Genomic DNA, 56,266 nt, shown 5'->3' on the forward strand with positions numbered 1-56,266 from the left:
CCGCCCCCCACCCGTCCTCACGGTACTGCGCGTAGAAGCACGACAGCCGGCCCGACAGCGCGAGCTGATCCACCACGTCTGACAGGAACCGCGTATAGCTCTCCTCCCGCACCCATTCCTGCACCGAGGGCGGCATCAGGTACAGCTGATCTTGCTCGTACGGCAGGAAGTTGTAGCTCATCGCTTGATCCGGCGGGATGACGGCGTTCCTCTCCCCCCAATCTACCCTCGCTATCATCCGCCCGCAGTCCCTCAACGGGTTTATCAGACAGGCTCTTGAGCGGCGGATTCATTCGCTCAGGATACGTTCGGCGCGCTTTGGTCTCCGCCTTCCACACCAGGCCTGCCGCCTCGCCCAACCCTCCCCCAGTCTTTTTTGGGGGAGGGTGGGCCGGTGGTGCCGGCCCGGGTGGGGGCCGCTTTGGAGCCCGCCGCGTCTCAATACTCGTCCGGTCCTGGAACCAGGACCGTGATGCCGCCGGGGACGGCGCGCGCGTGCAGCGGCGTGTTGCCGATCAGCTCCCCATCCACCTCGGTGACCACGGGCGGATCGGACTCCACCCGCACGTCCGCCGCCTGCAGGTAGATCAGCCGGTCATCGCCCGCGTACTGGCCGCTCACCACGCGCCACACCACCGCGGCCACATCCGGCAGCGTGCGCGGCGCAAAGATGCACACGTCCAGCAGTCCGTCCTGATAGGACACCGCGGGACCCACGCTGACCTCCACCGGCGGGAACGGCGCGGCCACGAACTGCCCCATGTTGGCCACCAGCACCATCGCGGCGGGAACGGTGAGCATGTGCCCGTCCGCGGTGATGCGGAACAGCGTGCTGGGCGGGGTGACGCCCACCCGCAGCCCGGCGTACAGGTACGCGCCGAAGCCCCAGCGATCCTTGAGCTCGCGCGTGGCCCCGGCGATGACGGCCGCGTCCCACCCCGCGCCCGCCGCCAGCGCGAAGTAGCGCCCGTCCGCCAGCCGTCCCAAGTCAATGCAGGCGGGCACGCCGTTCACCGCCACCTCCACCGCGTCCTCGATGTCGCGCGGAATCCCCAGGTTCACCGCCACCTGGTTTCCCGTCCCCTTGGGGATGATGCCCAGCGGAATGTCGGTTCCCGCCAGGCCGGAGATCACCTCGCCCACGGTTCCGTCCCCGCCCACGGCGACCACGGCGCGGTAGCCGCCCTGCGCGGCGTGGCGGGCGGCGCGCTCCGCGTCTCCCGCGCCCGCGGTGTGAAAGAGGTCAAAGCTGGCGCCCCGCACGGCGAACGCGCCGGCCAGCAGGCGAAGCGTGCGCTCCGTGTCCAGCTGCCCGGCGGCGGGGTTGATGACGATCAGCGTCCGCGAGCCCGGCGTGATGGCCGGGTGCGTGGACGCGGGGTGAATCGGTTCCACCTGAATTCCGTTGCGCGTGCGTCGCGGGCCCGCCCATCGGCCCCGCTGCGTGCGGGAGGCAAGATGACGGGCGGATGCTCGCTCCGGCAAGCGGGCGCGGCGCCTGACCTCGCCGGCGGACGCCGGTCATCCGGTCCATGACGCCAAAAGGGAGCGTGCGCGCCCCGCTCGCGGCCGCGCACGCTCCCGTCCATCAACCCCGCCCGACGAATGCCCGGCGGGAGCGGATTACAGCCCCGTCGCGGCGGAAACCTGGTTCCAGTTCGTGCCGTCGAACACGAACTCGATCACGTTCCGCCTGCCGCCGGTGGTGTCCGGTGTCCAGTTCACCTTGTACACCGCGTTGAACGTCACCGCGCGGCCACCCGTCGCGTCCTGGACGAGAACGAAGCGCAGGTGCGCGCCGCGGTACGGGTTGGCGGGCGCGTTCAGGGTGATGGAGGCCCCCAGCGTGTAGCGGATTTCGCGGTACGGGCCCGCGTTGGGCGTCTGCGCCGTGGTCACCGTCCCCGCGTCCAGCGCGTCCGGCACGCCGCCGAACAGGTTGCGTTCCGCGCGCACCACGCCCGTCACGCCGTTCAGCTTGCCCACGAAGGTGTTGTCCAGCAGGGTGATGTTGGCGCCGCCCATCTGCGGGCCATTCACCGCCGGCAGTACTACGGGCACGCCGCCCGCCAGCGGCCGGTCCTCAAAGCATCCCGCGATCCGCACCGGACCCACCGTGGCACCATCCACGCGGATGACGGCCCACCCCTGCGTGGTGCTGTCGGAGCCGAACGTCACGTCGTGGATGGACACGCTGGTGGTGCCGGCCAGCGTGCGGATCCCGATGCTGCTGTAGGCGGTGTGGCCCTGCAGGGAAATGCGCCCGCCCCGCACGTCGCAGGTGCCGCCCTGCGGATACACGCGGATGGCCGCCTCGGGCGGAGCGATGGCTCCGCCGCCCGTGGTGTACTTGGCATCGGCGAGGTCGATGGAGATCTGCGCTCCTTCCACCACGTTGCCCCGGCCCGTTCCCGTTACGCTGATGGGTATCGCTTCCGGGTTCAGAAAGCGCCCGCGGATGACGTTGTTGGCGGCGCTGCCATAAAGCACCACCTTGGCGGAACCTTCGAATTCGCAGGTTGCGTCCAGTTCCACCCCTTCGCTTTCCGGGGCGATCGTCACCACGGAGTCGATGAAGGTGCAGCCCGTTACGCTGGCGCCGCGGGTGCGGGTAAAGGTGATGCCGCCGAAGTCCGGGTACCCGCTGTTGTCGAACGTGCAGCCGAGGATGGCGGTTCCGCCGTACGGCTTGAACGCCGACCCCACCGGCGCGCTGCCGTTTTCGATCGAGTTGCAGTCCACGAAGCGGCAGTTGGTCACCGTGGGCCCGTACCCGCGGGTGCCGCTGGTGCCGTGGTGCGCGATGGGAATCTTGCCTCCGGAGCGAATGTCGCGGAACTCCACCCCGTCAATCACCACGCCGGGCCGGTCCAGCTGGTAATAGATGCCGTGGCTCTGGTACGTGCGCTTCGACTGGATGACGCCGCCACGGATGGTGGTGCCGCCCTGGCAGCCCATCCAGTTGTCGCCACCGGCGCCGCCGTAGTTCACCGCGCGCACGTTTTCGTACAGGTTGTACGAGTAGCGCAGCCCGTCCACCACCAAGCTCCCCAGTTCCGCCAGTCCGCGCGGAAATCCATCGAACTCGCAGTCGCGGATCACCGACTCCATGTAGTAGCCGCCCAGGGCAAAGAAGCTGTTGAAACCGGGATTGCTCTCCTGCAGCACCGCCGGCGCCACGGCCTCCCACGTCCAGCGGCCGCCCTCCAGCGCCACCCGCGTCACCGCTGCGGCGCTGGCGCCCAGAAATACCAGGTACGAGATGCTGGCGGGCTCGGTGTCCGTCGCCGTCTGAAAGATGTGCGAAGCCTCCACCTGCACGGTGGCCCCCGGGTCGCACTGGATGCGCGTGCCGTTCGTCGTTACCCGCAGCAGCGCGTACCGCCCGGGCGAGATCGTTTCCCACAGCGGATCCGTGGCGGGATCGCCAAGCTGGATCAGGTACGTTCCGGCCGGAACGAACATCGTCCCGCCCACCGCGTCCGCCGCCGCCAATGCGTCCTTGAACGCCTGCGCGTCGTTGGTCACGCCGTCACCCACCGCGCCGCCGTTGTAGTCGGTGCTGCGGACGTTGAAAACCTGCTCTCCGTTGTCGTACGCCATCGTGTGCTCCCGGCTTGCTGGACCGGCCCGCCTGGCTGACGGACCTGCAGGGGGATACCACCCCCGGAGCAGGTCCGTTCCGAAGTTTTCGGTGTTTGTACGGAATAGATGAAAAATGGACGCGAACTGGGTCGTAAAGGCCTGAAATGCTTGGCGGGATGGACGAAGAACGCGTCCACTTCCGGCGGGTTGATCCCCGGAAGTGGACGCGTTGTACGGACTGGAATCCGGAATTTCGATCCGCGCCGGTTCGCGGCGCGATCAGCGGATCCGGCCCGGCGGACGGACCGTGATCAGCGGATGATGAAGGCGTCGTCCTTGGGCGTGCGGCCTTCCCATTCGGCGCGCGCCTGCTCAAAGCCCGGCCGCCCCATGATGCCGTACGTCAGCTGCTTGCCCAGCTCCACACCGGGCTGGTCCAGCGGATCGATGCCGTAGAAGTGGCCGGCGTACACGGTGGCGATCTGCAGCATCATCATCAGCTCGCCCAGCGCGTGCGCATCCACGCGGGGGATCTCGATGCTCATGTTCATCCGCCCGCGCTGCGCCAGCGCCGCCTCGGTGGCCAGCATCTCCGTGCGCAGCAGTTCGCCCATGCTGTGGCCGCCCAGGTACGCCAGCTCCGCGTGGTGCTCGTACGCCGACGGAATCGGCACGTCCGGCCCGAAGTCCGCTTCGGAGAGGAACGTGATGGTCTTGTCGAACGGGCCTTCCACGTACAGCTGCACCTGCGAGTGCTGGTCCGTCGCGCCGAGCGACTTCACGGGCGTGGGCCCGGCGAACACCTCACTGCCTTCGCGCGTGCGCTGCTTGCCCAGGCTTTCCGCCCACAGCTGGCGGAACCAGTCGGCCACGTCGCGCAGGCGGTCGGAGTAGGGCATCATCACGTGGATGGGCGCCTGCCGTTCCGTATCCGCCAGGTACTGCAGCGCGGCGAACACCCCGGCCGGGTTGGCGCGCAGGTCGTCGGTTTCGCACTTCGCCACCATGTCGCGCGCGCCTTCCAGCAGCGCGGCGATGTCGATTCCCGCCATGGCCGCGGGAAGCAGGCCCACGGAGGACAGGACGGAGAACCGCCCGCCCACGTTGGAGGGGATGGGGAGCGTGGGGATCTGCTCCTCTCCCGCCAGCGCGCGCAGCACGCCCTTTTCCGGATCGGTCGTGAACAGCAGGTGGCGGCGGTAGTCTTCGCCGAACGCCGCCTGCAGCCGCTCGCGGACGATCAGGTACTGGCTCATGGTTTCCGCCGTGCCGCCGCTCTTGCTGACAATGTTGAACAGCGTGCGGCCCAGGTCGATGCGGTCCAGGAACGGCCCGATCGTGGCGGGATCGATGTTGTCCAGGACGTAGATGCGCGGATAGTAGTCGCGCTCCTCGTCATCCAGCTCGTTCCACAGCGGGTGCAGCAGCGCGGTGCGCAGGGCGATGGTCCCCAGCGCCGATCCGCCGATCCCCAGCACCACCAGGTTGCTGAACGCCTGCCCCTGTCCGTCGGCAAAGGTCTGGATCTCGTCCACCACCGCGTTGGCGTCGGCCAGGGCGAAGAAGCCGATCTCCCCGGCCTCGCGGCGGCGCGCGGTGTCGGCGTGGGCCTCGCGAAAGCGGCCCGCCATGGCGTCCAGCGAGGCGGGGTCGATTCCGCGCCCGCCCAGCCGCGGGGCGAGCATGTTGTTGTAGTCGAAGGTCAGCATTGGGGAGTGCGTGAGTGCTGGGTGCGTAAGTGCGTCAGTGCGGGAACGGCAGTGACGGAAGTGCCAGGTGCCCGGTCCTCAGTGCCTCGGTGTGCTCGCGATGATTCAGCGGCGACGGCCAGGCGATCTGCCCCGCCGCGTTCAGGCATCACGTGCGCCGCTACGTGTGACTTGCGGCGCGCGGGCATCTGTCCGCCGCGCAGGAGCGCCGCGTGCAGGCGCCCGTCGGCATCATCCTGAGGAGGCACCGGCCGAATCCTCTGCCGCGCCAGACCATGGTGCGGACGAAGGATCTTCCATCCGCCGGGCCAACTCCGCGGTCCGGCGTGAGTTCTCCCCCTCTCCCGCGGAGCGGGGGAGGGGGCCGGGGGGAGGGGGCCTTTCCGCCCGCGCCGGCCTCATCCATCCACCGAAGGCCGTGCCCGCTTCCAGGAGAACCGTGCCGCCGGAACGAACAACGGCCGCCGCAACGGGGCGGCGGCCGTCGTCAGACCTCCACTTCCAGACCGTCGTAGGCCGCGTACACACCCTCGGGAAGCCGCGCCTCCAGCTCCGCGTGCGTCACGCGATGGCTCATGTGCGTCAGGTACGTGCGTTCCGCGCCCACCTCGCGCGCGGCGGCCACCGCCTCCTCTACGCTGAAGTGCGTGGGGTGCGGATTGCCGAACCAGAGCGCGTTCAGCACCAGCACCCGCACGCCGCGCAGCGCCTCCACCGTGCGGGGCGGCAGCGACTTGCCGTCCGTAATGTAGCCCAGCGCGCCGGTGCGAAAGCCGTACACCTGGAGGTTGCCGTGCGGAACGGGGACGGGAAGAACGTCGAACCCCGCCACGTTCACCGGCTCGAACGCGTGCACCTCCGTAAGCCGCGCCTCGGGCTTGGACGTGCCTTTCAGCGGCCGCACCGTGCTGTCGAAGATGTAGGCGAAGCGCTCATGCAGCGTGGCCGTGCAGTCGGGGCTGGCGTACACCTCCATCTCCCGCTTGCCGCGCTCGCTGAACACCCGCACGTCGTCCAGCCCGTGGATGTGGTCCGCGTGGCAGTGGGTGAACCAGATGGCGTCCACCATCGACACTCCCGCCGCCACCAGCTGCAGCCGCAGCTCCGGCGGCGTGTCCACCAGCAGCCGGCGCCCGTCCTCTTCCACCAGTGCACCGTGCCGCATCCGCCGGTCGCGCGGATCGGCGGACGTGCACGTGCCGCAGTCGCACCCGATCACCGGCACGCCGAACGACGTGCCCGTGCCCAGAAAGCGCAGCTTCATGCGCGTGCGGGGGCTGAGCGCGCGAACGCGCGGCCGCCGGAGGCCGACGCGGAACACCCGGCCCGGGCTCCCGCACTCACGCACCCCGCACTCACGCACTCCATTACAGCACCGACACCTGCAGCAGGTTGGTGGTCCCCGGCTGGTGCATGGGCAGCCCGGCGGTCACCACCACGCGGTCGCCGGCCTTGGCCAGCCCACGGCGGATCGCCTCGTCGCGGCCGCACGCCAGCATCTCGCTGAACGAGGCCTCGTCGGAGCACACGATGGGAATGACGCCCCACACCAGCGCGAGCTGGTGGTACGTCTTCATGTTGTCGGTGATGGCCAGAATGGGTACCGGCGGACGGAAGCTCGACACCACGCGCGCCGTGCTGCCGCTGGTGGTGAACGTCATGATCAGCGGCGCCTGAAGCCGCCGCACCGCCTCCACCGTGGCGCCGGCGATGGCGCGTTCGGTGGGCGTCATGCCGTCCACGTCCGGGGCGATGGGGATGTCGTAGTGCGGCCCCGCCTCCAGAATGTGCGAATCCTCGATCTCCTGAGCGATGCGCGCCATCGCCTGCACGGCCGCCACGGGAAACTTGCCCGTCGCCGTCTCGGCGGAAAGCATCACCGCGTCGGTGCCGTCGATGATGGCATTGGCCACGTCCGAGGCTTCCGCGCGCGTGGGGCGCGGGTTCTCGATCATGGACTCCAGCATCTGCGTGGCGGTGATGACGGGCCGCGACGCCAGGTTGGCCATCTGGATCATCCGCTTCTGCGCCAGCGGCACCTGCTCGAACGGCAGCTCCACGCCCAGGTCGCCGCGCGCCACCATCGCCGCGGCGGTCTCGCTCAGGATGGCGTCCAGGTTGTCCAGCGCCATCCCCTTTTCCACCTTCACCACCACCAGCGGCCCGCCGGCGGGAATGCGGCTCACCAGGTCGCGCACGTCCTCGGCCGAGCGTACAAAGGAGAGCGCCAGGTAGTCCACGTCCTGCGCCAGCGCGAACTCCAGGTCACGCAGGTCCTTTTCCGTCAACGACGGGATGCTGACCAGGGTGTTGGGAAGGTTGATCCCCTTGTTGCTGGTCAGTTCGCCGCCGTGGATGACGCGCATGTCCACGCGGGGCGGACGCACGTCTTCCACGATCAGCTCCATCAGCCCGTCGGCCAGCAGCACCACCTCGCCCACTTCCACGTCGTCCGCCAGCTCGCGGAAGGTGGTGGGGAGCTCGTCGCCGGTGTGGTCGCCTTCGGGGGTGAAGGTGATGCGGTCGCCGGAGCGAAGGGTGCGCGGCTCGGGAAGCACGCCCACGCGGATCTTGGGGCCCTGCAGGTCGCCCAGCACGGCGATGGGCCGGCCGGCGCGCACGGAGGCTTCGCGGACGTTGCGGATGGTTTCCGCGTGCCGCTCCTGCGTGCCGTGGGAAAAGTTGATGCGCGCCACGTCCATTCCGGCCGTGATGAGCGCATCGATGCGCTCGGGCGACCAGCTGGCGGGGCCAAGCGTGCAGACGATCTTGGTGCGTCGTTGCATCAGAAACCGGTATCCGTTCTCATGCGGTTCCCCGGGCGGCGGGCAAGGACCGAACCGCGTGGGGCGGCCGCCGCGCGAAGTGGAAGAACCGAAACATGCCGCCCGCGCTCGCCCGCGCAAGGGGCGGCGGGTGGAATTTGTACGACTTTCTTTCTAATTGTCCCTTCGAAGTTGCTTCCGCAAACGGGAAACCGGCAGGGTAGCATTCGTCTGCCGTCACGATCCGCTCAGATCGAGCGCTGTCGGCCTCCGTGATCCGGGTTCGCTCCTCCATCAGATTTACAAGGCCGAGAGAAGGCGCGGAACGGGATCAGGACGTGGACGTGGACGCGGCCAGCAGCCGGCGCACTTCGGCGAGGAGGGCGGGGAGCACCTCGCCCGCGGGCCCCTGCAGAAAGACGTCGGCGGTGTGGGTCAGTTCGCTGCGGTGCGGGTTGACCTCGATGATGCGGGCGCCCGCGCGGCGCGCCACCAGCGGAAGCTCCGCCGCGGGCCACACCGTCCCCGACGTGCCGATGAGCAGCATCGTATCGCACCGCCCGGCCAGCGACCATGCACGCTCCACGGCGTCAACTGGCAGCATCTCGCCGAACCACACCACGTCTGGCCGCAGCGGCGATCCGCACACGGGGCAGGGCGGCGGGTCCTGCTCCTCGCATTCCGCGTACACCGGCAGCTCGCCGGAAAAGACGTGGCCGCGGTCCAGGCAGCGCACGCGGCGGATGCTGCCGTGCACCTCCACGACGTCGCGCGACCCGGCCGCGGCATGCAGCCCGTCCACGTTCTGCGTGACGACGACGAGTTCGGGAACGATCCCGGCCAGTTCGGCCACGGCGAAGTGACCGGGGTTGGGCCGCGCCTGCATGACGCGGTCGCGGCGCCAGGCGTACCAGCTCCACACGCGCCGCGGGTTGGCGCGGAAGCCTTCTTCCGTGGCCAGTTCCTGCGGATCGAAGTTGGCCCACAATCCTTCCATGGCGTCGCGAAAGGTGGGAATGCCGCTTTCCCTGGACATCCCCGCGCCGCTGCTCACCACCAGCAGACCGGAATCCGCCACGATGCGCGCCGCCCGCGCCAGACCTTCCGGTGTCATCGACTGTCCATCCGTCCGAACCACGTGGTCGTGCATCTGTTGATGATGGTCATCCGCCGCCCCATGTTTCCGTTCCGCGCACGATCTCGTGACGCTCCTCCGCGACCCGCATGCCGGACGAATCGCATGCTGATGTACGGTTGCGGCAGCACTATCGTCGGCGACGCGGATTCTGTGAACTTCATCGACCAGCGGGGGATGATCGTGGGTGATCGGGGGATGGCGGCATTGGGGACGGATATGCTCGTTCGCGCCGCGGATGAGTCGGACCAGAAGGGGTGTCCCCGATGACGGCGGAGTGGGCCGAGACGGCTACGCTCACCGTCATCATCATCGTCATCGCGGCGAGTTTCTATCAGTACGCGATCATCTGGCCGATCGTCCTGCGGCTGCTGCGTAAAAACAGGATTTCGTATCTTCGGTGGGATCGGGGTACCAATGCGGCTTTTCGATTCCTGCGGATGGCGGCAGATGAGCCGCGGCCGTCGCGGCGGAAGGTGTACCAAAAGCTTCGCCAGCGCCTGCTGCTCGGGTACGCTCTTTACCTCGCCGCATGGGTCTTGGGCGCGACCGTGCTTGTACCCACGATTTTCCGCAGTTCGGGAGACACGCGTTCGCACCGGGCGGATGCGCAGCGGGAGGATTGGACCGTTTCGCCGCTGCTGAAAGCGCAAACCCCGCCGCACACCCCGTAAGGGCAATCGCGCGCGGGGCTTTCTGGCCGCGGTCGGGACGATGGCGGGAACCGCTAGTCCGCCTTGCCGATGAACTCCGCCGTGACCTCGATCAATCCCACGATCGCGCGGTTGAAGTCGTCCATCTCCTCGGCGGGAATCCAGTATTCCTTGTGCATCGCCGCGCCCGCGGTCTGCAGCGGATAGCGGTCCAGGAAAGCGCGATCGACTGCAAAACGCAGCACGTACCCCGCGAATCCGGAGGCCGCGTCGCGCGTGTTCCAGTCGCGCGCGATCTGCACCGCGTACGCCTCGTTGGCTACCGGGTAAAAGAACGGCTGGTGCTCCAGCCGCGGTGGAAACGCCCGCCATCCGCTCCCCTCGATCAGCGCCAGCTCCGCGCGTCCTACCGGTCGGTACAGCGTGATCGTGGAACCTGTCGTCGCGTCCGTCATCGTCCAGGCAAGGTGAGGCGCTGCAGATTGCTGGAGATCGGGGAAAGAAACGATGCTCCGCGATCAGAAAAGCAGAAGGGCCTCGACGTACGCCGAGACCCAACGCCGACCAGGTATGCCCAGTCCACTTGTCGGAAACCTATTCTTTCAGATACTCACGGGTCAACTCTCCGCGGCAGCATCGTGTCAGCAATATGTGGTGCTCAATGAGATGAGGCTATCTGCTCGACACAATTCGACGCACCTACGACCGGTGCACCGTCTCGCCTGCGACCATGGTGAGGACGCAGTTCATGGTGCGAAGCTGCTCGGGCTCGCAGTCCAGCGGGTCCACGGCCCAAACCACCAGGTCCGCGTCGTAGCCGGGCAGCAGGCGGCCGGTGCGGTGCGACAGGCCGGCCGCCACGGCGGGGCCCTCGGTGTAGGCGCGCAGCGCGTCTTCGGCGCTGATGGCGTTTTCCTGCCACCATCCCTCCGCCGGCTCGCCGTTCCACCCCACCCGCCGCACCGCCGCGTACAGCCCGATGCGCGGATCGCACGACTCCACCGGCACGTCCGAGCCGAACGCCAGCGTCATCCCCGCGCGCATCAGGTGTGAGAACGGGTAGGCGCCGCGCGACCGCTCGTGCCCCCAGTGCAGCTCGGCGGCGGGAATGTCGTTCATCAGGTGGATCGGCTGCATGGAGCCGATGAGTCCCGAACGCCCCGCGCGCTCCCACAGGTCCGGCGGGCACAGCTGCACGTGCTCGATGCGGTGCGGCATGGCGGCCACCCGCGGCGCCGATCCCAGCACGTCGATCGCGAGCTCCACCGCCGCATCGCCGATGGCGTGAACCGTGGATGAAATGCCGCCCTCCGCCGCGCGCCGCACGTGCCCCCGGAACTCCTCCGGCGGCAGCGTGCTGATGCCGCGCTCCGTTGAGCCCGCGTACGGTTCCCGCATCAGCGCCGTGCGCGAGCCCAGCGCGCCGTCCAGAAACATCTTGAGCCCGCCGATGCGGATCCACTCGCCGCCGAACCCGCTGCGCAGCCCGAGCGCCAGCGCCTGGTCCAGCCGGTTCAGCTGAATGGCCTGCAGCACGCGCAGCCGCAGCTCGCCATCCAGCTCCATCTGCGTAAAGTCTTCCAGCCCCGTCACTTCCACCGAGTGCACGCCGGTCAGCCCCAGCCGGTGGCACTCGCGCTGGGCGTCCAGCAGCGCCTCGCGCACCTCCGCGGGCGATTCCACGGGGAGGTGGGCGGAAACCAGCTTCATCGCCTCTTCCAGCAGCACGCCAGTCGGCTCGCCCGCCGCGTCGCGCACGATGGTGCCGCCCTCCGGGTCCGGCGTGTCGCGGGTGATGCCGCAGCGGCGCAGCGCCTCGCCGTTCACCCACACGGAGTGCAGGTCGTGGCTCTGCGTGAACACGGGCCGGCCGCCGGTCACCGCGTCCAGCGCATCGCGGTGGGGCAGTCCGCCCCAGCGGTTCTGGTCCCACCCCAGCCCGCGGATCCACCCCTCGCCCGTCGTGGCGGCCTGGGCGATCGCGGCGACGCCTTCCTCCAGCGTGCGCGCGGCGTTCAGGTCCACGCGGCGGCGGGCAAGCGCCCACAGCGTCAGGTGCACGTGCGCGTCCACCAGGCCGGGCGTCACCACGCCGTCCACGTGCTCGTGCGCGGCGCCGGGGAGGGCCGCGGCGCGCGCCTCGGCCTCCGTTCCCGCCGCGGCGATGCGGCCGTCGCGGATGAGCAGCGCCTGGACGGGGGCGTGCGTGCCCAGGACGTGAATGCGGCGCGCGGTGAGGATGAGGTCGGCCATTGCGGGAAAGTGCGTGAGTGCTGGGTGCGTTAGTGCGTGAGTGCGGCCCGGAAGACGGCGGCGGATTGCCCAAGGCTCGCCTCGAACCCCTAAAATAGTTGAAGCCCCGAACGGCGCCTATGGGCGACGTGTCGGGGCTTTCCGCTTGTGGAGCGGCGGATTCATCCGCTCAGGACAATCTGGGCCGAGTCAGGTTCCGCTCTCCACGGTGAACCTGCCGCCGCGGATAACCCTCCCCCAGTCTGCTTTGGGGGAGGGTGGGCCGGTGGTGCCGGCCCGGGTGGGGGCCGCCGTGGGACGGGCCTGCCGCGTCTCAACCCGGCGGAGGCGGGGGTTCGGGGGTGGCTTGATGGGTACGCCTGCGCTCCTCCTCGTCCCTCATCCGCTGCAGCAGCGCGTGGGACGAAAACAGAATATCCCGCGAACGCTGAAGCAGTTCGCGGGAACGCAGAACAATCTCGGGCGCGTCGTCCGCGTCCGGGGCAGGCTCTTTCTCATTCTCCATCAATCCATCGAACACTGCCGCACCCTGACCTTCCCGCATTCGTGTGTATGCAGATGACGAATCGGTGCACGGCGCGTCACCTCCCGCGCGACGCATGCCCCCGCCGGGCCAACCCGCCCCCTCGCGACTTCCGCTGCACCAGACGGGCGGAAGCGCGGCGGCCCGCATCGTGCTTGGCTCAGGCGGGTTCCAACGCAAACGGGTCCGGGATCAGCGGATGGACATCAACACGAACTGCAGCCTTGCCCACGAACTCGCCGCGCGCATGCGCGCCGAGGCGGACGATCTCACACGGCGCTGGCTGGACCGCATCGTCGCGCGCGTGGAGATTGAACCCAACCGCGTGTTTCCCACCGAAGAACTGCTGGACCACGTTCCGCTGCTCATGGAGCGCATTGGCGACTACCTGGAGAACCCGGCGGAGGACATCGCCGGTGATTCGCCGGTCATCGGCAAGGCGCTGGAGCTGGGGCGGCTGCGGTATTCGCAGGGCTTCGACGCGCACGAGATCCTCAAGGAATACGAGATCCTGGGCGGCGTGCTCTTTCAGTTCCTGGTGCGCACCGTCGACGAGATCGACCATCCCTGCACCCGCGCCGAACTGCTGGCCTGCGCCCACCGGCTGTTCCGCGCGGTGGCCGTCATTCAGCAGCTCACCACCTCGCAGTACCTGCGGCTGGCGGCGGAGCGGGTAAGCGAGCGCGAGGAGCGGCTGCGCAGCTTCAACCGCATGGTGACGCACGAGTTGAAGAACCGCATCGGCGCGGTGCTGGGCGCCGGGCAGCTGCTGGCGGACCCCGACATCAGCGCCGATCCGGACCGCCGCGCGCGCTTTGCCGCCATGGTGACGCAGAACGCCGAGGGGATGCAGGACGTGCTGCAGAACCTGCTGGAGCTTTCGCGGATGGACAACGACACGCGCCAGCAGCGCAACGTTCCGCTGCCGCGCGTGGCCGCCGAGGTGTGCCGGCAGCTTCGCGAGATGTCGCAGGCGCGCAACGTGGCCGTGCACGTCGATCCGCTCCCCGAGGTGGAGGTGAACGCGGGCGCGGTGGAGCTGTGCCTGACCAACTATCTCAGCAACGCCATCAAGTACTCGGACCCGCAGAAGGACACGCGCTGGGTGCGGGTCACCGGCACGGTCGTCTCCACCGACAGCGGCGCGCGCGAACTGGTGATCAGCGTGGATGACAACGGGCTGGGCGTTCCCCCGGATGCGCGGGGGGAACTCTTTTCCCGCTTCTACCGCGCTCACGGGAGCACGGTCACGGGGGTGGAGGGCACCGGGCTGGGGCTGAGCATCGTCCGGGAGACGATGGAAAGCATGGGCGGCCGCACCTGGGCGGAGTTCGACGGCACGGAGGGAGCGCGCTTTCTTCTGGCGCTTCCCGTGCGCCGCGCCACGGACCGGGACGGCGAGCGCGCCCCGGCCCCGGCCTGACCCTCAGCGCGGGCGCGGGCCGTCGCGGTACGGCTCGCCCCGCAGCGCGCTCTTGAGTTCCGCCACGCGCTGCCCGATCTCACTGCGCTCCGGAAGGTTCTCCGCCAGTTCCTCGATGATCTCTCCCGCCACATCAGCCGCGTCGCGGTTTCCGCACTGCAGCGCGCCCTGCTGAATGCCGCGCGCCAGCGAGCGCGCGCGGACCTTTTCGGCATCGCTCACGAACAGCCCCGCGTTCCGCGCGGACCCGCTCACCACGTTCCCCAGTTCGTACGCCTGCTGCTCCACTTCCGTGCAGCGGCCGGGACGCGGCTCGCGTCCCCATCCGCCGTTCGTCTGGCCGTACCCGCCGCGGTCATCTCCGTATCCGTCACGACCATCGTTTCGCGCCTCGCGTGGAAACACCAGCGCCATGTAGACGATGGCCGTCGCCTGCGTGCGGGTGAGCCCGCGCCGGTCCCCGCTCTCGCCCGCAAGCTCCGCCCGCATGCGGTCCAGCGCGTACGACTGCTCGCGCGTGAGGCGGTACGGATCGATCCCGTAGTAGCGCAGCGCGGCGTCCATCTGTGCGTCCGCGCGGCGTGGTGCCTGAACGCGCGCGGACTGGCTGGATGACTGGGCGTGCGAAACGGCGGGCGCGCCAAGGACGAGGAGGGCGAGCACAAGGCTGGAGCGGAGCTTTGGCATGATGATCTGCGGAGGAGAGAGGATGGGAGCGGCGCCCGTCGTCCGCGACGGTGTGCGGCCCGCCTCAAGGGCAATCGCGGCGCCGGGTCCTGCTCCTTGCCGCAAGCTGTTGCGCGACAACCGGCTCCATCGTTCGCGATCAGGGATGAAGCAGCCGCGCTGTCACTCCGTGAGGACGGTATTCGATGTCCGGCGGAGGACGATGGGCAGCGATCATCGTTGTCGGCCGATCACCGCAATCTGCCCGGCGCTGCTCCGGCGTGATGGGCCGCGGCAGAGAGCGTTCTGATTGTCCAATAAATGAGCGGAGATGGCCGCTCGCTCACAACGATAATCCCAAGTATTTGCTCGTCTGTGGCGTGTATTGATGGGGTGGAGAAGGCCCTTGATCAAAGCCGTCCAGATCGTTAATCTTTACGCTGCGGCCGGGCAGCCGGCTGATGCGTGATCCAGCACCTGAACAGTGCGGCGCGATGCGGCGGATTCCAGGACGGCGGCGGACGCGGTTCTACGAGAAGCGGCATGTGGTGGAGGGCGTGTCGGTCGTGCCGCCACTGGTGACGGCGGTGTGCGCCGCGGCCGCGAACCTCGGAAACGCGGCGACTCACCTGATCGGCTGGGCGCTGCTGGCGGGAGCGGGATGGCTTTCCGCATCCAGCGTGGTAAAGGTCCTCCATGCCGGGGCGCAGGAGCGCGAACGCCGCCGTGCCGAAGACTACGAGGGATTACTGGGCGCGCTCTGCGTGCTTCACGCCGTCATCCGCCGCGCGCTGGACCTGCCAGAACAGCCGGACGGCCTGCTGCGCGTCACCATCCACCGCGTGGTGCCGCACCCGGTCCCGGGCCGCGCGCCCGAAGAGTTGGAGCAGGTGGTGCCGTATGTAGGCGGCGGGGGTGGAGGAGCGGGACGGCGCTTCTCGGTCCGGTCCGGGGTCATCGGCAAAGCTGTGCGTGAGCGCAAGATATTCGCCTTTTCGCGCGAGTACGTACGCTACGAATTGTACCTTGCGGAACTGATTCAGCTGTATTCCTACACCGAGGCCGATGCCCGGGCGCTCACCCCTGACAGGCAGGCTTGGATGGCGGTGCCGCTACTGAGCGGCGACGAAGAGGCGCTCGCCGTGGTGTATCTGGATTCCTGCCAATGCGAGTTCTTCAATCCACAGGTCCAGCAGATCGTGCTGGGCACATGCGCCGGAATTGCGGCGTTCACCGAGGAGGTATACTGACATGGAGAACAACAACGATTGCGATCCGCAGCGCGGGCACGCCGCGTTCGCCCGCTCCGTCGTGATTTCCGAGCCGGGCGCGGCAATCCGCGTGGAGTGCATCGAGTTGACCGGCGCGCTCAAGCGCAGCCTCACCACGAGCATCACCAGCCTGGGGCCGCGTGGTGAGCCGCGCCGCCGCCGTGCCGGGGGCTGAAGCCGCCGTCCGCGTTCCGCGCGCATCCGGCGGAGGTGCGCGCGGCACGTAGGCCGGATGGTGCCGTTTCGCGGGGGATCGCTGGAGGGACCAGGACTCGGAGCACGGCGCAGACCGTGAACTCTGTCCATCTATGCGATGTTCAGGAAATCCGGAACGCGCCTCTTGTTAAGATTCGGCCGGGGCTTTAGACTAAACAGTGTAATTCATCTCAAGGTAAACGGTTTAGACAAGGCCACCGGGTGGCCGGCCGGAACGGGGAGGTCTCGTGAGCGAGGCACCTGATCCGCGCCGCATCCCCGTCGAGGCCATCCGGGAAGCGGCCAGACGCGCCGTAGCCCAAACCTCGCTGCGCGCCGTGGCGAGGGCGATCCCAATGAGCCCCATGGGGCTGCAGCACTTCGTCAACGGGACTTCGCCCTATCGCGGCACGCTGCGCAAGCTCACCGCGTGGTACGTGAACCGGACCGGCAGCCCGGGAGAATTCTCGGAAGAAACGGTGCGGGCGGCGCTCGCGATTCTGCTTGACGGCATTGCCGACGAGCAGCAGCCCGCGGCGCGCGTACAACTGCTCACGCTGCTGGTGCACCAGCACCAGAAGGCGGGCACCGAGCCGCCCGCGTGGCTGGTCGGCATGCTGCAGAGCGAAGGCGGCTGAGCGCTGGACGACAAACGCGTCGGGGCGCCGGAGATCACTCTCCGGCGCCCCGTCTTGCGTGCCTGTTCCGCCGCGCAGCCCTCGATCGTCCGCGCTGGCGAGCCGCGAGGAACGACTCGGCGACCGATGCGCCGCCTGACCCGCTCACAATCTCCGTCAGCCGCGGCCCAGCCGGGTCATGGCGCGGTCCGCGGCGGTGACGCCGCAGTGCTGCGCTTCTTCAAACAACGACAGGCCGCTCAGGTCCGAGTGGGCGTAGAACACCGGACCGTCCGCGTCCACCAGCGCGCGCCGGCCGGGGTCCGCCAGAAAGCCCGGGGTGGGGCGCACCATCGCGTGGCCCATGCGCATGATGTCCACGCGCGACACGCAGGCGCGGATGTCGGGGTGCGCGCGCTCCAAGTCCGCCAGGATCGCGTCCTTCCACTCCGCCCAGCCGCGCCGCAGCAGAAGCTTGCGCGCCTCCGCGGGCGGCACGTCGGAAAGCGCGTGGTAGTACGTCCACACCGTGCGCTCCGGCTGCACGGCGTACGTCTGGTGCGTCGCCACCACGTAGCCCAGCCCGGGCGATCCGTGGATCACGTTGTCCCACGCGGGCTCAAAGCCGCGCTCCGCCGGCCAGCGCTCCAGCACCAGGTTGGCTGTAAGCCAGGGCGAATAATCGAAGCGAACCCGCGGTGCACCCTGCACCACGTGTGGCGCCAGAAACGAGGGCGCGGCCCAGATCACCGCGTCCGCGCGGAACTCCGCGTCCCCCGCCAGCACCCGCATCCCGGAACCGAGCGCCTCCACCCGGTGCACGGGCATCCCCGTGCGCACGTGGGCGCCTACCCGCTCCAGCAGCCGCGCCGTGATCCACCCGTTCCCCTCCGGCCAGGTGAGCGGTCCGTGCTCGTCGTCGTCCACCGGGCGGGCGGAGAAGTAGTGTATGCCCGCCCAGGCCGAGGTGTCCGCGGCGCGGGAGCCGTAATCATCCCGCGTGGCGTAATCCACGTACCACCGCAGCCCGGGCGAGCGGAACCCGCGCGCGTCCATCCACGCCGCCATCGACACGCCATCCAGCGGGGAAGGGCGGGCGCCGCGGGCCGAGGGAACGGTGAACTGGCCGGTGGCGCGCATGGCCGTCATCTCGTCGCGAAAGCGGAGCATCTCGTCGCGGTCCGCCGTCGTCTCCACCAGCGCGTTCTCCAGCCCCTCGTGCCACACGCCCCAGCGGTGGATGCGCTCCCTGGGCGAGGATACCAGCGTCCGCTCATCCCACGTGCCGTCACGCAGCACGCCGAGTTCCTCGAACAGTTCGCGGACGAGCGTCGCACCCGTGTCCGGAACGGGGACATAGTGCGCGGCCCACGGATAGGCGGAAATCTCGTCCTTCCCGCCGCGCGCGTTGCCGCCGGCGTGGTCCTCCAGTTCCAGCAGCACGAAATCCGTAAAGCCGCGCTTCCGCAGCCGCCACGCCGCGGACAGGCCGGCGATTCCGCCGCCCACGATCACCAGGGGAACGCGCTCCGTCCGGCGCACGGCGGGGACGGCGGCGCGGTCGCGCAGGCGGTGGGCGCGCGCGCCGCCGTCATCCACAAAGCCGCCCGCGACGGCGCGCTCCGTCTTGGGCGCGCACGCAACGAAGGGCGCGGCGACGGCCGAAGCCGCGGCCGCGCCCAGAAACGCCCGGCGCGAAATGCCTACTGGGTGATCCGCTCCCACTCTTCGCTGTAGTAGCGCACCAGCACCTGGTCGTCCAGCCGGTTGGCGCGGACGGCCAGGCGCTGCATGTCGATGGGAAACTGGAAGAGCGCGGGGATGTCGCCCGCGGTCAGGTAGCGCAGCCCGGCGGGGAGGCGCGCGGGCGGCTGATAATCATCTCCCGCCAGCACGAATCCCCATTCGCCGAAGCTGGGCACGTACAGGTGATAGGGCCAGGTGCGCAGGCCGGCTTCGCGGAGCGTGGCGTCGATGCTCCAGAACGCGGAGCGCGCAAAGAGCGGCGACGTGCTCTGCACCACGATGCGCGCGCCGGGGTTCAGGTGCCGGCGCAGCAGGCGGTAGAAGGCGGTCGTATACAACTTGCCGACCGCGTAGTTGCTGGGATCGGGAAAGTCCACCACCACGAAGTCGAACTTCGCCGGGTTGGCGTCCAGCCAGCGCATGGCGTCGGCGTTGATCACGTGCACGCGCGGCGAGTTCAGCGCCCCGCCGTTCAGCCGCACCATCTCCGCGTGCGTGCGAAAAAGCTGCGTCATCTGCGCGTCCAGGTCCACCAGCGTCACGCGTACGCCGGGGTAGCGCAGGACCTCGCGCGCGGCCAGCCCGTCGCCGCCGCCCAGGACCAGCACGCTGCGCGCGGCGGGGAGCGAGGCCAGCCCCGGGTGCACCAGCGCCTCGTGGTACCGGTACTCGTCGCGCGAGCTGAACTGCAGGTGGCCGTTCAGAAACAGCCGCAGGTCGTCCTTCCACGCCGTCAGCACGATGCGCTGGTACGGCGAGTTGCGGGAAAGGACGACGGGATCGGCGTACAGGCTGCTTTCCGCCGTGCGCGTGATCCGTTCCGCCGCGGCGAACCCGGCCACGAGGAGGGCGAGGGTGGCAATGCTCCCCGCCACGAGCGCCTTGCGGTTGGGGAGCAGGTCGCGGAACAGCCACGTGCTCCACAGCGCCACCGCGGCGTTGATGATGCCGAACGCCAGCGCGCTGCGCGCCATTCCCAGGTACGGAACCAGGACCAGGGGAAAGAGGAGCGAGGCCCCCAGCGCGCCCAGGTAGTCGAAGGTGAGCACGCTGCTGACGACGTCCTTGAACTCCAGCCGGTCGCGCAGCAGCCGCATCAGCAGCGGAATCTCCAGCCCCACCAGGATGCCGATGATCATCACCAGCACGTACAGCAGCACGCGGAAGGCGTCCGTGTAGGCGAAGGCGAGAAACAGCAGGGTGGACGAGAAACCGCCCACGATGGCCACCATGAGCTCCGTGGCCACGAAGCGCGCCGCCACGCCGCGGATCACGAAGCGCGACAGCCAGCTCCCCACCCCCATGGCGAACAGGTAGGTGCCGATGATGGTGGAAAACTGCGTGACGCTGTCGCCGAGCAGGTAGCTGGCGAGCGCGCCGGCCACGAGCTCGTAGATGAGCCCGCAGGCGGCTATGAGGAGCACGGTGACGAACATCGCCGCGTTCACGCGCGCGGCTCCGTCCGCCGGCGCGCGCGGTGCGGCGGGGGCGGCTTCACCAGATGGCGGCGGCGATGACGATGGAGATGCCGATGGACATGGCGCCCACGACGATGGCCAGCGCGGTGTTGTGCTCGTCGATGATTTCCTTCCACAGCGAGCCCGGCGTGAGCCGGTCCATGAGCATGAAGGCGCCCACGAACAGCACGATGCCCAGCACCGCGTAAACCGCCGCGGCCCCCAGGTGGTTCAGCAGATCTTCCACGGGTCTCCCGGGTTCACTTTCCGCCCACGTAGCGTCCGGTGCCGCCGTAGTGCGGCCGGTACGCGCCGGGGTTGTCGCGCACGGAGCGCGGCACGGGCCGGCTTTCGCGCGCGCTCAGGGGGTTCCATCCCCGGTATTCGGCAAAGGCCAGCCCGCCCATCAGGGCCAGCGCGTAGACGAGGTAGCCCGGACTCCAGCGCTTCATCTCACTCCTCGTCGTCGTCGGAGCTGTCGGCCGCGTAGTCGCTTTCCGACCAGCGCTGCCCCTCGAACGAGGCGCGCGCCAGGGTGGGAAAGATGGGCGGAATCAGCAGCAGGATCAGGGTGATGATGAACAGCGACGCCGCGGGAACGTCGCGCCGCACCTGCACGCGGTAGCTGAACGCGTGCTCGCCGTCCGGCGCCACCACCAGCCGGTAGCGCCCGGGGGGGACGGCGGCGATGCGGATGCGGCCGGAGCGCGACCCTTCGCTCCAGCTTTCGCCCTGGTCCACGCCGTGGTAGTACGACACATCGGTGCTGAACTCCCTCGCGTCCCCAGACCCGCCCTCCGGCACCAGCAGCACGCCGAACGCGCCCCACGAGTTGTCCACCAGGGCGTTGATCATCACGTGCAGGTTGGTGGTGCGCCCCGTCAGCTCAAACGGCTGCGACACCAGCGGCCGAGAATCCGCCGAGTCGGGCGCCGCCGCTCCGACCCCCGACTGCGCGGAGCCGGACACGGCTGCCGCGGCCGCTTCCGCTGCGGCCGCCACCGCCGAAGCCGCGGAGTCTACCGGCGACCATCCACCTCCCGCCGCGGCCGCAGCGCCGGGGGTGAACGTCCCCGCCTCGCTCAGGATGCCGCGGCTGGCTGTTCCCGCGCGGACCATCCATCCCGCCGTCACCAGAAAGGCGAAGATCAGGGCCAGGGTCCACATGCGCCCCGCGCCTGGAGGGCCGGGCTGGTTGGCGAACACGCCCTGTGGCCGGGGCGGTCGGTCGGTGATGCCGAACGCCCGGTAGATCTGCTCGGGCGCCACGTACTCGCCCAGCGACCACGACACCTCGTGCCCCGTCTTTTCGCGCGACAGCAGCAGCGGGGGATCGATGAAGTCATCCACCTGCGCCTTGTCGCCGGCGCGCACCTGCCAGGGAAACTCGCCCAGGACAAAGGTCGTCACCGCGTACGCCCGCTGGAAGTGGCGGAACGTCCGCCCCTCCCACTCGGCCGTGGGGCGCACGGCGCTCCGGTGCTTGGGCACGCCGGTGATGACGGCGATGTCGTTCCAGTGCCCGCCGTATTCCGACAGGTAGCGGAAGCCACGATCGGGGTTGTGCAGCAGGTACTCGCGCCAGGAATACTCCGTCCCTTCCACGGCGATGGTGCGCTGCTGAAAGCCCAGCACCTCCCACTCGGCGCCGTGCATCTGCCCGCGCGCGCCCAGAGGAATGCGCGGCGGCACCTTGCGCCGGTCGTCAAAGCGCTGCAGCACCTGCAGCTGGCGTGAATTCCTCACGTCCAGCACGCTCTGGCAGTACTCGCAGACGGCGTTCACCGACTCGCCCGGGCGGCGCAGGGTGACCGTGCCGCCGCAATTGGGGCAGTTGAGGGTGGCCGCGCCCTGCACCCGCGTCTCCACCGGGTCCGCCAGATCGCGCAGCCCCAGCGACTCCAGCGTCACGAACTCGCCCGTGTACAGCACGGGCGCGCCGTCCGAGTAGTCCAGCGTGGCCAGCCGCCCGTCTTCGGAGCGCAGGTCCACGAAGGTGGCGTCGTCGCGCTCCCAGGTGGTGAACGGCAGTTCGCCCTCGGTGCCCGCGTAGCGCGCGCGGGTGACAACGCCCACCGTCCACCGCCCGGCGGCGCCCAGGGTGACGGCGGTGCCCGGCTTGAGCTGCCCCGAGGCGGGGAGGGCGCCGGCGTCCGGCTGGGCGAAGGTGACGGCGTACTCGTCCTGCGCATCGGAAAGCCAGCCGCTGCGCCCGTCGGCGAAGTCCAGGTGCCACTCGCTCCAGGCGCCGCTTTCCCACTGGTAGGCGATGCGGCCCACCACGGTAAAGCGCGCCCACTTGTAGCTCCCCGTGGTCCCCACGCGGATGCGCGAGGTGACCGGGGGCGGGAGCGATTCCACGCCCACCTTCTGCAGGTCCAGGTCGTGGCGCACCAGCACCGACTTGCAGGTGGTGCACACGGTCTGCACCGCCGCGGCGGACTGAAAGACGACGGACGCCCCGCAGCTGGGGCAGTTGGTGACGGGACCGGTCATCGGGCGGCGGGGACGGCGGCGTAGTCACGGTCCACGGCGCGCACCACCACGTGCGCGGCGCCCACCATCTCCCGCAGGCCGGCTTCCCAGTCCCATTCCGGGCGGGGACGGCAGCAGAACAGGTTCAGGCAGAGCGACTCGTGTTCGGGAAAGGTGTGGCAGGCCAGGTGGGATTCCGCCAGCATGCACAGGCCGGTGATGCCGCCCGGCCCCGGAAAGCGGTGCCACTGGGCGGGCGCCACGGGGTGCAGCCCCAGTTCGGCGATCAGCCGGTCAAAAAGGGCGCGCAGCACCTGCACGTCCGCCAGCGCCTGCGGACTGCAGCCGTGCGCTTCCACCAGCCATTCGCGACCGTTCATCCCGGACATCGGTTGGATCAGCGGTTCACGGAAAATGCCGCGGGTCGCGGCGGGAACGGAAGCCGGTACGGCGGCGGCGGGCCCGCGGTTTCGGCGGATCACCGGGGACGGGGCGGAGAATACCGGCCCGGTTCCGCGGGCACAAGCGGAACCGGGCGTTCGATGGGTGCGCGGTCAGGCCGCCAAGTAGCGTTCGCGCAGCAGCGCCAGGTGGTGGCGCTCGTGCCCGGCGGTGATCCACGCCAGGGCGCGGGCGGAGACCGCCGCGTCGCTCGCCACGCCCAGGGACCGGAGCGCGTCGTCGTCCATCGACCGGAAAAGGAGGACGGTGGCGCGTCGCACGGCTACGTATTCCTCCATCAGGTCCGCCAGCGTGCGCGCGTCGAACCGGCCGGCGGGGACGTAGGCGTTTTCATCGAACGAGGCCAGCGGGGTGGCGTCGCCGCGGGCGATGCGCAGGGCGCGGTACACAAAGATGCGCTCCGCGTCCATGATGTGGCCCAGCACCTCGCGGATGCTCCACTTGCCCGGCGCGTAGCGGTGGCCGCCGCGTTCTTCGGGTAGCGCGCGGACAAGGCTCATCACCTCATCCAGTTGGTCCTGAAGCGGCTGCAGCGCATCGTCGCCGGGGACGCGGTCGACGTACTTGCCGTAGTAGGGCAGAAACTCGGAGGCGTCGGGTCTGGGGATCATGATCTCGGCGTGTTGTGGCGGGTAAGGGTGCGGAGGCCGTCTGTGACAACTGCCGTTTCACACGGAGGCCACGGAGGAAGCACGGAGGTCACGGAGGAAGATCAACAGCATGTCTCACGCAGAGCAGCAGAGTAGCAGAGAACAACGGATGAAAATGATCCACCCTGATTCCCTGATCTTTTCTCTGCGTCTCTGCTGCTCTGCGTGATGCTTGTCGTTCTCTGTTCCTCCGTGACCTCCATGTACCCTCCGTGCCCTCCGTGTGAAACGGCAGTTCCTGGTATCAGCCCATCAGCGTAGCCATGATGGCCTTCTGCACGTGCAGGCGGTTCTCGGCCTCGTCCCACACGCGCGAACGGGGACCTTCCAGCACGCCCTCGGTCACTTCCTCGCCGCGGTGCGCGGGCAGGCAGTGCAGGAAGACGGCGCGGTCCGTGGCGGTTTCCATCATCTCCTCGGTGATGCAGTAGCCCTGGAAGTCCGCCGCGCGCTTGGCCGATTCGTCTTCCTGGCCCATGCTGGCCCACACGTCGGTGTTCACCACGTCCGCGCCCGCCACCGCCTCGGCCGGATCGCGGGTGGTGATGATGTTGGCCGCGCCGCGCGCCCGCTCCAGGATGGCCGCGTCCGGCTCGTACCCGGCGGGATACGCGAGGCGCAGCTCAAAGCCCAGCCGGTACGCCGCGTTCAGCCACGAGTTGGCCATGTTGTTGCCGTCGCCCACCCACGCCACCTTCACCCCCGACAGGTCCGCGCCGAAGTTTTCCTGGATGGTCAGCAGATCCGCCATGATCTGGCAGGGGTGCAGCAGGTCGGTGAGCCCGTTGATGATGGGCACCGAGCCGTACGTGGCCAGGTCCACCAAGTCCTGCTGGTCGAAGGTGCGGATCATGATGCCGTCCACGTAGCGCGACAGCACGCGCGCCATGTCGCGGATTGGCTCGCCGCGCCCCAGCTGGATGTCGCGCGAGGACAGAAAGAGCGCGTGCCCGCCCAGCTGCACCGTTCCCACCTCGAACGAAACCCGGGTGCGCGTGCTGCTCTTGGCAAAGATCATTGCCAGCGTCTTGCCGGCCAGCGGCTTTTCGGTGTACTCGCCGCGCTTCATGCGGGCGGCCAGGTCAAGGGTGTCCAGCAGCTCCTGGCGGCTGAAATCCGGAATCTGCAGAAAGTGGCGAACGGTGCGCTGGCTCATCAGGGCCCCGGCAACGGGTTCAGGTGATTACGGAAGGGGTGCGCCGGTCCCGGCGCGCGCGGCGGCAAGATAGCACCCCCCGCCACGCCTCACCACACCCCGGGAACCGCATCTCCGGATGTGAGTACAAGTGATTGTGCCGCAACGTGTTGTGTGGTGGCGCCGCCGGTTTCCGCTTGGCGCGGACGCGGTTTGCCCGTACATTCCGGGGTCCGCGCGCGCGTCTGCTCCCCTCCGTGCGCGTCCCCGCGGCGCCCGCGCGAACCCGGATTCATCCCCGCTCTCCGTCTGCCCATGAAGCGCTTTTCCACCGCAGGCCTCGCGCTGCTGCTGGCCGCGGCCGCCTGCGAAAGCTCGTCGACCTCCGCGCCGGGCATCGCTTCGCTGGTGCTTACTCCCCCGGAGCGCACGCTGCCCGTGGGCGACACCGTGCGCCTGGTCGCAACCATCCAGGACGAGGACGGCGGCGCGGTGGGCGACGCGCAGGTGCGGTGGGCGTCGCTCACGCCCGGCGTGGCCAGCGTGGACGGCACCGGGCTGGTGCAGGCGCACACCCCCGGCACCGCGCGGGTGGTGGCGCAGGTGGAGGACGTGGCGGATACGGCGGTGGTGACGGTGATTTCCGCCGTTCCCGTGGCCGACTGCACGGTGCAGAACACGCGGGCCCTTCCGGTGGGCGGAGCGGTGACGTTCACCGGCTCCGAGGCCGCCACGGTGTGCCTGGACGGCCCGGCCGGCGGCGCCGAGTACGTGCTGATGCCCTTCTTCGGCTCGCAGAGCGAGGGCGGCTCCACCACGCTGAGCCTGCAGGCGTCCGGCAACCTGATCCCCGTCGCCGGGCCGCCCAGCCCGTCCATCTCCCTGTCCCAGTCGGTCGCCGGCTTCGGCGCGGCGGCCCGGGGGGACGGCGGCTTTCACCAGCGACTCAACCAGCGCGCGGCGCCGCACCTGACCACGCTGGTTCCCGGTGCGCGCGCCCGGTTCAACGCGGGACGCGGCGCCCGCCGCTCGCTTCAGCAGCAGACGCCCGCGGTGGGAACGCTGCTGAACCTGAACGTGGGGCAGGAATTCTGCAGCAACGCCGACTACCGCACGGGTCGCGTGGTGGCCGTGGGCCAGCGCGCGCTGGTGGTGGCGGATACGGCCAACCCCGTCAACGGCTTCACCGACGAGGACTACCAGCACTTCGCGCTCAGCTTCGACACGCTGGTGTACCCGGTGGAAACCGCCAACTTCGGCGTTCCCGCCGACGTGGACGCCAACGGCCGCTCCATCATCTTCTTTACCCGCGCGGTAAACGAGCTTACGCCGCGCAACGCCGGGTACATCGTGGGCGGCTTCTTCTACGCCCGCGACCTGTTTCCGCGCACCGCCAACCCCGACTTTGACGGGGCGTGCGCGGGCAGCAACTACGCGGAAATGTTCTACATGCTGGTGCCGGACCCCAGCGGCGTGGTCAACGGAAACCGGCGCACCACCACCTTCGTGCGCAACTCCACCGTCGGCGTGCTGGGGCACGAGTTCCAGCACCTGATCAACGCGTCGCGCCGCCTGTACCTGGTGCCCGGCGTGGGCGGTTCGGAGTGGGATGAGGCGCCCTGGCTGAACGAGGGGCTCAGCCACGTCGCCGAGGAGCTGCTGTTCTACCATCGCGCCGGCATCGGCCCGCGCACCAACCTGGGCGCGCGGGTGACGAGCGACGCGCGCATCGCGGCCGCCTTTGACCTGTTCGGCCAGGACAACTACGGCCGGCTGAACGAATGGCTGCGCGATCCGGGCGCCAACTCCACGCACGACGAGGCGGGCGGCGACCCGGCGGACCTGGCCACCCGCGGCGCCATCTGGTCGTTTCTGCGCTACGCCGCGGACCGCCGCAACGGGGATGACGCCTCGCTGTGGTACAACCTGGTGAACAACGACCGCACCGGATTCGAGAACCTGCTGGCGCAGCTGGGTGTGGAGCCGATGGGGTGGATCCGCGACTGGGCCGTGGGCGCGTACACCGACGACGCGGTGAGCGGCCTGTCGGCCTCGCTGACGCGCACCAGCTGGAACGACCGGGCCGTCTTCGGCGCGCTCACCGGCGGCTACCCGCTGCGGGTGGAGACGCTGGCGGCGGGCGCCACGCGCGAAATCTCGCTGGTGGCCGGCGGCGCCATGTACTTCCGCAGCGGTGTTGCGGCGGGCCAGCGCGGCTCGGTGCTCGTCCGCTCCGCGGGCGCGGCCCCGGGCGAACTGCATTCGGTGACGGTCGTCCGCACCCGCTAGTCATCCGCCTGCACGATTGCGCGGCGGTCCGCATGCGGGCCGCCGCGCGCGCCGGGTGTCCCGGCGCACGACGTTTCCGCGTTCTGTTCTTTCATGGCCCCGCGCGCCGCGCGGCAGCTTTCCGTTCCCCCCGCCAGACTGGTTGATGAAGCGGCTGATTCTTCTACCCCTCGCCGCGGCCCTGGTGGCCGGGTGCCAGAGCGACGGCACGGGCGCGAGCGACAACGTGGCGTTCGTGCAGCTCATGCCGGGCGACCGCACGCTGGCCGTGGGCGAAACGCTTCCGCTGGAAGTGGTGCTGCGCCGCGAGTCCGGCGCCACGCCCGCCAGCCTGGACGGCACCGCCTTCCGCTCCAGCGCGCCCGCCGTGGCCTCGGTGGATGCCGGGGGCAAGGTGACCGGCGTGGCGCCCGGCACGGCGGAGATCACCGCCGAGCTGGACGGCAAGAGCGGTTCGGTGACGGTGCGCGTGGCGCTCCCCCCCGGGCCGTGCACGCCGGCGTCGGCGCGCACGCTGGCCGTGGGCGAGGCGGTGGTGCTGGGCGGGGTGACGGCGTCCACGGGATGCGTGAGCGGCGGCGCGGCGGGCGCGGAGTTCCTGGCCGTGCCCTACCACGGCGGCGGGCTGGACGACACCTCGCTGGGACTGAACGTGAGCGGGCAGTCGGTGACGGGCCTCTCGTCGCCGGCGCCGTCGGTGGCGGCGCTGGCCGCGCTGGCGGGCCCGCGGGAGAACGACGACTTCCACATCCGCCTGCGCGAGCGCGCGGCCCGCGTGCTGGCGCCGCACTACAACACGGCCATGGCCGTGCGCCCCGGCGAGGCGGCCTCCACGGACGCCCGCGCGCCGCGGCTGACGCTGAACCTGCGCTCCCCGTCCATCGGCGACGAGGTGCAGGTGAACACGCAGATCGACGAGCCGTGCGTGAGTCCCACCCCGTCCACGGGGCGCGTGGTGGCCATCAGCAGCCGCGCCATCGTGCTGGCGGACGTGGCCAATCCGGCCAACGGACTGACGACGGCGGATTACCAGTCGTTCGCGGCGCAGTTCGACACGCTGGTGTATCCCACGGTGACGGGCTACTTCGGCGAGCCGGAAGACGTGGACGGCAACGGCAAGGTCGTCATCTACTACACCCGCGAGGTGAACCGGCTTACGCCGCGCGGATCGGGCTCGTACGTGGGAGGCTTCTTCTACTCGCGCGACCTGTTCCCCACGCGCGACCGCGCCGGGCTGCAGGCGTGCGCGGGAAGCAACTTTGCCGAAATGTTCTACATGCTGGTGCCGGACCCCACGGGCGCCGTGAACGGCAACGTGTTTTCGCGCAACCTGGTGCTGAACACCTCGGTGGGCACGCTGGCGCACGAGTTTCAGCACCTGGTGAATGCGTCGCGCCGGCTGTACCTGACCCGCACGGTGGACTGGAACGAGGACACCTGGCTGAACGAGGGGCTCAGCCACATCACCGAGGAGCTGATGTTCTACCGCGTGTCGCGCCGGGCGGCGCGGCAGAACGTGACGTCGGCGCAGGCATCGCCGGCGGGCGGGTCCGGGCCGTACCTGTCGTACATGGACCAGAACATCCGCCGCTACGCCGAGTACCTGGCCGATCCGGAGCACCAGTCGCCGTACGACAACGTGGCCGGCGAGTCCGACGACCTGGCCACGCGCGGCGCGGGATGGGCGTTCCTGCGCTACGCCGCCGACCGCAGCGACGCGCATGAGAACCTGTGGCGCACGCTGGTGGACAGCCGGGTGACCGGCTTCGCCAACCTGAAGCAGGCGCTGGGGGTGGACCCGCGCGAGTGGGTGCGCGACTGGACGACGTCCGTGTACACGGACGACGTGGTTGCGACGGATGCGCGCTTTCAGCAGCCGAGCTGGAACTTCCGCACCTTTTTCAGCAGCTACCCGGTGCCGGTGCGGCCGCTGGCCGGGACCACGAACGTGTTCCTGAACAGCGGGAGCGGCGCGTTCTTCCGCTTCTCCGTGGCGCCGAACGTGGCGGGTTCGGTAAACCTGCGCAGCGGCGCCGCCAACGCGCCGTCGCAGTCGTACATGACCATCGTCCGCACCCGCTGACCGCTTCCGCGGGACGAACCACGAGGGCCCCGCCGCACCACGCGGCGGGGCCCTCGTTTCTGGTCCGTTGATCCGCTCTGCTTCATCGTCTCTCTGCTCCGCGGGAGAAAGGGAGACTCGAGTGCGGCTGCGGATGGCGGCTCATGTCCCGCCGTCTCCAAGCAGTTGAAGCCCCGAACGGCGCCTGTGGGCGACGTGTCGGGGGTTCCCGCTGTTTGAGCGGCGGATTCATTCGCTCAGGACCGGGGCCGGCGCCAGACGATGGGTTGCCCTCCGCGCGAGGTCTGAAGCTCGGGGTCTGTCGATGACGAGCGTCAGAGCAGCGCTTCGGCGAGGAGTTCGTAGGAGCGGACGCGGGCGTCAAAGGAGTGGGTCACGGTGACGGCCATCATCTCGTCCACACCGTAGCGGGCGGCCACGCGCAGCAGTTCATCGCGCACCTGGGCGGGGTCGCCGGCGATCATCCGCGCGCCGTCGGTGCCCAGGGGCGGCGGCGTCCACCCGGGCTCCAGCGTTTCCAGCGCCTGCTCGGGTGATGGGATGCCGCGGTCCTGCCCGCGCATGATGCCGCGCCCCCACGCCTCCATGCTGCCGGCCAGCCGCTGCGCCTCCGCCTGCGTCTCCGCGCAGATCACGCCGAGCGCCACGTTGCCCCGCGGTTGCGGACTGCGCGCATCGGGCTGATAACGATCGTGGTAGCGGCGCATGAGCGGCGCGCCGTCCTCCCCGCTGATGAACTGCGCGAACGAGTAGCCGGCGGACAGGCGGGCCGCGTACTCCGCCGTGCTTCCGCCCGAGCCCAGCATCCACAGCTCCGGAACCGTCGCCGCGCGCGGCATGGCGCGCACGCGGCGCCACGGATGCGGCTCCTCGAATCCATCCGTCAGCCAGCCGGTCAGGTGCTCCACCTGCGCGGGATACTGATCCACCCCGATGCCGCCACGTCCGTACTGCAGCGCCAGCGTCGTGCGCCCGTCGCCGCCCGGCGCGCGGCCCACGCCCAGATCGATGCGGCCGGGGAACATCGCCTCCAGCATGCGGAAGTTTTCCGCCACCTGCAGCGGCGAGTAGTGCGAGAGCATCACGCCGCCGGAGCCCACGCGAATGCGCTCCGTGACCGAGGCCACGCGCGCGATGAGCACGGCGGGCGACGAGCCGGCGAACGAGTTGGTGCTGTGGTGCTCCGCCAGCCAGTAGCGCGAGTACCCCAAATCCTCGCAGATGTGTGCCAATTGGAGCGTCTGGGCGATGGCGTCCGCCGCCGTCCCGCCGTTTGCCACCGGCGACTGGTCCACCACGCCCAGCTTGAGCTTCATCCGCGTTCTCCGTCCATCGTCCCCGCCGCGCACGCCACGCGGCCCGGGTGGAAGCTATCGTCCACGCGATCCACGTGCGACCGCGGCGGATAACGAACGTGCCCGGCCGCATCGGCGGCCGGGCACGTTCATTATCAGTCGATCCAGTTCGTCATTGGGTCGATGATCCCGATCCCGATCCCGATCTTCATCCCCGGATCATCAGCGCCGATCTCTGTCGACCGGCTCACTATCCGGGATCGTCATCGACCGGGATCTTCATCGACCAAACCTCGATCGATTCGGATCGCCATCGACCTCAATCACCAGCGACCCGATCACCATCGACCCGGATTGTCATCGACCCGGATTACCCGGATCGATGAGCGATTCGCGGGTCAGGAGCGGATGGCGGGCTCTTCGTCCGGGGCGGCGGTCCGGGCGCGTTCGCGGCGGATGGCTTCGCGGTACTCGGCGTCACGCGTCATTTCGCGGATGCGCACCCACTTCCAAACCCGCCACGCGCCGTACAGGACAAAGAGGAGCGGGATCAGCCATCCCAGCATGGCCACCACGCCCGCGATCAGCCCCACGAAGTTGTGCCACGAGCTCACGAACGCGTCCCAGATGGGGCGCTCGCCCGGCGTGCTCATCACCGGCTGGTCCTCGTGCAGGGTGATGGTGAGCGTGCTGACGGAGGCGCGGGTGCGCAGGTAGCGCAGGCGGCCGTCCATCCGCTCGATCTCCTCGCGCACGCGGGCCACTTCGCGCTCCATGTTGAGCACTTCGTCGAGCTTGCCATTGCGCGTGTCCAGCAGTTCCAGCAGTCTGGCTTCCAACCGGCGTGCGTTGGCGGCGCGGGCGGTGAGGTCGGTGTACTCTTCGCCCACGTCCTGCGCCGTGACGTTCGCGGACTCCACCTTGCCGATGGGGTTCAGCCCGGTGACGGCCTCGTCGAAGCGGTCGCCCGGAACGCGCAGTTCCACCGTGGCCTGGCGCGTCTCGTCCGAACCCGCGGTGATGGTGGTGTTGCCGATGATGCCGCCCACCCGCGACGCCAGCTGCCGGATGCGCGCGATGCCGGTCTCCAGCGAATCCACCTGCAGCGTGGCGACACCTGTGCGCACCAGCATGGGATTGAGCGTGACGGCGGCCGGTTGCGCGGCGAGCGTTTCAGTCGCGGCGCCGGCCGTGGTGTCCGCCGGAAGCGGCGTCGTGTTCGCCGCCGCCGAGGCGGTTGTCCGCTCGAGAGAGGGCGCGTAGCCCCCGCCGGACCGCGTGGCCGCCGGCGAGGGATCAACCCACGCGATGTCAGCCGTGGCGGCGGAGGACTCGCCGGCGTCACCGCCGCCGCTGCACGCGGCCAGGGCGAACGTGAGGGTCAGGATGGCGGGGTGAAGACAGATTCTCATGAGCGGGCGGGGTTCGGGTGATGCGATCCCATCGGTGTCCTCCCAGAAGGCAGTTGCCATTCCGCGCGGGCCGCCGGTGTTTCCGCACGCGCAAGTCGTTGCAGGAGGAGTGTTTGATGTCATTCGACTCATCCGGATCCGCGGCGCGGCGCATGCGTTCCGTCGTTCACTGAACGGCGGTCTTCGTGCGGAAGTCGTTCATTGAACGGCGCTTGGACTGTTTCTCTGACACGCGGCCGGACGTGTGCCATCCGCCCGCGATCTCTCCAACTACGATCGATCCACTGTCGATGATCACAACGAGGCCGCTCCTTCGATTTTCCGCCACGGCGATGGTCGTCTGCGCCGCGGCGGCGTGCACGCCATCCCCCGTCGTCTCGCCAGCGCCCGCCGCCAATCCACGCCCCGCGGCGACGAGCGTGCTGCTGGCCGCGCGGCCGGAAGCGGCGGGCTTTTCGCCGAAGCTGGGCGCCACGCTGGACTCCATCGCCCGCGCGGGGGTGGCGGACCGCGCCGCGCCGGCCATCGCCATCGCCGTGGGGCGGCACGGGCGGCTGGTGCACCTGCGCGGCTACGGCGCGGTGGACTGGGCGCCCGGTTCCGCGGCGGTGACGGACAGCACGCTGTTCGACATGGCCTCCGTCACCAAGGTCGTCGCGACCACCACGATCGCGATGATGCTGGAAGAAGAGGGCCGGCTAGACCTGGACCGCACCGTCGCCAGCTACCTGCCGGAGTTCTCGGATTCCGCCAAGGCGGGCATTACCGTGCGCATGCTGCTGACGCACCGCGGCGGGCTGGAGGCTGGTGCGCCGCTGGCCGCGCGGTTCCGCGGGCGCGAGCAGTACCTGGAGCAGATCAACCTTCGCCCGCTGCGCTCCGTGCCGGGAACGCAGACCGTGTACAGCGACTGGGATCTGGTGCTGATGCAGCTGGTGATGGAGCGCATTACCGGGCAGACGCTGGACGCCCTGGTCCGCGACCGCGTCTTTGCGCCGCTGGGGATGCGCGAAACGGGCTTTCTGCCCATGCCGTCCTTTGGCCGAAACCGGATCGCCGCGACGGAGGTGGCGGCGGACCGCGGCGGGCTGATCTGGGGCGAGGTGCACGATCCCAACGCGTGGGCGCTGGGCGGGGTGGCGGGGCACGCGGGACTGTTTTCCAGCGCGCGCGACATGGCGGTGTTCGCGCAGATGCTGCTGAACGGCGGAGAGTACGGCAGCGTGCGCGTGCTGCGGCCGCAGACGCTGGCCCGGTGGACGGCGCCGCAGGGTGCGGGTGCCAGCCGGTCGCTGGGGTGGGACACGCCTTCGGGGGAGAGCAGCGCCGGGCGTTTTTTCTCGCCGCGCAGCTTTGGGCACACCGGGTACACGGGGACGTCGGTGTGGATCGATCCGGAGCGGTCGCTGTTCGTCGTCGTGCTCACCACGCGCGTGAACCCCACCGCGGAAAACCAGAAGCACACCGCACTGCGCCGCGCCATTGCCGACGCCGTGCAGGCCGCCATCACCGACGCGCCGCTGGTGGACTGGGAGGCGCGCCGCAAGGCGGCGGAGGGGGCGCAGTGACCACCTGTGTCGGGATTTGAATCTGGACAGATGGTGCGGGCCGCATTACTGTTTTTCGGGTTCTAGAAGCGCTGGCGGTTAGGCAGGTGCACCTTGGGAAGTGCCGGCGCGGCGACTGGGGCCCCCTCCCCCCAACCCCCTCCACCCGCTCCGCGGGAGAGGGGGAGCCGTTTGGCGCAGGGGACGGTGGCGTGCGGTTCCTCCAACTGTGCTCTCTCATGCGTCAGCCGGATCGGTGGCGGGGTTCCCAACGGGTTCGCAGGGCCGCGAAGGAACTGCGGCAGCCGATGACGGAAGCAGAGCAGAAGCTCTGGGCCGCCGTTCGGAGGAATGGAATCGAGGGGCTGCACTTTCGCCGGCAGCATCCGGTTGGACGGTTCATCCTGGATTTCTACTGTGCGCAGGCAACTCTCGCGGTCGAACTTGACGGACCGATCCACGCTGATCAGGTCGAACGCGATCTCGCGCGAACGGACGCACTTGGGAGACTCGGGATTCGCGTGATCCGGTTCCCCAATGAGGCTGTGCTGCAGGACCTCGACGTTGTCCTGTCCCGGATTCAGAGCGAGGCGGAGGCTCGCATCCGAAGTTCCCCCCCCTCTCCCGCGGAGCGGGTGGAGGGGGGCCGGGGGGGAGGGGGCCTCTCCGCGGCGCCCAACCGTCCACAGCTAATCTGACCTGACCAGCTTCCGTCCCGCGCACTCGCGCGGGGACGGCGGACGAGCACGCCCACGGGGCACGGACCGTGCAGCCCGCGGCGGCTTCAACGCAGCATCTGCAACGATTCACCCGAAGATTCCTGAGGCCGCATGGCGCAGTCCCGCGAGCGCGTCCCCGTCCAGATCCTGGAGCACGACCAGATCGCCAGCACCCTGGCCGCCCGCATCGCCCAGATCATCCGTACGGCGAACTCCGAGGGCCGCGCCGCGGTCCTCGGCCTGGCCACGGGCAGCACCCCCATCGGCATCTACCGCCAGCTCATTCGCATGCACCGCGAAGAAGGGCTCGACTTCAGCAACGTCGTGACCTTCAACCTGGACGAATACTATCCCATGGCGCCGGACAGCATCCACAGCTACCACCGGTACATGTGGGAAAATCTGTTCGAGCACATCAACATCCCCCGCGAGAACGTGCACCTGCCCCGCGGCGACCTGCCGCGCGACCAGGTGGAGGCGCACTGCGAAGGGTACGAGCAGGCCATCCGCGACGCGGGCGGCATCGACTTTCAGCTGCTGGGCATCGGCAAGACGGGACACATCGGCTTCAACGAGCCGGGCTCGGGGGTGGAGTCGCGCACGCGCCTGCTGCCGCTGGACACGGTGACCCGCCGCGACGCCGCGGCCGACTTCTTCGGCGAGGACAACGTCCCCACCGAAGCCATCACCATGGGTGTCGCCAGCATTCTGGACGCCCGCGAAATCGCCCTCATCGCCACCGGCGAGCACAAGGCGCGTGTCATCCGGCGCGCGGTGGAGGGCGAGCCGGACCCGGACGTGGCCGCCACGTACCTGCAGAGCCACCCCGACGCCACCTTCTACCTGGACCCCGCCGCCGCGGCGGAGCTCACGCGGGTCAAGACGCCCTGGGTGGTGGGCGAGGTGCGCTGGAGCCGCGAGCTGGAAATCCGCGCGGTGATCTGGCTGAGCCAGGCGACGGGCAAGTCCATTCTCAAGCTGGACAACTACGACTACCGCGAGCACCACCTGAGCTCGCTTCTGGCGCGATACGGCAGTGCCGGGCCGCTGAACGGCGAAGTGTTCAACGCGCTGATCTCCAAGATCCGCGGCAAGAGCAAGCTGCCGGAAAGCAAGCGCATCGTCGTCTTCAGCCCGCACCCGGACGACGACGTCATCAGCATGGGCGGCATCCTGAACAAGCTGCACCAGAACCACAACGACATCGTGGTCGCCTACCAGACGTCGGGCAACATCGCCGTATTCGACCACGAGGTGCGGCGCTATCTCGACTTCCTGCGCCGCTTTGGCCGCGACTTCGACCTGGGCGACGGGCGCATCGAGACGCTCACGGGGCAGATCGAGGACTTTCTGAACAACAAGCACCCCGGGCAGGTGGACATTCCCGAGGTGCAGCGCATCAAGCAGCGCATCCGCGAGGCGGAGGCGGTGTCGGGGATCGAGACGTTCGGGATGAACGTGGAGCAGGCGTGCTTTCTGAACCTTCCGTTCTACCAGACGGGAAAGGTGCGCAAGGACGCCATCGGCCCGCGCGACGTGGAGATCACGCTGAAGCTGCTGGAAGAGCACCGGCCGGAGCTGGTGTTCGTGGCCGGCGACCTTTCGGACCCGCACGGCACGCACCGCATGTGTCTGGAAGCCGTGGAGGCCGCGCTGGAGCAGTACTCCGGCCCCGTGCCGGAGCTGTGGTACTACCGCGGCGCCTGGCAGGAGTGGCCGGTGAGCGAGGCCGACGTGCTGGTTCCGCTTTCGGAGGATGAACTGCGGCTGAAGATTCTGGCCATCTACAAGCACCAGAGCCAGAAGGACAAGGCGCCCTTCCCGGGCCAGGACGACCGCGAGTTCTGGGAGCGGGTGGAGGAGCGCAACACGGGGACGGCGCGCATCGTGGACGCGCTGGGCCTGCCCGAGTACTTCGCCATGGAGGCGTACGTGGTGCGCCGCGGCGGGCAGCCCGTGGAGGTGGAGACGGTGTCGACGAGCGCGCTGGGCGCCCCGCCGTCCATGCGGCGCTCCACGGACCGTCCCAGCGGGGTGGGGATGGGGAGCCGGCCGGAACCGGAGGGCGGCTCGGACGAGGTGGGTGAAATCGGTGGGCAGACGGTCCGCGGATGAACGGACCCATTCTGGTGGGGGTGGACGGCGGGGGCACCCGCTCCACCCTGGTGGTGGCCGATGCGGACGGACGCGAACTGGCCCGCGCGGCCGGCGAGGCGGGGCTGGTGGATCCGCGCGATCCGGAGCGGAGCGCACGCATCATCGCGGATCTGGCGCGTACGGCGCTGGAGCAGGCGGGGGTGCGCGAGCTTCCCGCCGCCATCTGCGCCGGGCTGGCGGGCGTGGGCAACGAGGCCGAGCGCCTGGCCGTACACGACGCGCTTCAGGCGTCCGGAGTCGCGCGGCGGGTTCGCGTGGTGACGGATGGCGAGATCGCGCTGGAAGGCGCGTTCGCCGGCGGACCGGGGATCCTGCTGATCGCCGGCACGGGGTCGGTGGCGTACGGCCGCGCGGCGGATGGGCGGATGGAGCGCTGCGGCGGCTGGGGAATGATCGTGGGCGACGAGGGAAGCGGGTTCGCCCTCGGCCGCGACGGGCTGAAGGCGGCCCTGCGCTCGGTGGACGGCCGCGAGCCGCCGACGGTGCTGCTGGACGGCATCCTGCGCGCGCTGGGCGTGGACAATCCGCGCGAGGTGCCGCCCTGGGCCGGGCGCGTCGCCAAGAGCGAAATCGCCGCGCTGGCCCGCGTGGTCCTGGACGCGGCGGAGCAGGGGGACGGCGTGGCACGCGGGGTGGTGCAGTCCGCCGCGGTAGAACTGTCGCGCCACGTGACCGCGCTCGCCGACCGGCTGGCGCCGTGGCCGGGCGAGGTGCCGGTCGTCTTTCACGGCGGCGTGCTGCGGTCGCCGCTGTATCAGGCGCTTCTCACCCGCGAGCTCGCCATCGGCGCGCGCACGTTCGCTGTGGAGCCGCCGCGGATGGACGCCGTCTTCGGCGCGCTGCGCTACGCCGCCGCGCTCGTATCCGCTGAAGCGCCCGCCTGACCGGGCGCCTCAGCGGTAGTGGTAACGGGCAGCCGCGAAGCAGATTTGTCTGCTGACGAAATAGTATGTGAGCCGGTGCTCTTCGGTGATGCGCCGGGCCCACACTCCTCGTTGATCGTGCCTGAGGGCTTCGGGCTTCCCTTGTCCGTGGAATGGCGTACGGATCACTTCCTCGACCAGCTTGAGAATTCGCAGGGCGGTCCGGGGTTCGGTGCTGATCCAGAACAGCAGATCCATGCGGAACCGTTTCTCGATCAGTGCACGGTCAATTACCGGTGATTCTGCCGCGTCTTCGCCTGATCTGGTCCGCCCCGGCTTCTTTTCCACGGCCCGTTGTCGGTGAATGGTTGCGTGACTCCGACGCTCATCTCTCGCGGAATACTTCGCCGCGGAGCGTCGCTCTGGTGTAGCGGGGGAGCGGGTCGACCGGCCCAATCTGTTGCTCTGCTCGCTCCAGGATGGCGATCAGTTCCGCCCATTCTCCCGGGTGCGCGTTGTAGTAGGCCATCGCTTCGTTGCGCATCGTGAAGCGGCGCAGGCCGCGGCGGAAGTCACGACGGACGAGCGGGCGACGAGGCAGTGCCTGGATCGTAGCTGGCATCGGTCGGCCTTGGCTTCTGGTCAGTAGTGGTAGCGGGCACGGACGAAGAGCGGCCCCTGGTCGGAAATCTGGTAGATGAACCGATGCTCCCCGGTGATTCTGCGCGACCACACGTTGCGCTCGCCGTGGCGCAGCGGCTCGGGTTTCCCCAGCCCGCTCCGTGGACTCCGAAGCACGTCCTCAATCAGGCGCATGATGCGCGTGGCAATCCGGGGCTCGTTTCCGATCCAGAAATCCAGATCCGCACGGAACACCGGTTTGAGCAGTGCATCGCGGACAGGGTCCCACGCCGAGTCCTGGGTGGCGCTTCTGGCCATGAAAGATTTCACCGCGAAGGGTTAGCCGCGTGTGTGGCGGGACCGGCGGCGGAGGGCCGTAGATCCGCTCGTTCTCGTCACAGATTTTCATCAGTTCGGCCCACGCTTCCGGGTGGGTGTCGTAGAACGCCATCGCCTCGTTGTGCATGGTGTAACGCCGCAAACCGCGGCGGAAATCGCGGCGATTGATCGGGCGGCGAGGCGGGGCCTGGATCGTGGCTGTCATCTGCAATCGTCTGCTCCTTTCACGCACTGGGCTCGCTGTGTGAGCCAGCGCGGGCTGAACGCTTTGGATGTCGCGGAGATGAACGATGCCGCAGGATCTCGTCGCTGTCAAGTGTGTCCATCTTGCCTATCCCCTGCCGCCACGGGACGTACCAATCACGGGCCGGAACAACATCCGCATCTCCAGAAACAGCATGAAGATCCACGTATGGATGCTCGCTCTCCTGTCCACGGGCTTCGCGTTTTCCGCCTGTGGCGGGCCGCGGGTGGATGAGCCGCCCGCGCCAAGCCCGGCTGTCGACTCCGTGGTGGCCGCGCCCGCGCCGTCAACTAACGTGGGCGACTCCCTCGCGGACCTGCTGATCCGCGGCGGGACGATCATGGACGGGACAGGAAGCGCGGGATATACGGGCGATGTCGTAATCCGTGGCGATCGCATCGTGGCGGTGGGACAGTCCGGCGGAATGCAGGCGCGGGATACGATTGTCGCGACGGGGCTGGTGGTGTCGCCCGGGTGGATCGACATGCTCGGCCACAGCGAGTACCCCCTGCTGCAGGACGGCCGCGCCATCAGCAAGATCACGCAGGGAATCACCAGCGAAATCACCGGCGAGGTCACCAGCGTCGTTCCCGCGAACGGCAATACCATCCGCGAACTTGGCGAGTACGCTCCGCTCGTGCGGTGGCATGATCTGAATGGCTACTTCGCCGCGCTGGAAGCCGCCCGCCCGGCCATCAACCTGGGGACGTTCGTGACGGTGGGCTCCGCGCGGCGGTACGCCATGGGTGACGCGAACCGGGCGGCCACACCCGCGGAACTGGACACCATGCGCGCGCACGTGGACCTCGCGATGCGGCAGGGCGCCATGGGGCTGAGCTCCGGCCTGGCGTACGCGCCCGCGTCGTTCGCCAGCGCCGAGGAAATCGCGGAACTCGCCCGCGTGTCGGGGCGCTACGGCGGTGGGTACGCCTCCCACATCCGGTCAGAGGGAGCCGGTCTGGTGCGCGCGGTAGAGGAGGCCATCGCCATCGGCGAGCGCGGCGGTACGTGGGTGCAGGTTCACCATTTGAAGGCGTCCGGCCGCAGCAACTGGGGGCGCGTGCGTGGCGCGGTGCAGGCGATTGAGGCGGCGCGTGCGCGCGGGGTGGACGTGACGGCCGACCAGTATCCGTACGCGGCCAGCGGCACCGGGCTGGACGCCGTGCTCCCCGCGTGGACGCACGAGGGCGGGACGGATTCGCTGCTCGCGCGGCTGCGGAATCCCTCCACGCGCGCCCGCATTCGCGCGGAGCTGATCGCGGGCGGCGACGCGAGCATCGGCGCGTCCGCAGGCGGGCCCGGCGGGGTGCAGATCGCGGATGTCACGGTGGACAGCCTGGAGCGCTACCAGGGGTTGCGGCTGAGCGAGTTCGCCCGTCGGCGGGGGCAGCCGGTGGCGGATGCGGTGATGGACCTGCTGCTGGCGGACCGCGCGGGAACGGCGGCGATCTACTTCTCCATGTCGGAGGATGACATTGAGTACGTGATGCGCCAGCCGTGGGTAATGGTTGGAATCGACGCGGGATCGCGCTCGGCGGATCCCAGGCTGGTGGGGCGGCCGCATCCGCGGGCGTACGGCTCGTTTCCGCGCGTGCTCTGCCACTACGTCCGCGAGCGCGGCGTGATCACGATGCCGGAAGCCATCCGCCGATTCACCTCACTTCCCGCCGCGCGCGTGAAGCTGGAGGGACGGGGGATGATCAGGACGGGGATGTTCGCGGACCTGACCATCTTTGACCCGGCGAATGTCTGCGATCGCGCGACGTTCGAGGAACCGGTGCAGCTGAGTGTCGGAATCCGCCACGTAATCGTCAACGGCGTCCCCGTGCTGCGCGACGGGTCTCCCACCGGGTTGCGTGGCGGGCGACCTCTGCGGCGCGGAGGCACCGCGCGGACGCGGTAGGGGACGCTTCAGTCGGTCCACCAACGGATGCGGAGGGGTTGGACGCGGCTGGTGGCGCGTCGGAGAACATGAAGGTCGCGGCGGGCATTTGTCCGGCGGTTGAAACCGCACCTCGAAGAACACGAAGTCCGCCTTTGCGGACTGTACCCTCGGCATTGTTTCTTTTCTGCGGCGTAGTTGAAGCCTCGATCATGGACGCGACAGCGGCCATGTGTCGGGGCTTACCGCTTCATGGAGCGGCGGATTCATCCGCTTCCGACGTCGTTCGGGCTCCGAAATGCCGTCGGGTACGCGATGCGTATCCATCCAACAGCCGTCATCGACCGACACGTGTCCGCCGCAAAGATTCCAGCGGTGAAAACCGGAGGACAGAAGGCGCGCGGCGCTGTATGATGATGCCATGACGCTGACACACGAGCACATGATGACGCGGTTCTACAACCGCGACCGGGAAAGCGACGGGCAGTTCATTACCGGCGTGCTGACGACCGGCATCTACTGCCTGCCGTCATGCCCCGCGCGCAAGCCGCTGCCGCAGAATGTCCGCTTCTTCGAGACGCAGTCGGAGGCGCGCTCCGCCGGGCTGCGGCCCTGCCGGCGCTGCAAGCCGGACCACTTCTACGAACGTTACGATCCCGGGCTGCACCTGGTGGAAACGTTGTCCGCCGACGTGCGGCGCGATCCCGCGCGGTTCGCGGACGCCGCGTCGCTCGTGGCGGCTTCCGGAGTGGGCGCGACGAGGCTGAACGCGCTCTTCCGCGAGCACCTGCACCTGACTCCCGCCGCGTTCCTGGCCCGCGAGCGCGTGGATTCCGCCCGCGCCGCACTCGCGGACGGAGCCTCGGTGTCCGACGCGGCGTTCGGGGCGGGATTCGAGAGCCTGTCTACGTTCCACGCGAACTTTCGCCGCGAAACGGGGCTCACGCCGGGCGAGTTCCGCGCGCTTGGCGCCACGAACGCGTTCACGCTCGCACTGCCGCCCGGGTACCGCGCGGACGCCATGCTGCGCGCGCACGGCCGCGATCCCGCCAGCCTGCTGGAGCGCGTCCATGGGCGGGAACTGGTAAAGGGGATCATGCTGGCCGGCGCTCCCGCGCGGCTTCATGTGACGTTCGATGGCGATGCGGTGGCGTGCCGGGTGGAGGGCACCGCACCGGATCCGCCACGGATGCGGATGGCGCACGCGGTCGCCGCGCGGCTGCTGAACCTGGCGGGCGATCCGTCCGCGTTCGAGCGGAGGATGGAGGCCGATCCGGCGACGGCGCGGTTGATTGAGGGACGGCGCGGGCTGCGGATTCCGCGCACGGCCGACGCGTGGGAGTGCCTGCTGTGGACGATCGTGGGGCAGCAGGTGAACCTCACGTTCGCGTACGCGCTGCGGACGGTGGTGGCCGACCTGTGCGGCGTGCCCGTGGGTGACGGATTACATGCGCACCCCACGCCGGAAGCGGTAGCCGGGCTGGAGTACGGCGACCTGACCGCAAGACGCTTTTCGCGCCGCAAGGCGGAATACGTGATCGACACCGCCCGCCGGATTGCCGCCGGGGAACTGCGGCTGGATGTGGCGGACAAGGAACCGGCGACCACGCTGGAGCGGCGGCTGCTGGAGGTGCGCGGCCTGGGCCCGTGGTCCGTGCGCTACCTGATGATGCGCGGTTTCGGCTTCGCGGACTGCGTGCCCATCGGTGACTCCGGTGTTTCCGCCGCGTTGACCCGCTACCTGGAGCTGGACCACCGGCCCGCCGCGGCCGAGCAGGAAGCGCTGATGCGACCTTTCGCGCCATATCGGAGCTTGGCGACGTATCACCTCTGGGCAAGCCTGGGAGACCCGCAATGACCGTCTACGCAAGCCGTTTCAACACCGAGTCCGGCCCGCTGACCGCCGTCGTGGACGAGGCCGGCGCGCTCACGCATCTGCTCTTTGCGCACCAGCCCGCGCCCGCCGACGCCGTGTGGAACGACGAGCGCTGCGCCGCCGCGATCGGGCAGTTGCGCGAGTACTTCGCCGGGGAGCGCACGGCGTTCGATGTGGAGGTGGCGCCCGCGGGATCGCCGTTTCAGCGGCGGGTGTGGGACGCGCTGCGGCGGATTCCGTTCGGCGCGACGGTGGGGTACGGCGAACTGGCCGCGCAGCTCGGCGTGCCCGGCAGCGCCCGCGCCGTGGGCCGCGCGAACGCGACCAATCCGCTGCCGATCATCGTTCCCTGCCACCGCGTGATCGGCGCGGACGGGAGCCTGACCGGGTACGCCGGCGGGCTGGAAATGAAAGTCGCGCTCCTTCGCCGCGAGGGCGTAGCCTTGGTCGAGGGCGCCCGTCCGCGGATCGCGAGGGCAGCCGCACGCTGACGCTCAAGGAAGTGCGTTAGTGCGGGGTGCGTGAGTGCGTGAGTGCGAGATACGGAGGGTCTGAAAGTGCCGGTTCTGGCGGATTGCGTGCGTTCGTCGATCGATACAAGAGAGCGGCCCCGGATTCTGACCCGGGGCCGCTTCTGCGTGCAGCCGATCGTCTCCCGCCACGTCAGTCGATGCGGATCAGGAAGTCCGTCTTGATCATGCGCGTGCCGTGGCCGGCGAAGTCCACCTCCGCGCGGTCGCCGTTGATGGCCAGCACCAGCCCCTCGCCGTACGTTTCGTGGCGCACCTCATCCCCGCTGCCGAGCAGGGCATGGTCCACATCCGACGTGTGCAGGTCGGGAAAGGTGTAGCCTTCCGGGATGCCGGGCTTCTCCGCGCGCGGGGTCGTGGCCACCACGGACGACGGGTCCGTTTCCACGCAGTTGTCGCAGTGCCCGCACGTCCAGTCCGCGTCGGACACCTCGCCGAAGTACTCCAAAATCATGCGGGTGCGGCACTTGGCGGTGCGGCAGTAGCGCACCATGTCATCCAGCTTCTTGCGGTCCGTGGCGCGGCGGTCCTCGTAATCCAGCAGCTCCTTGCTGAGGTCGGCGGCCGCCACGTCGGGCACCAGGCGCTCCCAGAAGCCGCCACGGTGCTCACGCATCATCCCGTGCCGCTTCAGCAGCGTCATCACGATCCGCGCCTTGCGGCGGGGCACCTCCGCCATCTCGGCGATCTCATCCAGCGCGCGTTTCTCTTCCATCGGCATGCGGTTGACGACGCGCGCCACGGCGATCGCCTCGTCCAGATCCGGATACTTGCCGCCAAGGAAGTACCCCTGCACCCCGCGGTCTTCTTCGCGGTACAGAATGACGCACCGCGAAGGCTCGCCGTCCCGCCCCGCGCGCCCCGCCTCCTGGTAGTACGACTCCAGCGAGCCGGGAAAGTGGTAGTGCACAATGAAGCGGATGTCGGGCTTGTCGATCCCCAGCCCGAAGGCGTTGGTGGCGATCACCGCCTTTGCCTCTCCCGACATGAAGCGGTCCTGCGCCTCGTGCCGCTCCTTTGCCGGGAGCTTGCCGTGGTACAACGCCAGTTCCCGCCGCTTGCCGAACTCCTCGTACAGCCGCTCGGCCTCTTTTACGGTGGCGACGTAGATGATGCCCGTGCCCTCCGACCGGCGCAGCACGTGCTCCAGCGCCGCATCCTTTTCCGCCTCGTTGACGGTGGGGAGCACTTCCAGGAACAGGTTGGGACGGATGAGGTCGCCTACCCAGGTGAACGGGTCCTTCATCCGCAGCTGCTTCGCGACGTCGATGCGCACGTCGGGCGACGCGGTTGCCGTCACCGCGAGCACGGGCGGACGGCCCAGGCGCTCGGCGATGCTCCCCAGCATCATGTAGTCGGGGCGGAAGTCGTGGCCCCACTGGCTGACGCAGTGCGCCTCGTCCACCACAAAAAGCGACACCTTGCGCTCCAGAAGCAGCTCAAAGAACTCGCGGTCGCGAAAGCGTTCCGGGGTTACGTACAGGATCTTGCCGTCGCCGCTTTCCACCGCTTCCCGCGCCGCGCGCGTTTCCCCCGCGGACTGGGCGGAGTTGATGGTCCACGCCTCCACGCCCAGTTCATCCAGCTTGTCGGTCTGGTCCTTCATCAGTGCGATGAGCGGACTTACGACCACGGTGAGGCCCGGCAGCAGCAGCGCGGGAAGCTGGTAGATCAGCGACTTTCCCGCGCCGGTGGGAAGAACGACGATGGCGTCGCGGCCGTCCAGCACCGCGCGGATCGTTTCTTCCTGCCCGGGGCGGAACCCGGCGAGGTCAAAATGCTGACGGAGCGCGAGGGCGAGATCATCGCCCGCGCCCTTTACGGATGCGGCCACGCGAATGCCTTTCGGTACGATAGGGTCCTGCGAACGACGGCCACGCTGGGGCAAGCGCCGGGCCAGTTCCGACCCCCACGCGCGCGGCCCCGGCACCGCCCTCCCATGAGTCCGGCGCGTGCCGGGTCTCGCGTGTGTGTCACGCAAGTTGTTGTGGTGTCGCTGTTTGGGGACAGGTGACAGTGCGGGGGGGGCTCCATCGTTGGTTGATCGTGACCTCGGGGAGGTTGCATTTCTCAGCCGGGGCGCCACTTTCCCGGCGCGGGTGGAGGGGACTGCATGGGGGCACGCCCCGTGCACAGGGGTTGGTGACGCCCGCCCCGGTGGGGTGTGGCGGCTGGGTAGATTCCACACACGAGGAGACGGATCAATGACGAAGATGAAGCGTTCTATCGCCGCGGCGCTGTGCGTTGCCACGTTTGGCACCACGGCCTGCGCGTCCCTGAACAACACCGAGCGCGGCGCCGGCATCGGCGCGGGTGCGGGTGGCGCGATCGGCGCCGTGATCGGCCGCCAGACCGGCAACACGGCCCGCGGCGCCATCATCGGCGCGGTGGTGGGCGGCGCGGCCGGCGCGGTCATCGGCCGCCGCATGGACCGCCAAGCGCAGGAACTTGAGACGATTCCCAACACCGAAGTGCAGCGCGTGGGCGAGGGCATCGCCGTCACCTTCGAGTCCGGCATTCTGTTCGCCACCAACTCCGACGTGATTCAGTCCGCCGGCCAGAGCAACCTGCGCCAGCTGGCCGCCAGCCTGCAGCGCTACCCCGGCACCGAAGTGCTCATCGTGGGCCACACGGACGCCGACGGTTCGGATGACTACAACATGGGCCTGTCGCTGCGCCGCGCCTCGGCCGCCCGCAACTACCTGGTGGGCCAGGGCATCTCGTCCAGCGTGATCCGCGTGGAAGGCCGCGGCGAGTCCGAGCCGGTGGCCGACAACACCACCGCCGCCGGCAAGTCGCGCAACCGCCGCGTGGAAGTCGCCATCTTCGCGAGCGAAGAGTACCGGCAGCAGGTGCTGCGCGAGAACGGCTCGCAGTAAGCCGCTGCTCCGCTGATCGAAACAAAGCCCGGGACCGTGATGGTCCCGGGCTTTTTCGTGCGTCCATGATTCTCGTGTGCAGCGACGCGGGGGAACTGCCGTTTCACACGGAGGTCGCGGAGGATCCACGGAGGTCACGGAGGATGATGGCGCGGCGGCGGGTCATCCGCTCACCGGCTGCACCGCGTCCAGGATGGCGTCGAGGATGGTGATGACGGCGGCGGGGATGCGCGATCCGGGGTCGGCGGATGGGTCCCACGCGGTAAAGGCGATGGCGGGAAGGGCGAAGCCGGCTGCGACTTCGTTGGCGAGCGCGGCTACATCGGCGATGGAGAGGCCGCCCGGAACCGCGTAGCCGTTCGCCACCGCTTCCGACGGATCGATCACGTCCAGATCGATGTGCAGGTACGCGGTTGCCGTTACCGCGCGTGCGGGGTCCAGCAGCCGCGGCATTCCGCGCGCGCCGCGTCCGCGTGCACCAGGCGGATGGCGGAATCGGCCAGCAGCGCCTGTTCGCCCGCGTCCAGGTCGCGCGCGCCGACCAGCAGGACGTGGTCCTCCGCGACGGGGCGGGGAAGGAGGGACGCGGCCATCGGAGCCCAGCAGTGGCCGGTAAGGATGGCCAGCGCCATCCCGTCCAGAAAGCCGCTCCGGCTCGTCTCTGGCGTGTTCAGGTCGCCGTGCGCGTCCATCCACACGACGAGCGGTTCGTCTTCCGCCAGCGCGGCGACGGTGCCCAGTGCGCTTCCGCAGTTGCCGGCGAGCACCACGGCCAGCGCGCCCGCCTCACGCGCGGTGCGCACCCGGTCGCGCAAGGCCGCCGCGAGCACGAACGCCGTTCGGATCTCGGTCGCGGGCCCGTCATCCGGCGCCTCCACGATCTCGGTCGCGACGTGGTGGCCGCGAGCGCGCAGGTGATCCTCAAGTCCGCTCCGCAGCAGTGCTTCAGGGCCGGCGCCCATCCGCCAGCCGCGCACGGCAGAGTCGTAGGGCACCGCGATCAGGTGGATGTTCATCTCAAATGCCTCGAAAGCAGGACTTTATCTTCGTGGGTGTGCAAGAGTAGAAACGGCGCGGTTCTCATGATTTGGCGCGGCGGCAGGCACCCCTCTCCCCCCAGCCCCCTCTCCCGCAAGCGGGAGAGGGGGAGCCGTTCGGCGCCGAGGCGGAGTTCGGCGCTCAACGCCGGAATCCGCTCAGGAGGCCGCGGACGGCTCCTCGTTGGCCGGCACGGCAGAAGTGCTTGCGGCGAAGCGCTCCGGCCGGCAATCCGCGGCACCTCTGATCAGCCTGAGAGTGCCCTCAAGATCGTGCTCGACCTGCTCGTTCCGGATACGCAGAACCTCGATTCCGAGCGCGGCGAGCGCCTGCGTGCGGGCCGCGTCACGCTCCGCCTGATCGGGACCATCATGGATTCCGCCATCCACCTCGACGGCAAGCATGCGGGCCGGACAGTAGAAGTCCAGGATGAAGCGCCCGATCGCATGCTGCCTCCGAATTCGCAGGTCCTTCATCCTGCTCGGACGGAGTTCGGTCCACAGGATCTGCTCCGCGCTCGTCATCTCCGCGCGCAACTGCTTTGCTGCCTGCTGGATCCGGGGCGTGCGCCCCCGCATTCAGCGCGGTGGGTCATCATGCATCGTGGCTCTCCGTTCACGGGTTCGCATCGCACCACGAGAACTGCTCATCTCACCAACCTCTTACGTGCGGAGCAGGCAGTTCACGACACCCCGTCCCCCGCGCCGAACGGCTCCCCCTCCCCCGCTTGCGGGGCGAGGGGGCTGGGGGGAGGGGGGAGCCCGCCGCCGCGCCGAACTCTCCAGAACGCTCCAATCTGTTCGGTCGATCCTGATCGAAACGCACCGAATCCTTCGACCCAACCCCGCTCACGGGCGCGCGGCCAGGATCTCCAGCAGCAGGCGCGCGGCGAGGCGGGCGGTGCGGCCGTCCTGGTCGTACGGCGGCGAGGTTTCCATGATGTCGGCGCCCACCAGCCTTCCATCCGCCGCCACCGTCCGCACAATGTCGATCATCTCCCGCGACGACAGCCCGCCGATGCCCGGCGCGCTCACCCCGGGCGCGTACGCCGCGTCGCATGCATCCATGTCCACGCTCAGGTACAGGGCGTCGGCGCCCTCCGTCGCCCGGTAGAGCGCGGCGCGTGCGCTGCGGGTGGCAGAATGGGTGTTGATGTCCTCCACCGTGGCCAGGTGAACGCCCCGCTCCACCACCCAATCCAGGTAGTAGCGCGAGTTGGCGAAACGGCGAATGCCGATCATGGCCGTGCGCCCGCCATCGCCGATGCCGCTTTCCAGCGCGCGCCGAAAGGGCGTTCCGCTGGACAGGTGCGCCTCGTCCTCGTACTCCCGGACGTCCAGGTGTGCATCGACGGTCACCAGTCCCAGCCGCGCGTCCGGCCGCGCCGCCGCCAGCCCGCGGATGATCGACCCCGTGATCCCGTGGTCGCCGCCCAGGAAAACCGGCCGCGCGCCGGAGGCGAACACCCGCCGCGCGGCTTCTTCGATGGCGGCGTGCGCATCCGCCCCGTTCATGGTGGGGACGGAGACGTCGCCCAGGTCGATGGCGGATGGCACCTCGCGCTCGCCGTCGAACGCGCCGAAGCCGGCCAGCGCCTCGCGGATGGCGCGCGGGCCGAAGCGGGCGCCCGGACGCGACGGAATCCCGCCATCGTACGGAATCCCCAGCACCACGGCGCGACCCTCCAGCGGCTCGCCGTCCGCGTGCGGGATGAGGAGCGCGGGGGCGCGGGGATCGCGCGGGTCCGGGGCGGCACGCAGGCCATCCAGCGGGTGGGAATGCAAATCTGTCACGTTTGTGGCGGCTCGGGTTCTCTTGCTGGGACCGCGGCGAACCTGCAGGTTTCAGCGGTACGGGACAGGGTACGGCGGCGGGCGGCGGGCGGGCAACCGCGCCGTCGGCGACCGTTCCCGTGACGCCTGTCATCATCGGCCGGATTACTCGCGATTCCAGAGCTCATCGCATGCGCATTCTTACCGGGCTGCAGCCTTCGGGCGTGCTCCACATCGGCAACTACTTCGGCGCCATCAAGCCCCTGATGGACCTGCAGGGCAAGGGCGAGGTCTTTCTCTTTCTGGCCGACCTGCACGCCCTGACCTCGCTGCAGGATGCCGCCGCGCTGCGGCAGGCCGTGCGCACCGCCGCCATCGACCTCATGGCGTGCGGACTGGACGTGGAGCGCACCATCCTGTGGCGCCAGTCGGACGTGCCGCTGCACTCGGAACTGATGTGGGTGCTGTCGACGGTGACGCCGATGGGGCTGATGGAGCGCATGGTGGCGTACAAGGAAAAGACGGCGCGCGGCATCAGCAGCAACGTGGGGCTGTTCACCTATCCCATCCTGCAGGCCGCGGACATCCTGGCGTACGACGCGGACCTCGTTCCCGTGGGCCGCGACCAGAAGCAGCACCTGGAGGCCACGCGCGACATCGCCGTCAAGATCAACGAGGCGTTTGGCGCGGGGACGCTCAAGCTCCCGGAACCCGCCATCAGCGAGCACGTGGCGGTCGTCCCCGGGCTGGACGGGCAGAAGATGAGCAAGAGCTACGGCAACACCATCGACATCTTCATGGAGGAAAAGGCGTTGCGGAAGCGGGTGATGTCCATCGTCACCGATTCCACGCCGCTGGAAGACCCCAAGAACCCGGACGGCTCCATCATCGTGGACCTGTACCGCCTGTTCGCCACGCCGGAGCAGGTGCAGGAGATGAAGGACCAGTTCCGCGCGGGCGGAATGGGATACGGCCACTTCAAGCAGCGCCTGTTCGAGGCGATGTGGGAGTACTTTGCCCCCATGCGCGCGCGCCGCGAGGAGATCGTCGCCCGCCCCGGCTACGTGGACGAGGTGCTGGCCGAAGGCGCTCGCCGCGCCGACGCCGTCGCGCGCCCGGTCGTCAACCGCGTGTTCAGCGCCGTCGGCCTGCGCTGACGATCCCGTTGATGGAAACGCCGGGCGCGGGGTGGATGACGGTCGGCGGCGTCCGCCTGGAGTACGCCTGGCACGGCCCCGCGCCGGCGGACGCGCCCACGATCGTGTTTCTGCACGAAGGACTCGGCTCCGTCAGCACGTGGCGCGGGTTTCCGGCGCGGCTGGCGGAGGCGTGCGGGTGCGGCGCGCTGGTGTACGCCCGCTCGGGCTACGGCCGGTCCGATCCCGCTCCGCCGCCGCGCCCCGTCGGCTTCATGCACGACGAGGCGGAGGTGCTGGATGCGGTGCTGCGCGAGGGGGGCGTGCGCGAGGCCATCCTTTTCGGCCACAGCGACGGAGCGTCCATCGCGCTGATCCACGCGGCGCGGTTTCCGGATTCGTGTGTCCGTGCAGTGGTGGTGGAGGCGCCGCACGTGTTCGTGGAGGAGTGCACGGTGGCGAGCATCGCCCTTCTCCCCGAGCGGTACCGGGCGACGGAGATGCGGGCGAAGCTGGCGCGCCACCACGCGGACGTGGACGCCACGTTCGGCGGATGGACGGAGGTGTGGCTGCGGCCGGAGTTCCGCGCGTGGTCCATCGCGGATCTGCTTCCGGCGATGCGCCTCCCCGTGCTCGTCATCCAGGGCGATGCGGACGAGTACGGCACGACGGCGCAGGTGGACGCCATCCGCGCCTCATCCTCCGGCCCGGTGGAGGTCGTCGCGCTCCCCGGCCGCGGCCACGCGCCGCACGCCGAGCAGCCCGACGCCGTCCTCGCTGCCGCGGCGGAGTTCATCGGGCGCACCGCCATTGCTCCGGACTGAAAGGCACCAGAAACGCTGGGCTCGGCAGCAGGGGTAATCTGAGCGCCATCATCATGAGTCAGCATGAGAGGATTTTATGCCAATCTGTGACGTGAATTTCCGGGTAGGTGCCCGGGTGGAGGCTCACCGCCGCGCATGACGCCGACGGGAGAGCATGACCAGATGCTTCCGAGGACCGGAGTGTTCGCACCATGCTTTCCCCGTACGCGTCCGCCCGCAGGCGGCACGCCGATATTCGCTCGGACGTATACTCGTTCGTGCGGGACCAGTACGTTCGCGCGGGGGTGGTGACGACGGACCTTCGCGTCACCGACATCGACCGCACTGCCATGGAGGCTTGGAGCGGGACGTGGATGGGCAGGCGCCACCCGGCGGACGCAGGTGCCTGGAACTGGCCCCTGCTGATTGAATGCATGCCGCGGCGCGCGGCGATCCTCCCTGTCGCGCTCTGGTCTGGCGACGACTTGTGCGGATTGATCCTGGGCCGCGCTTCGCGGCACCGACAAACGGGAGTACGGCACACAGTGACCCTCACCTATGTCGAACGGCGGCCCGAACCCCCGCCCGTGCCTCTCCGGGGTGAGATCGTGCTGCTTGCGCTTTCTATCGCAACGGCCTACGGGAAAGCAGTGGGAGCGTCACGTATTCGCCTTGGCTACCCGGAGCCGCGGCTGATTGGCTGGTATGAACGCCTGGGCTTTGTCGTTGCCCGGTCCGGAGGAAAAGCGGTATATTGTGAGCGGGAGATAAAGCCATGAAAAAAACGCCACAGGTACGCGCACGCCACCACAAGCCGGACAGCGGGGTGAAACTCCGCCGGCCCGCCGTATTTTTGAGCAGCGATGATGTGCCCGCGCCATCCCTCGATGAAGCTCGCCGGCGCATCTGGAGCAGCCCGGATTTCTTTGCGTCGCTCGATGCCGAAACGCGCGCCGAACTGGCGAGTTACGATCACCCTGAGGTGATTGGCCCGCCTGCCACGGACGACCGCTGACGCTGCTGGGGGTGATCGGCGTACGATGAAGAGGACTGCCGCGGGATTCCGCGGCGGTCCTCTTTTTTTCATGCGCCGCAACCGGACGCCGCGCCGGATCAACTGTTCCCTATTCGCCGCCGTTCCTGTCCGGTATACTCTGTGCACCCCGGCCCGCGGACCCGACTTCACCGAGGAGAGAGCATGTCAGAGCACGGCCCCACCAATCCGCAGGGACGGCAGGATTCCGGCACCGACGCCGGTCCGGCCCAGTTTTCCAACGCGACCGACGAGTCGCGGCCCAACCCGGCCGGTACCGATCCCGTCCAGGTGCTTACGCTGGTGTGCGAAAACTGCGGCAAGGACTACTTCTTTGAGGATGAAGCGCCTGAGCCCGGGATGAAGTGCGAAAAGTGCGGCGGTGGCGTGTTCCGCTCGTACTACGACAACGTGGGCGACGAGGCCGCGGACGACTTCCGCGACACCACCGAACGCGACCTGGACCCGGACGACGCGGAAGGCGACGTGCTCCCCGGCGACATCGTGGACCTGAACAACATCTAGACGGATGACCCAGACCGCGGACCGCGGGATTCTGTTCACCGGCTCCGGCGTGGCGCTCGTGACCCCCATGGCGGCCGACGGCGCGCCGGACGAGGGAGTGCTGCGCGAACTGGTGCGCTTTCACCTGCGCGAAGGCACCGACGCGCTGATCGTCAACGGCAGCACCGGCGAGGCGGCCACGCTGTCGCTGGACGAGCAGCGCAGCGCCGTGCGCGCCGTGGCGGACGAGGTGCGGTCCGCGGACCGCCGCATTCCCGTCGTGGCCGGGTGCGGCGGGAGCGACACGGCGCAGGTGGCGCAGGTGGCCGCGGCCGCCCGCGAGGCCGGGGCCGACGCGCTGCTCATCGCCCCGCCGCCGTACAACAAGCCGCCGCAGCGAGGGATCGTCGCGCACTTCCAGAAGGTGATGGACGCGGGCGGCGACCTGCCCGTCATCGTCTACAACGTTCCCGGCCGCACCGCGTGCAACATCCTCCCCGAAACGGTGGAGCAGATGGCGGCGGACGAGCGGATCGTGGGGATCAAGGAAGCCAGCGGCGACATCTCGCAGATCGCCGAGGTGGCGCGCCGCGTGGGCGGCCGCATCGCGCTGTACAGCGGCAACGACGACCAGGTCGTGCCCGTGATGTCGCTGGGCGGCAAGGGCGTGATCAGCGTGCTGGCCAACATTGCGCCGCGAGACATGTCGCGGATGGCCACGGCGTTCCTGGAGGGGAACACGGCCGAGGCGTGCGCGCTGCAGCTGCGCTACCTGCCGCTGATCGCGGCGCTGTTCCGCGAGGGCAACCCCATTCCGGTCAAGGCGGCGGTGGGAATGCTGGGCTTCGATGTTGGCGAGCCGCGCCTGCCGCTGGTGACCGTAAGTGACGGGATCCGTGCGGAAGTGGAATCCGCAATGCGCGGCGTGGGCCTGCTGGGAGCGCGCTGAGTGGCGGAGATCACGCGGGTGGTGCTGAGCGGCGCGACCGGACGGATGGGCACGACGCTGGCGCGGCTGGTGGGTGAGGACGACGGGATGTCGCTGGCGGGCGGCATCGGGCGCATTCCCGAGGCGGGGTGCGACATCGGGTGCCCGGTGGTGGCCACGCCAGAAACCGCGGGCGAGTGGATTCGCCAGGCGGACGTCGTGATCGACTTCTCCTCCCCCGAACTGCTGGCGCGGCTGCTGGAGATGCACGGCGAAGCGCTGGCGGGCGTGGCGCTCGTCATCGGCACGACGGGGCTGGGGGCGGATGACCAGCGGCGGATCGACGAGCAGGCCCGCCGGTCTCCCGTGCTGCAGGCGGCCAACTTCAGCGTGGGCGTCAACGTTCTTCTCGCGCTGGCGGAAAAGGCGGCGGCGGCGCTGGGGACGGAGTACGACGTGGAGATCGTGGAGGCGCACCACCGCCGCAAGGTGGACGCGCCGAGCGGCACCGCGCTGGCGCTGGGCGAATCCGTGGCGGCGGGCCGTTCCGTCGCGCTGGCGGACGTGCGGGTGGACGGGCGCAGCGGCCGCCCCGGCGAGCGCCCCGTGGGCGAGGTGGGGTTCCACTCCGTGCGCGGCGGCGACATCGTGGGCGAGCACGAGGTGATGTTCATCGGCGAGCGGGAGCGCGTGACGCTGGGGCACGTGGCCCAGGACCGCGCGCTCTTTGCGGAAGGCGCCCTGCGCGCGGCGAAGTGGCTGGCCGGCCGCGAACCCGGCGCGTACTCCATGCGCGACGTGCTCGGCCTGGGCTGATTCTGTTTCGACGGATGGCGGGAATCGGGGCTTTCGCGCGAGCGGGGGTCCCGATCCTCGTTTCAGTGGAAAAAGAAAGGGCCTCACGCAGAGACGCAGAGACGCAGAGAGAGAAAAAAGAAGTGAATCACACAGAGTCAACAGAGGCGGGATTTTCTACTGTTCACTCTGTTAACTCTGTGTGATGTCTGGCTGTTGCTGTTCCTCTGCGTCTCTGCGGCTCTGTGTGAGGCTGTTGTGCTGTTGAAGTTCCCCCGCGTTCCTCTCGGTTGAAACCCCCGCGTCCTCCGCGTGAAACCCGGACACCGTTTCGCGTTCCGGAGCCGGCGGGTGTATACTGAATCTTCCCCGAATCCCGAACACGCCGTCATCGCACGATGATGCCCGACCGCTTCGCCGCATGACCGCGCCGCGCCGACTCGTCATCCACCTTCGCGACGATGCACGCCCCGTGTATTCCATCCCCGATTGGGCGGTGGATGAAATTCGCGAGGCGCTGCCGGACGGATGGGAGGTCGTGGTGCCCGACGCGCCGGCGGACGGCCGCGGAGACGGTGGCGACGATCTGCCCCCGGCCGTGCTGGACGCCGTGCGCGACGCGGAAGTGTATCTCGGATACGGTGTTCCCGCCGCCGTGCTGCACGCCGCGCCGGGGTTGAAGTGGGCGCACACGGCCTCCGCGGGCGTGGGCGGATCGCTGCGGGATGAAATTGCGCACTCCGACGTCGTGCTCACCAACGCGGCCGGTGTCTACGCCGAGCCGATGGCGGATACGGTGCTGGCGATGATGCTGCACTTTGCCCGCGGGCTGGACTTCGCCGTGCGCGCCCAGGCGGACCGCCGCTGGGACAAGGCCCCGTTCGACGACGCCGAATCGCCCATCCGCGAACTGAACGAGGCCACGGTGGGCATCGTGGGCCTGGGCGGCATCGGGCGGGCGGTGGCGCACCGGGCCTCGGCGCTGGGAATGACCGTGGTCGCCAGCCGCCGCGGCGGGGGAGACGGGCCCGACGGGGTGGAGGTCTTCCATGGAGAGGACGCGCTCGATCAACTGCTGCCGCGCGCGGACTTCCTCGTCGTCACCGTGCCGCTGACGGCGGAAACCGAGGGGCTGATCGGCGCGCGGGAGCTGGCGATGCTGCCGGAGGGCGCCGTGGTCATCAACGTGGCGCGCGGCGCGGTGTTGGACGAGCGGGCGCTGATCGATGCGCTGCGCTCCGGACGGCTGCGCGGCGCGGGGCTGGACGTGTTCGCGCGCGAGCCGCTGCCGGACGATTCGCCCCTGTGGACTCTTCCCAACGTCCTGGTGACGCCCCATGTTTCGGGCGCGTCGCACCGCTTCTGGCGGCGCCAGACGGAGCTGATCGTGCAAAACATCCGGCGGTACGCGGCGGGCGGGCCCCTGCGGAACACCGTCGACAAGAAGGCGGGCTACTAGCTTGGAAAACATCATCACCGCGGCGGTGCAGCGCGGGGCCAGCGACCTGCACATCAAGGCGGGCGACGTGTTCCGCGCCCGCATCAACGGATCCCTCATCCCCCTCACCAAGCAGCGGCTTACCCCCGAACAGACGCGCGCCATCGCCCTCAAGCTCATCCCCAACGAGCGCGACCGGCAGGCCTTGGACGACCTGCAGGACTACGACTGCTCGTGGGGACTCCCCGGCGTGGGCCGCTTTCGCGTGAACATCCTGCGCCAGCGCGGCAGCTTCATGGTGGTGATGCGGGTGATTCCGTTCGAGATCCCCACGCTCGACGCGCTGGGGCTGCCGCCGGTGGTGCAGGACGTGGCGGCGCTGGAGCGCGGCCTGGTGCTGGTCACCGGGGTGACGGGTTCCGGCAAGAGCAGCACGCAGGCCGCCATGATCGGCTTCATGAACAACAACATGCGGCGGCACATCGTCACGCTGGAGAACCCCATCGAGTTTCTGCACCGTGACGTGAACTGCTCCATCACGCAGCGCGAAGTGGGGATCGACACGGACACCTTCCGCGTAGGTCTCCGCGCGGCGCTGCGGCAGGACCCGGACGTGATCCTGATCGGCGAAATGCGCGACAGCGAATCCATCGACATCGCGCTCAAGTCCGCCGAAACGGGGCACCTGGTCATCAGCACCGTGCACACCAAGGACGCGGCCAGCACCATCAGCCGCCTGGTGGCCACCTTTCCGCCGGAAGAGCAGAAGGTGGTGCGCCTGCGCCTGGCGGAGCAGCTGCAGGCCGTGATCTCGCAGCGCCTGCTGCCCAAGAAGGACGGCAAGGGACGCGTGCTGGCGGCGGAGGTGATGGTCGTCAGCGGCACCATCCGCGACTGCATCGCCGACGAAAACCGCGCCTCGGAGATCCCGGAGCACATCGCGGGCGGGCGCACCACGTATGGCATGCAGACGTTTGACCAGTGCCTGATGGACCTGGTGATGAGCGGGCAGGTGGATTACGGCGTGGCCAAGGCGGCCGCCAGCAACCCCGGCGACTTTGAGCTGAAGCTCAACATGCTGTCCGGCGGGGGCGCCCCCGGCGCGCAGAACGGCGGCGCCGGGATGGCCGGCATTTCTTCCGAATACTTCTGATGGAATACGCGCTGCTGGCCCTGTCCCAGGCCGCCGGGCTGCTGCTGGTGCCCTTTGGCCTTCCCGGCACCTGGCTTCAGGTCGCGGGGATGGCGGGATACGCGTGGGCCACGGACTTCACCCGCATCGGCTGGCCCACGCTGGCCGCCGCCGTCGTCCTGGCCATCATCGGCGAGGTGGTGGAGTTCACCATCGGGGCCCGGTACACGC

General features: G+C 69.3%; 52 protein-coding genes and 1 pseudogene (1 of these 53 cut by a window edge). 25 read left to right on the forward strand and 28 right to left on the reverse strand.

Going from position 1 to position 56,266, the window contains the following annotated elements:
- From HNQ61_RS26410 to HNQ61_RS26440, 7 genes and pseudogenes are all read right to left on the reverse strand, one after another.
- Positions 1-181: pseudogene (locus HNQ61_RS26410) on the reverse strand (IS1182 family transposase); the annotation flags it as partial.
- Between the two features lie 257 nt (positions 182-438).
- Positions 439-1,395, reverse strand: coding sequence for a YegS/Rv2252/BmrU family lipid kinase (locus HNQ61_RS26415; protein ID WP_170035155.1), 957 nt, complete (start codon positions 1,393-1,395; stop codon positions 439-441).
- A gap of 228 nt (positions 1,396-1,623) precedes the next feature.
- Positions 1,624-3,603: a right-handed parallel beta-helix repeat-containing protein gene (locus HNQ61_RS26420; protein WP_170035156.1), complete on the reverse strand. Its 1,980-nt coding sequence runs from the start codon at positions 3,601-3,603 to the stop codon at positions 1,624-1,626.
- 293 nt (positions 3,604-3,896) lie between these two features.
- Positions 3,897-5,294: a glucose-6-phosphate isomerase gene (locus HNQ61_RS26425; protein ID WP_170035157.1), complete on the reverse strand. Its 1,398-nt coding sequence runs from the start codon at positions 5,292-5,294 to the stop codon at positions 3,897-3,899.
- 487 nt (positions 5,295-5,781) lie between these two features.
- Positions 5,782-6,558 carry an MBL fold metallo-hydrolase gene (locus tag HNQ61_RS26430; RefSeq protein ID WP_170035158.1) on the reverse strand — a complete coding sequence of 259 codons (777 nt, stop codon included), beginning with the start codon at positions 6,556-6,558 and terminating at the stop codon, positions 5,782-5,784.
- 103 nt (positions 6,559-6,661) lie between these two features.
- Positions 6,662-8,080 carry a pyruvate kinase gene (pyk, locus tag HNQ61_RS26435; protein WP_170035159.1) on the reverse strand — a complete coding sequence of 473 codons (1,419 nt, stop codon included), beginning with the start codon at positions 8,078-8,080 and terminating at the stop codon, positions 6,662-6,664.
- Positions 8,081-8,390: 310 nt separating this feature from the next.
- Complete coding sequence (locus HNQ61_RS26440) at positions 8,391-9,173, reverse strand: SIR2 family NAD-dependent protein deacylase (protein ID WP_170035160.1); 783 nt, start codon at positions 9,171-9,173, stop codon at positions 8,391-8,393.
- Between the two features lie 287 nt (positions 9,174-9,460).
- Between HNQ61_RS26440 and HNQ61_RS26445 the strand changes: the two genes are divergently transcribed.
- Positions 9,461-9,868 carry a hypothetical protein gene (locus HNQ61_RS26445; protein WP_170035161.1) on the forward strand — a complete coding sequence of 136 codons (408 nt, stop codon included), beginning with the start codon at positions 9,461-9,463 and terminating at the stop codon, positions 9,866-9,868.
- A gap of 53 nt (positions 9,869-9,921) precedes the next feature.
- On the opposite strand, the gene HNQ61_RS26450 is transcribed toward HNQ61_RS26445, so the two are convergent.
- Both HNQ61_RS26450 and HNQ61_RS26455 read right to left on the reverse strand, forming a co-directional pair.
- Complete coding sequence (locus tag HNQ61_RS26450) at positions 9,922-10,302, reverse strand: hypothetical protein (RefSeq protein ID WP_170035162.1); 381 nt, start codon at positions 10,300-10,302, stop codon at positions 9,922-9,924.
- A 244-nt stretch (positions 10,303-10,546) separates the two neighbouring features.
- Entirely contained in the window at positions 10,547-12,100 is a 1,554-nt protein-coding gene (locus HNQ61_RS26455) for an amidohydrolase (protein WP_170035163.1), read from the reverse strand.
- A gap of 722 nt (positions 12,101-12,822) precedes the next feature.
- On the opposite strand from HNQ61_RS26455, the gene HNQ61_RS26460 reads away from it, so the two are divergent.
- Entirely contained in the window at positions 12,823-14,046 is a 1,224-nt protein-coding gene (locus tag HNQ61_RS26460; RefSeq protein WP_170035164.1) for a sensor histidine kinase, read from the forward strand.
- 3 nt (positions 14,047-14,049) lie between these two features.
- On the opposite strand, the gene HNQ61_RS26465 is transcribed toward HNQ61_RS26460, so the two are convergent.
- On the reverse strand, positions 14,050-14,733 hold the full coding sequence (locus HNQ61_RS26465) for a hypothetical protein (RefSeq protein ID WP_170035165.1): 684 nt from the start codon (positions 14,731-14,733) through the stop codon (positions 14,050-14,052).
- Between the two features lie 440 nt (positions 14,734-15,173).
- On the opposite strand from HNQ61_RS26465, the gene HNQ61_RS26470 reads away from it, so the two are divergent.
- The 3 genes from HNQ61_RS26470 to HNQ61_RS26480 all read left to right on the forward strand — a co-directional run bounded on the left by HNQ61_RS26470 (position 15,174) and on the right by HNQ61_RS26480 (position 16,816).
- Positions 15,174-15,962, forward strand: coding sequence for a hypothetical protein (locus tag HNQ61_RS26470; protein WP_184430785.1), 789 nt, complete (start codon positions 15,174-15,176; stop codon positions 15,960-15,962).
- 1 nt (position 15,963) lies between these two features.
- Positions 15,964-16,158 carry a hypothetical protein gene (locus HNQ61_RS26475; RefSeq protein ID WP_170035167.1) on the forward strand — a complete coding sequence of 65 codons (195 nt, stop codon included), beginning with the start codon at positions 15,964-15,966 and terminating at the stop codon, positions 16,156-16,158.
- Between the two features lie 268 nt (positions 16,159-16,426).
- Positions 16,427-16,816: a hypothetical protein gene (locus HNQ61_RS26480; RefSeq protein ID WP_170035168.1), complete on the forward strand. Its 390-nt coding sequence runs from the start codon at positions 16,427-16,429 to the stop codon at positions 16,814-16,816.
- 156 nt (positions 16,817-16,972) lie between these two features.
- Here the strand turns inward: HNQ61_RS26480 and HNQ61_RS26485 are convergent, their stop codons facing one another.
- The 8 genes from HNQ61_RS26485 to argF form a co-directional block, all read right to left on the reverse strand.
- Positions 16,973-18,520, reverse strand: coding sequence for an FAD-dependent oxidoreductase (locus tag HNQ61_RS26485; RefSeq protein ID WP_170035169.1), 1,548 nt, complete (start codon positions 18,518-18,520; stop codon positions 16,973-16,975).
- Positions 18,499-19,989, reverse strand: coding sequence for a polyamine aminopropyltransferase (locus HNQ61_RS26490; protein ID WP_170035170.1), 1,491 nt, complete (start codon positions 19,987-19,989; stop codon positions 18,499-18,501). The genes HNQ61_RS26485 and HNQ61_RS26490 overlap by 22 nt, the downstream gene beginning before the upstream one ends.
- A 46-nt stretch (positions 19,990-20,035) precedes the next feature.
- Positions 20,036-20,245, reverse strand: coding sequence for a DUF350 domain-containing protein (locus tag HNQ61_RS26495; RefSeq protein ID WP_170035171.1), 210 nt, complete (start codon positions 20,243-20,245; stop codon positions 20,036-20,038).
- Between the two features lie 13 nt (positions 20,246-20,258).
- The gene (locus tag HNQ61_RS26500) at positions 20,259-20,450 is read right to left on the reverse strand and encodes a hypothetical protein (protein WP_170035172.1); all 192 of its coding nucleotides are present in this window, start codon (positions 20,448-20,450) and stop codon (positions 20,259-20,261) included.
- 1 nt (position 20,451) lies between these two features.
- Entirely contained in the window at positions 20,452-22,494 is a 2,043-nt protein-coding gene (locus HNQ61_RS26505; protein WP_170035173.1) for a DUF4178 domain-containing protein, read from the reverse strand.
- Positions 22,491-22,853 carry an S-adenosylmethionine decarboxylase gene (gene speD / locus HNQ61_RS26510; RefSeq protein ID WP_170035174.1) on the reverse strand — a complete coding sequence of 121 codons (363 nt, stop codon included), beginning with the start codon at positions 22,851-22,853 and terminating at the stop codon, positions 22,491-22,493. The genes HNQ61_RS26505 and speD overlap by 4 nt, the downstream gene beginning before the upstream one ends.
- 174 nt (positions 22,854-23,027) lie before the next feature.
- Positions 23,028-23,546, reverse strand: coding sequence for a DinB family protein (locus HNQ61_RS26515; RefSeq protein ID WP_170035175.1), 519 nt, complete (start codon positions 23,544-23,546; stop codon positions 23,028-23,030).
- A 283-nt stretch (positions 23,547-23,829) separates the two neighbouring features.
- A complete protein-coding gene (argF, locus tag HNQ61_RS26520) occupies positions 23,830-24,741 on the reverse strand; it encodes an ornithine carbamoyltransferase (RefSeq protein WP_170035176.1) in 912 nt (303 codons plus the stop codon).
- A gap of 294 nt (positions 24,742-25,035) precedes the next feature.
- On the opposite strand from argF, the gene HNQ61_RS26525 reads away from it, so the two are divergent.
- Entirely contained in the window at positions 25,036-27,009 is a 1,974-nt protein-coding gene (locus HNQ61_RS26525; protein ID WP_170035177.1) for an Ig-like domain-containing protein, read from the forward strand.
- Positions 27,010-27,154: 145 nt separating this feature from the next.
- Entirely contained in the window at positions 27,155-29,092 is a 1,938-nt protein-coding gene (locus tag HNQ61_RS26530; protein WP_170035178.1) for an Ig-like domain-containing protein, read from the forward strand.
- Positions 29,093-29,406: 314 nt separating this feature from the next.
- Here HNQ61_RS26530 and HNQ61_RS26535 read toward each other — a convergent pair whose 3' ends face one another.
- Positions 29,407-30,408, reverse strand: coding sequence for an LLM class flavin-dependent oxidoreductase (locus HNQ61_RS26535; protein WP_170035179.1), 1,002 nt, complete (start codon positions 30,406-30,408; stop codon positions 29,407-29,409).
- Positions 30,409-30,506: 98 nt separating this feature from the next.
- Here HNQ61_RS26535 and HNQ61_RS26540 point away from each other — a divergent pair, with 98 nt between their 5' ends.
- Entirely contained in the window at positions 30,507-30,773 is a 267-nt protein-coding gene (locus HNQ61_RS26540) for a hypothetical protein (protein WP_170035180.1), read from the forward strand.
- Positions 30,774-30,785: 12 nt separating this feature from the next.
- Here HNQ61_RS26540 and HNQ61_RS26545 read toward each other — a convergent pair whose 3' ends face one another.
- Positions 30,786-31,799 carry a DUF4349 domain-containing protein gene (locus tag HNQ61_RS26545; RefSeq protein ID WP_170035181.1) on the reverse strand — a complete coding sequence of 338 codons (1,014 nt, stop codon included), beginning with the start codon at positions 31,797-31,799 and terminating at the stop codon, positions 30,786-30,788.
- 290 nt (positions 31,800-32,089) lie between these two features.
- Between HNQ61_RS26545 and HNQ61_RS26550 the strand changes: the two genes are divergently transcribed.
- The 4 genes from HNQ61_RS26550 to HNQ61_RS26565 all read left to right on the forward strand — a co-directional run bounded on the left by HNQ61_RS26550 (position 32,090) and on the right by HNQ61_RS26565 (position 37,106).
- Positions 32,090-33,367, forward strand: coding sequence for a serine hydrolase domain-containing protein (locus tag HNQ61_RS26550; RefSeq protein WP_170035182.1), 1,278 nt, complete (start codon positions 32,090-32,092; stop codon positions 33,365-33,367).
- A gap of 218 nt (positions 33,368-33,585) precedes the next feature.
- A complete protein-coding gene (locus HNQ61_RS29940; protein WP_170035183.1) occupies positions 33,586-34,044 on the forward strand; it encodes an endonuclease domain-containing protein in 459 nt (152 codons plus the stop codon).
- A gap of 132 nt (positions 34,045-34,176) precedes the next feature.
- Positions 34,177-36,180, forward strand: a complete 2,004-nt coding sequence (gene nagB, locus HNQ61_RS26560) for a glucosamine-6-phosphate deaminase (protein WP_170035184.1) — start codon at positions 34,177-34,179, stop codon at positions 36,178-36,180.
- On the forward strand, positions 36,177-37,106 hold the full coding sequence (locus HNQ61_RS26565; protein WP_170035185.1) for a BadF/BadG/BcrA/BcrD ATPase family protein: 930 nt from the start codon (positions 36,177-36,179) through the stop codon (positions 37,104-37,106). Before nagB ends, HNQ61_RS26565 begins: the two co-directional genes overlap by 4 nt.
- 9 nt (positions 37,107-37,115) lie before the next feature.
- Here the strand turns inward: HNQ61_RS26565 and HNQ61_RS26570 are convergent, their stop codons facing one another.
- From HNQ61_RS26570 to HNQ61_RS26580, 3 genes are read right to left on the reverse strand one after another with little or no spacing between them, the layout of a single operon-like run.
- Complete coding sequence (locus HNQ61_RS26570) at positions 37,116-37,433, reverse strand: Txe/YoeB family addiction module toxin (protein ID WP_338088134.1); 318 nt, start codon at positions 37,431-37,433, stop codon at positions 37,116-37,118.
- Between the two features lie 37 nt (positions 37,434-37,470).
- On the reverse strand, positions 37,471-37,707 hold the full coding sequence (locus HNQ61_RS26575; RefSeq protein ID WP_170035186.1) for a hypothetical protein: 237 nt from the start codon (positions 37,705-37,707) through the stop codon (positions 37,471-37,473).
- Positions 37,708-37,727: 20 nt separating this feature from the next.
- Positions 37,728-38,024 (reverse strand): Txe/YoeB family addiction module toxin, encoded by a 297-nt coding sequence (locus tag HNQ61_RS26580; protein ID WP_170035187.1) that lies wholly within the window; start codon positions 38,022-38,024, stop codon positions 37,728-37,730.
- Positions 38,025-38,443: 419 nt separating this feature from the next.
- On the opposite strand from HNQ61_RS26580, the gene HNQ61_RS26585 reads away from it, so the two are divergent.
- The 3 genes from HNQ61_RS26585 to HNQ61_RS26595 all read left to right on the forward strand — a co-directional run bounded on the left by HNQ61_RS26585 (position 38,444) and on the right by HNQ61_RS26595 (position 42,538).
- Positions 38,444-40,192, forward strand: a complete 1,749-nt coding sequence (locus HNQ61_RS26585; RefSeq protein ID WP_170035188.1) for an N-acyl-D-amino-acid deacylase family protein — start codon at positions 38,444-38,446, stop codon at positions 40,190-40,192.
- A 400-nt stretch (positions 40,193-40,592) separates the two neighbouring features.
- Entirely contained in the window at positions 40,593-42,029 is a 1,437-nt protein-coding gene (locus HNQ61_RS26590; protein ID WP_170035189.1) for a DNA-3-methyladenine glycosylase 2, read from the forward strand.
- Complete coding sequence (locus tag HNQ61_RS26595) at positions 42,026-42,538, forward strand: methylated-DNA--[protein]-cysteine S-methyltransferase (RefSeq protein ID WP_170035190.1); 513 nt, start codon at positions 42,026-42,028, stop codon at positions 42,536-42,538. The genes HNQ61_RS26590 and HNQ61_RS26595 overlap by 4 nt, the downstream gene beginning before the upstream one ends.
- 172 nt (positions 42,539-42,710) lie before the next feature.
- On the opposite strand, the gene HNQ61_RS26600 is transcribed toward HNQ61_RS26595, so the two are convergent.
- Positions 42,711-44,411, reverse strand: a complete 1,701-nt coding sequence (locus HNQ61_RS26600; protein ID WP_205761561.1) for a RecQ family ATP-dependent DNA helicase — start codon at positions 44,409-44,411, stop codon at positions 42,711-42,713.
- 370 nt (positions 44,412-44,781) lie between these two features.
- Between HNQ61_RS26600 and HNQ61_RS26605 the strand changes: the two genes are divergently transcribed.
- Positions 44,782-45,456 (forward strand): YiaD family glycine zipper/OmpA-like lipoprotein, encoded by a 675-nt coding sequence (locus HNQ61_RS26605; RefSeq protein WP_205761563.1) that lies wholly within the window; start codon positions 44,782-44,784, stop codon positions 45,454-45,456.
- A gap of 162 nt (positions 45,457-45,618) precedes the next feature.
- On the opposite strand, the gene HNQ61_RS29380 is transcribed toward HNQ61_RS26605, so the two are convergent.
- The 4 genes from HNQ61_RS29380 to hutG form a co-directional block, all read right to left on the reverse strand.
- Entirely contained in the window at positions 45,619-45,909 is a 291-nt protein-coding gene (locus HNQ61_RS29380; RefSeq protein WP_170035193.1) for an arginase family protein, read from the reverse strand.
- Entirely contained in the window at positions 45,876-46,472 is a 597-nt protein-coding gene (locus HNQ61_RS29385) for an arginase family protein (protein ID WP_170035194.1), read from the reverse strand. The genes HNQ61_RS29380 and HNQ61_RS29385 overlap by 34 nt, the downstream gene beginning before the upstream one ends.
- A gap of 180 nt (positions 46,473-46,652) precedes the next feature.
- Positions 46,653-47,072 (reverse strand): endonuclease domain-containing protein, encoded by a 420-nt coding sequence (locus HNQ61_RS26620; RefSeq protein WP_170035195.1) that lies wholly within the window; start codon positions 47,070-47,072, stop codon positions 46,653-46,655.
- 270 nt (positions 47,073-47,342) lie between these two features.
- Complete coding sequence (gene hutG, locus HNQ61_RS26625; RefSeq protein ID WP_170035196.1) at positions 47,343-48,287, reverse strand: formimidoylglutamase; 945 nt, start codon at positions 48,285-48,287, stop codon at positions 47,343-47,345.
- A gap of 170 nt (positions 48,288-48,457) precedes the next feature.
- Here hutG and trpS point away from each other — a divergent pair, with 170 nt between their 5' ends.
- From trpS to HNQ61_RS26670, 9 genes are all read left to right on the forward strand, one after another.
- A complete protein-coding gene (gene trpS, locus HNQ61_RS26630; RefSeq protein WP_170035197.1) occupies positions 48,458-49,423 on the forward strand; it encodes a tryptophan--tRNA ligase in 966 nt (321 codons plus the stop codon).
- 11 nt (positions 49,424-49,434) lie between these two features.
- Complete coding sequence (locus HNQ61_RS26635) at positions 49,435-50,226, forward strand: alpha/beta fold hydrolase (RefSeq protein ID WP_170035198.1); 792 nt, start codon at positions 49,435-49,437, stop codon at positions 50,224-50,226.
- Between the two features lie 754 nt (positions 50,227-50,980).
- On the forward strand, positions 50,981-51,220 hold the full coding sequence (locus tag HNQ61_RS26640; RefSeq protein ID WP_170035199.1) for a hypothetical protein: 240 nt from the start codon (positions 50,981-50,983) through the stop codon (positions 51,218-51,220).
- Between the two features lie 183 nt (positions 51,221-51,403).
- Complete coding sequence (locus tag HNQ61_RS26645) at positions 51,404-51,763, forward strand: TFIIB-type zinc ribbon-containing protein (RefSeq protein WP_170035200.1); 360 nt, start codon at positions 51,404-51,406, stop codon at positions 51,761-51,763.
- 4 nt (positions 51,764-51,767) lie between these two features.
- A complete protein-coding gene (gene dapA, locus HNQ61_RS26650; protein ID WP_170035201.1) occupies positions 51,768-52,691 on the forward strand; it encodes a 4-hydroxy-tetrahydrodipicolinate synthase in 924 nt (307 codons plus the stop codon).
- Positions 52,692-53,486 carry a 4-hydroxy-tetrahydrodipicolinate reductase gene (dapB, locus tag HNQ61_RS26655; protein ID WP_205761565.1) on the forward strand — a complete coding sequence of 265 codons (795 nt, stop codon included), beginning with the start codon at positions 52,692-52,694 and terminating at the stop codon, positions 53,484-53,486.
- A gap of 400 nt (positions 53,487-53,886) precedes the next feature.
- Complete coding sequence (locus HNQ61_RS26660; RefSeq protein ID WP_170035202.1) at positions 53,887-54,924, forward strand: D-2-hydroxyacid dehydrogenase; 1,038 nt, start codon at positions 53,887-53,889, stop codon at positions 54,922-54,924.
- Between the two features lies 1 nt (position 54,925).
- Positions 54,926-56,056, forward strand: coding sequence for a type IV pilus twitching motility protein PilT (locus tag HNQ61_RS26665; RefSeq protein ID WP_170035203.1), 1,131 nt, complete (start codon positions 54,926-54,928; stop codon positions 56,054-56,056).
- Positions 56,056-56,266, forward strand: partial view of a DUF456 domain-containing protein gene (locus tag HNQ61_RS26670; RefSeq protein WP_170035204.1) — the start only. The gene runs 281 nt beyond the window's last position; only the first 211 of its 492 coding nucleotides appear in the window; its start codon is at positions 56,056-56,058; its stop codon lies off the right edge, out of view. Before HNQ61_RS26665 ends, HNQ61_RS26670 begins: the two co-directional genes overlap by 1 nt.

Origin of the sequence: Longimicrobium terrae (assembly GCF_014202995.1) — a bacterium.
Taxonomy (GTDB): domain Bacteria; phylum Gemmatimonadota; class Gemmatimonadetes; order Longimicrobiales; family Longimicrobiaceae; genus Longimicrobium; species Longimicrobium terrae.

What these genes read in the sequence shown, in the direction of transcription:
- HNQ61_RS26575 (WP_170035186.1), bottom strand. Translation starts at nt 37,707, where the DNA reads ATGCCAGCTACGATCCAGGCACTGCCTCGTCGCCCGCTCGTCCGTCGT.
- HNQ61_RS26455 (WP_170035163.1), bottom strand. Translation starts at nt 12,100, where the DNA reads ATGGCCGACCTCATCCTCACCGCGCGCCGCATTCACGTCCTGGGCACG.
- HNQ61_RS26565 (WP_170035185.1), top strand. Translation starts at nt 36,177, where the DNA reads ATGAACGGACCCATTCTGGTGGGGGTGGACGGCGGGGGCACCCGCTCC.
- HNQ61_RS26620 (WP_170035195.1), bottom strand. Translation starts at nt 47,072, where the DNA reads ATGCGGGGGCGCACGCCCCGGATCCAGCAGGCAGCAAAGCAGTTGCGC.
- HNQ61_RS26590 (WP_170035189.1), top strand. Translation starts at nt 40,593, where the DNA reads ATGACGCTGACACACGAGCACATGATGACGCGGTTCTACAACCGCGAC.
- HNQ61_RS26550 (WP_170035182.1), top strand. Translation starts at nt 32,090, where the DNA reads ATGATCACAACGAGGCCGCTCCTTCGATTTTCCGCCACGGCGATGGTC.
- trpS (WP_170035197.1), top strand. Translation starts at nt 48,458, where the DNA reads ATGCGCATTCTTACCGGGCTGCAGCCTTCGGGCGTGCTCCACATCGGC.
- HNQ61_RS26535 (WP_170035179.1), bottom strand. Translation starts at nt 30,408, where the DNA reads ATGAAGCTCAAGCTGGGCGTGGTGGACCAGTCGCCGGTGGCAAACGGC.
- HNQ61_RS26430 (WP_170035158.1), bottom strand. Translation starts at nt 6,558, where the DNA reads ATGAAGCTGCGCTTTCTGGGCACGGGCACGTCGTTCGGCGTGCCGGTG.
- HNQ61_RS26500 (WP_170035172.1), bottom strand. Translation starts at nt 20,450, where the DNA reads ATGAAGCGCTGGAGTCCGGGCTACCTCGTCTACGCGCTGGCCCTGATG.
- HNQ61_RS26505 (WP_170035173.1), bottom strand. Translation starts at nt 22,494, where the DNA reads ATGACCGGTCCCGTCACCAACTGCCCCAGCTGCGGGGCGTCCGTCGTC.
- HNQ61_RS26545 (WP_170035181.1), bottom strand. Translation starts at nt 31,799, where the DNA reads ATGAGAATCTGTCTTCACCCCGCCATCCTGACCCTCACGTTCGCCCTG.
- HNQ61_RS26470 (WP_184430785.1), top strand. Translation starts at nt 15,174, where the DNA reads ATGCGTGATCCAGCACCTGAACAGTGCGGCGCGATGCGGCGGATTCCA.
- HNQ61_RS26660 (WP_170035202.1), top strand. Translation starts at nt 53,887, where the DNA reads ATGACCGCGCCGCGCCGACTCGTCATCCACCTTCGCGACGATGCACGC.
- dapA (WP_170035201.1), top strand. Translation starts at nt 51,768, where the DNA reads ATGACCCAGACCGCGGACCGCGGGATTCTGTTCACCGGCTCCGGCGTG.
- HNQ61_RS29940 (WP_170035183.1), top strand. Translation starts at nt 33,586, where the DNA reads ATGCGTCAGCCGGATCGGTGGCGGGGTTCCCAACGGGTTCGCAGGGCC.
- HNQ61_RS26605 (WP_205761563.1), top strand. Translation starts at nt 44,782, where the DNA reads ATGACGAAGATGAAGCGTTCTATCGCCGCGGCGCTGTGCGTTGCCACG.
- speD (WP_170035174.1), bottom strand. Translation starts at nt 22,853, where the DNA reads ATGAACGGTCGCGAATGGCTGGTGGAAGCGCACGGCTGCAGTCCGCAG.
- HNQ61_RS26515 (WP_170035175.1), bottom strand. Translation starts at nt 23,546, where the DNA reads ATGATCCCCAGACCCGACGCCTCCGAGTTTCTGCCCTACTACGGCAAG.
- HNQ61_RS26640 (WP_170035199.1), top strand. Translation starts at nt 50,981, where the DNA reads ATGAAAAAAACGCCACAGGTACGCGCACGCCACCACAAGCCGGACAGC.
- HNQ61_RS26425 (WP_170035157.1), bottom strand. Translation starts at nt 5,294, where the DNA reads ATGCTGACCTTCGACTACAACAACATGCTCGCCCCGCGGCTGGGCGGG.
- HNQ61_RS26635 (WP_170035198.1), top strand. Translation starts at nt 49,435, where the DNA reads ATGGAAACGCCGGGCGCGGGGTGGATGACGGTCGGCGGCGTCCGCCTG.
- HNQ61_RS29385 (WP_170035194.1), bottom strand. Translation starts at nt 46,472, where the DNA reads ATGAACATCCACCTGATCGCGGTGCCCTACGACTCTGCCGTGCGCGGC.
- HNQ61_RS26420 (WP_170035156.1), bottom strand. Translation starts at nt 3,603, where the DNA reads ATGGCGTACGACAACGGAGAGCAGGTTTTCAACGTCCGCAGCACCGAC.
- HNQ61_RS26595 (WP_170035190.1), top strand. Translation starts at nt 42,026, where the DNA reads ATGACCGTCTACGCAAGCCGTTTCAACACCGAGTCCGGCCCGCTGACC.
- nagB (WP_170035184.1), top strand. Translation starts at nt 34,177, where the DNA reads ATGGCGCAGTCCCGCGAGCGCGTCCCCGTCCAGATCCTGGAGCACGAC.
- pyk (WP_170035159.1), bottom strand. Translation starts at nt 8,080, where the DNA reads ATGCAACGACGCACCAAGATCGTCTGCACGCTTGGCCCCGCCAGCTGG.
- HNQ61_RS26645 (WP_170035200.1), top strand. Translation starts at nt 51,404, where the DNA reads ATGTCAGAGCACGGCCCCACCAATCCGCAGGGACGGCAGGATTCCGGC.
- HNQ61_RS26585 (WP_170035188.1), top strand. Translation starts at nt 38,444, where the DNA reads ATGAAGATCCACGTATGGATGCTCGCTCTCCTGTCCACGGGCTTCGCG.
- HNQ61_RS26440 (WP_170035160.1), bottom strand. Translation starts at nt 9,173, where the DNA reads ATGACACCGGAAGGTCTGGCGCGGGCGGCGCGCATCGTGGCGGATTCC.
- HNQ61_RS26450 (WP_170035162.1), bottom strand. Translation starts at nt 10,302, where the DNA reads ATGACGGACGCGACGACAGGTTCCACGATCACGCTGTACCGACCGGTA.
- HNQ61_RS26580 (WP_170035187.1), bottom strand. Translation starts at nt 38,024, where the DNA reads ATGGCCAGAAGCGCCACCCAGGACTCGGCGTGGGACCCTGTCCGCGAT.
- argF (WP_170035176.1), bottom strand. Translation starts at nt 24,741, where the DNA reads ATGAGCCAGCGCACCGTTCGCCACTTTCTGCAGATTCCGGATTTCAGC.
- HNQ61_RS26445 (WP_170035161.1), top strand. Translation starts at nt 9,461, where the DNA reads ATGACGGCGGAGTGGGCCGAGACGGCTACGCTCACCGTCATCATCATC.
- HNQ61_RS26525 (WP_170035177.1), top strand. Translation starts at nt 25,036, where the DNA reads ATGAAGCGCTTTTCCACCGCAGGCCTCGCGCTGCTGCTGGCCGCGGCC.
- HNQ61_RS26530 (WP_170035178.1), top strand. Translation starts at nt 27,155, where the DNA reads ATGAAGCGGCTGATTCTTCTACCCCTCGCCGCGGCCCTGGTGGCCGGG.
- HNQ61_RS26460 (WP_170035164.1), top strand. Translation starts at nt 12,823, where the DNA reads ATGGACATCAACACGAACTGCAGCCTTGCCCACGAACTCGCCGCGCGC.
- HNQ61_RS26465 (WP_170035165.1), bottom strand. Translation starts at nt 14,733, where the DNA reads ATGCCAAAGCTCCGCTCCAGCCTTGTGCTCGCCCTCCTCGTCCTTGGC.
- HNQ61_RS29380 (WP_170035193.1), bottom strand. Translation starts at nt 45,909, where the DNA reads ATGCCGCGGCTGCTGGACCCCGCACGCGCGGTAACGGCAACCGCGTAC.
- HNQ61_RS26475 (WP_170035167.1), top strand. Translation starts at nt 15,964, where the DNA reads ATGGAGAACAACAACGATTGCGATCCGCAGCGCGGGCACGCCGCGTTC.